The organism is Saccharopolyspora sp. NPDC000359 (assembly GCF_040300525.1).
GTDB lineage: Bacteria > Actinomycetota > Actinomycetes > Mycobacteriales > Pseudonocardiaceae > Saccharopolyspora.
In genome coordinates, this window is sequence record NZ_JBEPDU010000024.1 from 1 (window position 1) to 57,671 (window position 57,671).

Here is a 57,671-nt window from a genome sequence, read left to right on the forward strand (position 1 = left end):
GAGCGCCCGAGGGCCGGGCCCGGCGCGACGGCGAGGCCCCCGCCGCTGGCCAGCGCAACGCGGGGGTCCTCCAGGTGGCGCGGCTACTTCTTGCCCGCGATGTTCTGCACGCCCGTGGTGTCCAGTTCCGCGACGCTGTAGGCGGCGTAGTTCTGGTGCGGGCTGCGGCCGGAGAAGTACGGCGTGAGCTGGTCGTCGAGCTCGTCGACGCTGAAGGTGCCCGAGGCCGCGGTGAACTTGCGTTCCACGGTGGGCGCGGCCAGCAGCGCGACCATGTCGCCGTAGACCACGAAGACCTGGCCGTTGATCTCCGCGGCCGCTGGTGAGGCCAGGTAGGCCACGAAGGTGCCCACCCGTTCCGGGGCCAGGATGTCCAGCTCGTTGCCGTTCGGGTCCGCGCTGAACACGTGCTCGGTCATCCCGGTGCGAGCCCGCGGGCAGATCGCGTTGGCGCGCACGCCGTACCGGGACAGCCCCTGCGCGCTGGAGAGGGTCAGCGCGGTGATGCCGGCCTTGGCCGCCGAGTAGTTCGGTTGTCCCGCCGCGCCGAACAGGAACGCCTCCGACGTGGTGTTGACGATGCGGCCGTAGACCGGTCCGCCCGCCGTCTTGCTGGCGTTGCGCCAGTGCGCCGCCGCCGCGCGCGAGACGGCGGCGTGGCCCTTGAGGTGGACGTGGATGACGTCGTCCCAGTCCTGCTCGGTGAGCTTGAACAGCATCGTGTCCCGCAGGACGCCCGCGTTGTTCACCACGACGTCCAGGCTCCCGAAGGTGTCCACCGCGGCTTCGACCAGCCGGTCACCCATGGACCAGTCACCCACGTCGCCGGTCACCGCCACCGCGTCGCGGCCCATGGCCTTGATCTCGCCCACGACGCTCTCCGCGGCCGGCCCCATGTCGTTCACGACCACGTTGGCCCCCTGGGCCGCGAGCGCCAGCGCTTCCGCGCGCCCGAGCCCGGCTCCGGCGCCGGTCACGACCGCGGTGCGGCCCTCCAGCGTGCTCTCGCCCATCCGTTGCTCCTTCGTCCGACGATCTCACCGGCTTTCCTGGGAAAACTAGTATTCGTTCTCGTTCGCGGGGGTTGTCGGTCTCGCTGAGTGGACACGGAAGTGCGGGAATCGGTGGCGACGGGGTGGGATGAGATGGATAACGAATTCTAGTGGCGCGAGGTCCGCCGCCCCGCGCCCGGAGGAGGGGGCAGATGCCCGAAGCCGTCATCGTCGAGGCTGGCCGCACACCGGTCGGCAAGCGCTACGGAGCCCTGGCCGGACTGCACCCGGCCGAGCTGCTCGGACAGGCCCAGCGGGGGGTGCTCGCACGGGTCGGACTGGACCCGGCGCAGGTCGGCCAGGTCGTGGGCGGGTGCGTGACCCAGGTGGGGGAGCAGTCCAACAACGTCACCCGGAACGCCTGGTTGCACGCTGGCCTGCCGCACACCACCGCGTGCACCACGATCGACTGCGCCTGCGGCTCCTCCCAGCAGGCGGTGCACCTGGTGGCCGGGCTGATCGCCAGCGGCGCCACCGACATCGGGATCGGCTGCGGGGTGGAGTCGATGAGCCGCGTCTTCCTCGGCGCGGCCCTGGCGCCCGACACGGGCAACCCGGTGCCGGAGTCGTGGACGATCGACCTGCCCGACCAGTTCACCGCCGCCGAGCGGATCGCCCGCCACCGCGGCATCACGCGCGCCGACGTCGACGCGCTCGGCCTGGCCTCCCAGCGCAAGGCCGCGGTCGCCTGGGCGGAGGGGCGCTTCGACGGGCAGGTCATCCCGGTCGAGGCACCGGTCCTGGTCGACGGGTCGGCCACCGGCGAGACTGCCCTGGTGAGCCGCGACCAGGGACTGCGCGAGACCACGGCCGAAGGGCTCGCCAAGCTCAACCCGGTGCTCCCCGAAGGCGTCCACACCGCGGGCAACTCCTCACAGATCAGCGACGGCGCGGCGGCGGTCCTCCTGATGAGCCGGGAACGGGCCGAAGCGGAAGGCCTGCGGCCGCGGGCCCGGATCGTGGCCTCCGGGATGGTGGGCTCCGACCCGTACTACCACCTCGACGGTCCCGTGCACGCCACCGCGCACGTGCTGGAGAAGGCGGGCATGGCGCTCAGCGACATCGACCTCGTGGAGATCAACGAGGCCTTCGCCTCGGTCGTGCTGTCGTGGGCCCAGGTGCACGGCGCCGACATGGACGTGGTCAACGTCAACGGGGGCGCGATCGCGCTTGGGCACGCGGTCGGTTCGACGGGGGCCCGGCTGATCACCCAGGCCGTCCACGAACTGGAGCGCAGCGACCGCTCCACCGCGCTGATCACCATGTGCGCCGGTGGAGCGCACGCCACGGCAACCATCGTCGAACGGATCTGAGATGGCACGAGCAACGTTGGGGTTGAGCGAGGAGCACCGGGACCTGCGGGATTCGGTGCAGGCCTTCGCGGGGCGGCACGTCACCGAGGACGTGGTGCGGGCGGCGGTCGACGCCGGGGCCGAGCAGCTGCCGCCGTTCTGGGCGAAGGTGGCGGAGCAGGGCCTGCTCGGGCTGCACCTGCCGGAGGAGGTCGGCGGAGCGGGTTTCGGGTTGCTCGAACTCGCGGTCGTCCTCGAGGAGCTGGGCCGCGCCCTGGCACCTGGGCCGTTCCTGCCGACGGTGCTGGCCAGCGCGGTGCTGTCGGAGGCAGGCCACCACCAGCACCTGCCCGGGCTCGCGGACGGCACGGTGGTCGGTGCGCTTTCGCTTGGCGGCGGTTTCACCGCTGAACGCACCGACGACGGGGGACTGCTGGTGACCGGTTCCGCCACACCCGTGCTTGGCGCGCACCTGGCGGACGTGCTCGTCCTGCGCGTCGATCGCGGTGGGCGGCAGGCGTGGGTGGTGCTGCCGCGGAGTGCGGCCGAGGTGGGCGAGGTGCCCAGCCACGACTTGACCCGGCGCCTTGCGGCCGTGGCGGTGACCGGGGTGCGCGTGCCCGCTGAGGACGTCCTGGAGATCCCAGCTGATCGGCCCCACGAGGTGGCGGCCACGTTGTTCGCGGCCGAGTCGTGCGGGATCGCCGACTGGTGCACCACGACGGCTGCGGAGTATGCGAAGGTGCGCGAGCAGTTCGGTCGGCCGATCGGGCAGTTCCAGGGTGTGAAGCACCGGTGCGCGCGGATGCTGGCGCGGGCTGAGGCCGCCCGGGCGTGCGCCTGGGACGCGGCCCGCGCGCGGGACGCCTGTGACGAGGCGGAGGAGGTCGCCCTGGCTGCTGCGGTCGCGGGGGCCACCAGCGTGGACGCGGGTTTCAGCGCGGCCAAGGACTGCATCCAGGTGCTGGGTGGCATCGGGTTCACGTGGGAGCACGACGCCGGTTTCCACCTGCGCCGTGCGCAAACCCTGCGGCTGCTGCTCGGATCCACGTCGCACTGGCAGCAGCGGGTGGCGCGGCTCGCCCTCGGTGGTGTCCGCCGCCAGTTGTCGGTGCAGCTGCCGCCGGAAGCGGAGGAGGTCCGGGCTGCGGTGCGTGCCGAGCTCGCTGAAGCCGTTGCGCTGCAGGGCGATGAGCGGGCCGCGTACTTGGCTGAGCACGGCTACACCGCGCCCCACCTGCCCAAGCCGTGGGGGCGGGGTGCGGACGCCGTCGAGCAGCTCACCATCGCGGAGGAGATGCGGGCCGCGGGGGTGCGGGCCCCGGACATGGTGATCGGGAACTGGGTGGTGCCGACGCTGATCCAGTACGGCAGCCCGGAGCAGCAGCGCAGGTTCCTCCCGCCGAGCCTGCGCGGCGACATCACCTGGTGCCAGCTGTTCTCCGAGCCGGGCGCGGGATCAGACCTGGCCGGTCTGTCCACCAGGGCCGTGAAGGTCGACGGGGGTTGGCGAGTCACCGGTCAGAAGGTGTGGACCTCGATGGCCACCGAGGCGCACCACGGCATCCTGCTGGGCCGGACCGACCCGGACGCGCCGAAGCACAAGGGGTTGTCGTACTTCCTGCTCGACATGGAGTCCCCCGGCATCACGGTCCGGCCGTTGCGCGAGCTGACCGGGGAGGCGTTGTTCAACGAGGTGTTCCTCGACGACGTCTTCGTGCCCGACGACATGCTGGTGGCCGAGCCCGGTGACGGGTGGAAGCTGGCCCGCACCACACTGGCCAACGAGCGGGTCGCGCTGTCGACCGACTCGTCCCTGGGCGCGGGCGGCGAGGCGCTGCTGGAACTGGCGGCCGCTGACGCCGACGACCACCGCCTGGTGGTGTTGGGGCAGATCCTGGCCGACGCCCAGGCGGGCGCGCTGCTCGGGCTGCGGCAGACGCTGCGCTCGTTGAGCGGCCAGCAGCCGGGCGCGGAGTCCTCCATCGCCAAGCTGCTCGGCGTCGAGCACGTCCAACAGGTGTGGGAGACGGCGGTGCAGTGGCAGGGCCCGGCCGCGCTGCACGCCGACCTCGACCGCCCGAGCGCGGACACCGTCGGCGCCACCTGGAAGTTCCTCAACACCCGGTGCCTGTCCATCGCGGGCGGCACCACCGAGGTCCAACTCAACATCATCGGCGAACGCCTCCTCGGCCTGCCCCGGGACCCCGAACCGACCCCCAAGCCCTGACCACCCGGGGCGCCGCGCAGAGGCGGCGACCCCGGTCCACTGCGCTCGGGAAGCTGAACGAGCGCAGGCCCATGCACACAGGAGAACGACGAGATGCCCATCGACCTCGACGCGGCACTGACCGCCCGCCCCACCACGCGCGAAGCGTCGTGGACGGAGCGGGACGTGCTGCTCTACCACCTCTCGCTCGGCGCCGGGAACCGCGCCGACGCCGACCCCGAGCTGCCCTACACCTACGAGGCGAACCTCCAGGTGCTGCCGACGTTCGCGCTGGTGGCCGGGCAGGGAATCTCCGCGGGCGAGCGCGGTGCGCCGGGCGTGGCGCTGCCCGGGATCGACATCGACCTCCGCGCGGTCCTGCACGCGGGGGAGGAGCTGCGCGTGCACCGGCCGCTGCCGACCTCCGGCTCCGCCACCGTCAGCAGCCGGGTCACCGACGTGTGGGACAAGGGGAAAGCGGCGCTGATCGTGCTGGAGTCAGCCGCGGCGGGCCGCGACGGCGCGGCGCTGTGGACGACGCGCACGCTGATCTGGGCGCGCGGCGAGGGCGGTTTCGGCGGCGAGCCCGGTCCGGACGCGACCACCGCGGTGCCGGAACGGGACCCGGACGTGGTGCTGGAGTCACCGACGACGCCCGGTCAGGCGCTGCTCTACCGGCTCAACGGCGACATGAACCCGTTGCACGCCGACCCGGCCTTCGCCAGGGCGGCGGGTTTCGACCGGCCGATCCTGCACGGGCTGGCGTCCTGCGGGCTGGTCGCCAAGTCCGTTGTGGACGGTCTGCTCGACGGGGACGCCACGCGGCTGCGCGGTTTCGCGGTGCGGTTCGCCGGTACCCTGCTGCCCGGGGAGACAGTCCGGACGGCGGTGTGGCGGGACGGCGAGCAGCTCGTGCTGCGCTCGACGTGCCCCGAGCGCGGGGACGCACCGGTGCTGACCCACGCGACCGCGGAGGTGGCGTCGTGACCGCTGCCCAGGAACTGACCGCTGTGCCCGACCAGAGCGGTGTTGACGCCGCGGTGGCAGCGGCCCGCCGGGTGGTCGCGTCGTTGCTGCGGGCCGGTGGTGGGTCGGCGGTGGAGATGGCGCAGGTGGCCGCCCAGCTCAACGCCGTCGCGGACCACCTCGACGAGCACGCCCCCGCGATGGACCAGCGCATGGTGGACATGTGGGCGGGGGAGGGCGTCACCCGCCACGACCCGGTCACCGGACCGGAGAACGCGATCGCACCGCCGCTGAACCTGACCGGCGTCGACGACGGCACGGTCGAGGGCGAGGTGGTGCTGGGCCTGCCGTACCAGGGCCCGCCCGGCCACGTGCACGGCGGCATCTCAGCGCTGATCCTCGACCACACCCTGGGCGTGGCCAACCACTGGGCCGGGGCCTCGGGCATGACGGCCGAGCTCACGCTGCGCTACCGTCGGCCGACACCGCTGTTCGAGCCGCTGACCATCACCGGCGAGCAAGTGGAGGTAGACGGCCGGAAGATCCGCACGAGAGGCGCGATCACGGCAGCCGGCGAAGCCTGCGTGTCAGCCGAAGGCCTCTTCATCGCCAAACACCTACCCCGACCCCGCTAACCCCTCGGACCCCCGGCACCAGGACCTGCGAACCCGGCCAGCCAAATCCCCCGGCCACCCGGGCCCACCAACTCAGCCAGCGGATACCCGGGCTGTCCGGACCCGCCGTGTCGGCCAGCGGATTCCTGGCTGTCCGGGTCCACTGTGTCGGCCATCCGGTTCCCCGGGTACCCGGAAGCACCAGGCCGGGCAACCGGATTCCCCGGCTTCCTGAAATCACCACCTCGGACACGTGAAAGCCCCCGACCCCATGGGCTCGGGGGCTTTCCCACGACCACCACGCCACCACTCCGCCCCGATGCCCGAACAGACCGACCCCAGCGATCCCGCGCCTCTGAAACCATCCGAGTGATCGGTGTTCCGCAGTTTCAGTTGAAACTGTGACCCCAGGGCATGCCGGACGCACGACACGCCGGTGCATGTGGAGAACCAACCCGCGGCCCGCGCCGGTCCAGCGCGATTTCAATGGGAATCAGACATCCGAGTTCCACTGAGGTGAGCTCAGTAAGCGCCCCGACGCATCGCCGGTGTGTCGGGCGCACGACACGCCGGAGTTTGCAGTTTCAATTGAAACTACGCTCGTTCCCCATCGGACGACGCGTCGCCGCACTTTCTCGGCCCGAGGTGAAGGGCACCTTTCTCGACTCAGTCGGTGAAAGGTGCCCTTCGCTCACGTCCGCGGTCGGCGTTGGGGCTGGTGTGGCGGTTCGCGGCCTGGGATCGGGCAGGTTGATGGCTCTGCGGGGTGGGACCGGGGGGGCGGGTGGCCCTGCGGGGTGGGGAATCTGGGGTGGGAGGTTGGGGTTCAGGGGGTTGGGTGGACCTGGTTGCGGATGACCTTGCCGGTGGCGTTCCGGGGGAGTCCGTCGTGGGTGATCCGCCACTGGGAGGGGACCTTGTAGTGCGCCAGCTGCTCCCTGGCGTGGTTGCGCAGTTCTTCCTCGGTCAGCTTGCTGCCTGGGTCGGTGACCACCACCGCGAACACCTCCTGGCCGAGGTCGGCGTGCGGGACACCCAGCACCGCGCACTCCTGGACCCCCGGGTGTTCGGCGAGGACACCCTCGACCTCGGCGGGGTAGACGTTCTCCCCGCCCCGGATGATCAGGTCCGAGCGCCTGGTGCTGAGCCGGAGCCTGCCCCGCTCGACCACCCCGATGTCCCCGGTGTGCAGCCACCCTTCCTCGCGGATGGTGCTGGCCGTGGCGTCCGGGTCGTTCCAGTAGCCCAGCATGTTGTAGGCGCTGCGGACGCACACCTCGCCCTCCTCGCCGTCCGGCAGGGGGTTGCCCAGCGGGTCGCGGATCTCCAGCTGGACACCCGTGATCGGCTGTCCGAGGGTGTTCGGTGCCTCGGCCAGGTCCGCGGGGCTGGCGGCGGTGAGGGCGGTGCAGGTCTCGGTCATGCCGTAGCTGTCCACGAGGGACTTCTCGGCGAACGGCAGCGCCTCCCGCAGCCGCTGCTTGAACGCTGAGGACGACGGCGCGGAGGCGAGGGCGAACGTGGTCAGGGACGACAGGTCGTGGGCGGCCAGGTCGCCGTGCTCCAGCAGGCGGTGCGCTTGGGTCGGCACCGCACCCCAGTTGGTGACCCGCTCGCGGGCGATCAGGCGGAGCACCCGGTCCACGTCGAACGCGCCCTGGTGCATGACGACGGTGCTGCCGGTGGCGAGCCGCGGCACCGCCAGGTTGTGCAGGCAGGCGATGTGGAACAGGGGCAGCGCCAGGAGGTACCGCCGGTCCCGCGGGTCGGTCGGATCGCCCAGCGCCGCGGCGAGTGCGTCGTTCATGCGGTGGTACTCGACGACCGAGCACACGTTGCGGTGCGAGTGGACAGCACCCTTGGGCCGACCGGAGGTGCCGCTGGTGAACAGGACGATCGCGGGATCGTCCTCGGCCACCTCGACGGCTGGTAGCGGCGCGCCCGCGTGCTGTTGGACCAGCTCGCCGATGCGGTCCACCGGGAGCAGCGGCACGGGGGAGCCGTCCAGCAGGGCGGCGCGCTTGTCGTCGGTGACGATCAGCTTCGGTGCCACCAGCGCCGTGCCGTGCTCCAGTTCGCGCCGCGACCACCAGGCGTTGAACCCGACCGCGATCGCGCCCGTGGAGATCGCGGCCCAGAAGGCGAGGACCCACTCCGGCGTGTTGGCGGCGGCGATCGCGACCCGGTCGCCCTCGCCGACCCCGTACTCCTCGCGCAGTGCCGCGGCAAGAGCGGCGACCTGCTCGGCGTGCTGGGTGAAGGAGATCCGCCGGTCCTCGGTCACCAGGTAGTCGCGGTCACCGTGCGCGGTGGAGGCGGCGAGGACCTCGACGAGCGACCGCGCCCGGTGCTTGAACACCGGGAGCCGGACGCCGCGCACGTCCTCCTCGACGAGTTCGAAGGGGGCGCCGGGGCCGGTCAGGGCGGCCCTGGCGGCGGCAGCAGTGCCGGGATCGGTCGTGCTCATCAGCTGGCGTTCCTCCTGCTGCTGGCCGGAATCGTGCGCAGCACAGGGTGTGGCACCAAATGCGGCCGCGTGGTGCCGGTTTCCGTTCATCGGGACCTGCTTCCCAGCCGTCCTCCCGCTCAGCGGGACAGCTCGCTCGGTGTCCCGGTGAGCACACCACTGTTGCGGGTGGGCGGGAAGAACTGATCGACCGGGAGGCATCGCATGGGCAGCTTGCGGGGTGCAGTCGCGCTGGTCACGGGGGCGGGCCAAGGCGTGGGGCAGGGCATCGCGCTCGCCCTGGCCGGGGCGGGCGCGACCGTTGCGGTGGTCGGCCGCACCGAGGCGAAGCTCGCGGCCACCTGCGAACTGGTCCGGGAGCGCGGTGGCCGGGCTGAACCGTTCCCGGTCGACGTGACCGACACCGCCGCGGTCCCACCGCTGGTGGAGCGGGTAATGCGGGAGTTCGGCGGGATCGACGTCCTGGTCAACAACGCCTACACCGGCAGCTACGGGCCGCTGCTGTCGATGAGCGACGAGGACTTCCAGCGGGGTTTCCACAGCGCTCCCTTCGCCGCGTTCGCGTTCATGAAGGCCTGCCACCCGCACCTCAAGGCCCGCGGCGGCGGGTCGATCGTCAACCTGGTCACGTCGGCGATGGTGCGGTGGGACACCTCGACCTACGGTGCTTACGCCGCGGCGAAGCAGGCCCTGCGCTCGTTGACCAGGACGGCGGCGTCGGAGTGGGGCCGCGACGGGATCCGGGTGAACGCGATCGCCCCGCACGCGCTGTCGCCGGGCCTGGCGGCGTGGACGGAGCGCAACCCGGAGGAAGCGGCCGAGTTCGTCAAGTCCATCCCGCTGGGCCGCATCGGCGACTGCGAGGCCGACATCGGGCGGGCGGTCGCCGCCCTGGTCGGCCCGGACCTGCGCTACCTGACCGGGGCCACCGTGCCGTTGGACGGCGGCCAGGCGTTCTTCAGCTGAACCCAGCGGGACCTCCCGGTGAGCGGGACCGACGTCGGTGCGGGACCCCGCCACCGCCCTACCGTCGCAGCGATCCAGCGGAACAGGAGTGCTCGTGACCACCACATCCCCATCCGTCCCGGACGTCTTCAGCCCGGGGAAGATCGGCCCCTTGACCCTGCGCAACCGGACGATCAAGGCGGCCACCTACGAAGGTCTCAGCCACCGGGGCAGGGTCACCCGCGACCTGGTCGACTTCCACGTCCGGCACGCGGCTGGTGGCGTGGGCATGACCACGGTGGCCTACTGCGCGGTGTCCCCGGAGGGGCGCACCGACCGGCACCAGGTCCTGTGGACCGAGGAAGCGCTGCCGGGCCTGCGCGAGCTCACCGAGGCCGTCCACGACCAGGGCGCTGCCGCGTCCGCGCAGATCGGTCACGCCGGGCCGGTGGCCAACCCCAAGGCCAACGGGGCACCGGCGCTCGCGCCGAGCAGGCACTTCCACAAGACCACGTTCAGCTTCGCGCGCGCGGCGACGCCGGACCAGCTGCGCCGGGTGGTGCGGGACCACGCCAGGGCGGCGCGGATGGCGATCGAGGCGGGGTTCGACGCGGTGGAGGTGCACCTCGGGCACAACTACCTGGCCAGCTCGTTCCTGAGCCCGAAGCTCAACCACCGCACCGATTCCTACGGCGGCGACCTGGAGAACCGGGCGCGGCTCGCGCGGGAGGTCATGACGGCGGTGCGGGACGCGGTCGGTGACCGGATCGCGGTGCTGGCCAAGATGAACATGGACGACGGCGTGCCGGGCGGCTTCTGGCTCGACGAGGCGATCGCGGTGGCGCAGTGGCTGGAGGCCGACGGTTCGGTCGACGCGCTGGAGATGACCGCGGGCAGCTCGCTGAGCAACCCGATGTACCTGTTCAAGGGCGATGCGCCGCTGGACGCCTTCGCCGAGGTGATGCCCCAGCCGATCAAGCTCGGCGTGAAGCTGGTGGGCCACACAGTGTTGCGCGAGTACCCCTACCGGGACGGCTACCTCCTCGAGGACGCCCGCCAGGTCCGGGCCGCGGTGAAGCTGCCGATGATCCTGCTCGGCGGCATCACGGACAAGGCGGTCATGGACCGGGGCATGGCCGAGGGGTTCGAGTTCGTGGCGATGGCGCGCGCCCTGCTGCGCGAGCCGGACCTGGTCAACCGCATCCAGGCCGACGCGAGCGTGCGGTCGCTGTGCAACCACAACAACCGCTGCATGCCCACGAACTACACCGGGGCGCGCTGCGTGCTGGTCGACCGCAGCAGCCCGCGGTCGGAGACCTGGGGCACCGAAGCCGGCTACGCCGGGTGAGCCGGTGATGAGCCGAGAACGCGACACCATCGCCGACCTGCTGCTGGACCGGCTGGGCGACCACCGCCCCGGCCTGCGCAGCCGGGACCGGACCTGGACCTGGGACGAGGTGGTGCGGGACAGCGCGGCCCGCGCCGCCCGGCTCCGGCAGCTGCGCGACGACGACCGACCGTTCCACATCGGAGTGCTGCTCGACAACGTCCCGGAGTTCGTGCTCTGGCTCGGCGCCGCCGCGCTCAGCGGGGCGACGGTCGTGGGCATCAACCCCACCCGCCGCGGGTCGTACCTGGCGGCCGAGGTGCGGCACACCGACCTGCAGCTGGTGGTGACCGACGCGGCCGGGCTCGCCCTCCTCGACGGCCTGGACATCGGCGTGCCGCGCGACCGCTTCCTGCTGGTGGACTCGCCGGGGTACGCCGAGCAGCTGGCGGGCGAGCCGGGCGAACCGGTCCGCGACCCGTCGATCACCCCGGCGACCCGGATGCTGCTGCTGTTCACCTCCGGGACCACCGGGGCGTCCAAAGCCGCGATCTGCTCCCAGGGCAGGCTCGCCGGGCTGGCCCGCCAGAACTCGGCGAAGTACCACATCGGCCGCGACGACGTCTGCTACTGCTGCATGCCGCTGTTCCACGGCAACGCGCTGATGGCGCTGTGGGCACCGGCCCTGCTCGCGGGAGCGTGCGTGGCACTGGCCCCGAAGTTCACCGCGTCCGGGTTCCTGGCCGACGTGCGCCACTACGGCGCGACCTACTTCACCTACGTCGGCAAGGCGCTCGGCTACCTCCTCAGCCAGCCGGAGCGGCCCGACGACGCCGAGAACACCCTGACGCACGGGTTCGGCACCGAGGCTTCGCCCGAGGACCAAGCCGAGTTCAAGCGCCGCTTCGGGGCGAGGTTGTACGAGGGCTACGGGTCGAGCGAAGGCGCGGGGATGATCAACCAGGCGCCGGACGGTCCGCCGTCGGCGCTCGGCGTCCCGGCGCACGCGGGTGTCCGCGTGGTCGACCCGGAGACCCTCGAGACGTGCCCGCCCGCGGAGCTCGACGAGTACGGCCGGGTGCGCAACGCCGAGCACGCCATCGGCGAGATCGTCGACACCGAGGGCGCCGCGAAGTTCGAGGGCTACTACGAGAACCCGGCGGCCAACGCCGAACGCGTCCGCCACGGCTGGTACTGGACCGGCGACCTCGGCTACCTCGACGCCGAAGGCTACCTGTACTTCGCCGGGCGGTCGGGCGACTGGATCCGGGTGGACGGCGAGAACATCTCCGCCCTGCTGACCGAGCGGGTCCTGCGACGGCACCCGGACATCATCGCCGCCGGGGTCTTCGCGGTGCCCGACCCGCGTTCCGGTGACCAGGTGATGGCGGCCGTCGAGACCCGCGCGCGGTTCGCGGACCTCCACCTCGCGGAGTTCCTCGCCGCGCAGCAGGACCTCGGCGGCAAGGGGATCCCGCGCTACGTGCGGGTGTCGCACCAGCTGCCCACGACCGGGTCGAACAAGCTGCGCAAGAAGGAGATGCAGGCCGACGGTTGGCGCACGACCGACGAGGTGCACTGGTGGCCGGGCCGGGGAGCGCCGTCGTACGTGCGCATGACCGAGCAGCACAAGCAGGACCTCCGCGCGCAGTTCGCCGCGAACGGAAGGCTGCGCTTCCTCCCCTAGGGGCGGCAGGACTGGAGAGCACAGGAACGAGGGCCTCGGATGGATGTGCGCGAGACGCGCGAGCAGCGCCGGCTCCGGCAGGAGCTGCGTGAGTACTTCGCCGGGCTGCTCCCGGCGGACGAGCTCAGGAGAGCGGGGGAGGAGGGCGTCGGCGGACCCCGGTTCCGGGAGGTCGTCAAGGCGCTCGGCCGCGACGGTTGGCTGGGGATCGGCTGGCCGCGCGAGTACGGCGGCCAGGGCCGCTCGATCGAGGAGCAGTACGTCTTCTTCGACGAGGTCCAGCGCGCCGGGGTGCCGTTCCCGTTCGTCACGGTGAACACCGTCGGCCCGACCTTGATGGAGCACGGGACCGACGAGCAGAAGCAGGCCTACCTGCCCGGGATCCTCAGCGGTGACGTCGTGTTCGCCATCGGCTACACCGAACCCGATGCGGGCACCGACCTGGCCTCGCTGCGGACCAGGGCGGTGCGCGACGGCGACGAGTTCGTGGTGAACGGGCAGAAGATCTTCACCTCCGGCGCCAACACCGCGGACTACGTCTGGCTCGCGGCGCGCACGGACCCGCAGGCACCCAAGCACGAGGGGATCTCCATCCTGGTCGTGCCCACCAGCGCCCCGGGCTTCTCCTGGAGCCCCATCCAGGCCGTGGGCGGCATGGTGGTCACCGCGACCTACTACAGCGACCTCCGCGTCCCGGCCAGTTCCGTCGTCGGCGCGGTCGACGGCGGGTGGCGGCTGATCACCGCGCAGCTCAACCACGAGCGGATCGGCTTGGCCGCGCTCGGCGGCCGGATGATCCGGCTCTGGGAGCAGGTCCTGGACTGGGCGAAGAGCACCGGGGTGGTCGAGAAGCCCTGGGTGCAGCGGGAGATGGCCCGCGCCTACGCCCGGCTCGAAGCGATGCGGCTGATGAACTGGAAGATGACCACCGCCGTCGCCGGAGGAACGCTGACCGGGGCGACCGCGGGGGCGGCGAAGGTGTACGGCACCGAGACCCACATCGAGGTGCAGCGGGCGCTGACCCAGGTGCTCGGCGCGGCTGGCCGGGTCCGCCCGGACTCGCCCGCGGCCGTCCTGGGTGGACAGGTGGAGCAGTTGTCCAGGCAGGGGATCGTGAACACCTTCGGTGGTGGCGTGAACGAGGTGCTGCGCGACATGGTCGCCACCCGAGGCCTCGGCCTGCCGCGGGGACGGAGGGCCGGATGACCGGCGAGACGGCCTACGACCAGGCCCTCCAGTCCTTCGTCGGGCGCGTGCTGGTGCCCGGCAGGTCGGGCCAGGACCCGGTCAACGTGCCGATGATCCGGCACTGGGTCGAGGCGGTGGGGGACCCCAACCCGGTCCACCTCTCGGCCGAGGCCGCCCGGGCCACCGGGCGCGGCGACGTCGTCGCACCGGCCTCGATGATGCAGACCTGGACGATGCGGGGGTACGCCGCCAGCACCGCTCCGGAGGCGGCCGGCGCGACTGCCTCCGACGAGCTGGTGGACCTGCTGGCCCGGGGCGGGTACACCTCGGTGGTCGCCACCGACTCGGAGTTCGAGTTCCGGCGCGAACTGGTGCCCGGCGACGAGGTCAGCGTCGACGAGGTCGTGGAGTCGATCTCGCCGGAGAAGCGGACCGGACTCGGACCGGGGCGGTTCGTGACCACGGTGCGCACCTACCGGGACGCCAGCGGCACCGAGGTCGCGGTCCAGAAGTGGCGCACGCTGCGGTTCCGGCCCGCTGAGCGCAAGGCGCCGCGCCCGCGGCCCGCGGTGAACCGCGACAACGAGTTCTGGTTCGCCGCGGCGCGGGAGAAGCGGCTGGTCATCCAGCGGTGCCGGGCCTGCGAGGCGCTGCGCCACCCGCCCGGCCCCTGCTGCCCGCACTGCCGGTCCTTCGACTGGGACACCGTGGAAGCGTCCGGCTGCGCCACCGTCCACAGCTACGTGGTCGCCCACCACCCGAGGCACCCGGCCTTCGAGTACCCGCTGCTGGTCGCGCTGGTCGAACTGGCCGAGGGCACCAGGCTGATCAGCAACCTGGTGGGCGTCGAACCGGACGAGGTCACCATCGGCATGCCGGTCCAGCTCGAGTGGCTCGAAGCGGACCCGGAGCTGGTGCTGCCCGTCTTCCGCCCCGCCACCGACCGGGCCTGACCGCCAAGGAGAACGCCGAATGGACTTCCACCTCAGCGAGGAGCTGGCCGCGGTCCGGGACCTGGCCCGCGAGATCTGCACCGACCGGACCACCTCCGACCGGATCCGGGCGGTGGAGGACTCCGAGACGCGCGTCGACGAGCAGCTCTGGGCGGAACTCGCCAGAGCGGGGCTGGTGGGCATCGCGCTGCCCGAGGAGCACGGCGGGGCGGGCCTCGGCCTCGACGGCCTGTGCGTGCTGCTGGCCGAGCAGGGCCGGGTCGTGGCGCCCGTCCCGCTGTGGTCGGCAGCAGTGGCCGCCATGGCCATCGCCACCCACGGCGACGACGCGCAACGCCGCCGCCACCTGCCCGCAGTCGTCAGCGGCGCCTCGCGGCTGGCGCTGGCGCTGGAGGAGCTCGCTCCAGCGGAACCGGGCGCGCCCACCTGCACCGCGACCCCCGCGGGGGAGACCTGGCTGCTGTCGGGGACCAAGGCGGTCGTGCCGTCGCCGCAGGGCGCCGACGCCGTGCTGGTGTCGGCGACCGCGGAGCACGGCGCCGGGCTGTTCCTGGTCGACGCCGGGGCGGACGGGGTGCGCTGGGAGCGGGCCGAGACCACGACCCGGGACTTGAGCGGGCACCTCCACCTCGACCGGGCCGTTGGCCGCGCCGTGGGCACCCCGGGTGACGGGGCGCTGCGCCAGACCCTGCACCGCGCCACCCTCGCGCTCGTGGCGCTCCAAACCGGTGTCGCCCGAGGAGCTTTGGAGCTCACTGCCGGGTACCTCGGTGAGCGCCACCAGTTCGGCCGACCGCTGGCCACCTTCCAGGCGGTCCAGCACCAGCTGGCCGACTGCTACATCGACGTCGATGCCGCGGAGGTGGTGCTGTGGCAGGCGGTCACCTCGCTCACTGACGAGGCGGACGACGCCGACCGCGCGGTGCTGGTGGCCAAGTGGTGGGCCGCCCAGGCGGGGCTCGACGTCGTGCACCGCATCCAGCACCTGCACGGCGGGATCGGGGTCGACGTCGACTACCCAGCACACCGCTACTTCCTGTGGGGCAAGCAGATCTCCAGCACGTTCGGCGGAGCCGCCGCGGCGCTGGCCGACCTGGGCGCGCACCTGGCGGTCGAGGAGGTGGCCTCGTGAGCCTCCCGCCGACCCGGGCGTTCGAGCAGGTGCGCGTCGGCGACCGCGTGCCGGAGCTGGCGATCCCGCTGACCCGCACGCTGATCGTGGCCACCGCCATCGCCAGCCGCGACTTCCAGGACGTGCACCACGACCCCGAGCTGGCGGTCGAGCGCGGTTCCCCGGACGTGTTCATGAACATCCTGACCACCAACGGCCTGCTGGACCGGTTCGCGACCTCGTGGGCGGGCCCGGCCTCGGTGGTCAGGGCCATCCGCATCCGGCTCGGGGCACCCAACCACCCGGGCGACACCCTGGTCCTGACCGGCGAGGTGACCGGCAAGGACGTCGAGGACCGGTCCGTCAGCCTCGCGGTCACCGGCACGAACAGCCGCGGTGCGCACGTCACCGGCACGGTGGTCCTCCACCTCCCGGGCGCCGAGGAGGAGTCCGCATGACCTCGTTGTCCCGCTCCAGCGCGATCGTCGGCATCGGCGCGACCGAGTTCTCCAAGAACTCCGGCCGCAGCGAGCTCCAGCTGGCCACCGAGGCGGTGCTCGCCGCGGTGGCCGATGCCGGTCTGGATCCCGCCGACGTCGACGGCATGGTCACCTTCACCGCGGAGTCGAGCTCGGACATCCACGTGGCCCGCAACGCGGGTTTCGGCGAGCTGACCTTCTTCTCCCGCGTCGGCTACGGCGGCGGGGCGGCGTGCGGCACGGTGGCGCACGCGGCGGCGGCCATCGCCACCGGGCTGGCCTCGGTCGTGGTCTGCTGGCGCGCGTTCAACGAGCGGTCGGGGGAGCGCTACGGGCTCGGCCAGGCCGACCGCCCGGTGGACACCAGCGCGGACCGGGCCGCCTACTCGTGGATGACCCCGTTCGGGTTGAACACCCCGGCCCAGTGGGTGGCCATGTTCGCCCGCCGCTACCAGTACGAGTACGGGGCCACCTCGGCGGACTTCGGGCGGGTCGCGGTGGTGGACCGCAAGCACGCCGCCACCAACCCCCGCGCCTGGTTCCACCAGCGCCCGATCACCCTGGAGGAGCACCAGGCCTCGCGGTGGATCGCCGAGCCGCTGCGCCTGCTGGACTGCTGCCAGGAGACCGATGGCGGCCAAGCGCTGGTGCTGGTCGCCGCCGAGCGCGCCCGCGACCTGCCGCACGTGCCCGTGCACGTGCTGGCCGCCGCGCAGGGGTCGGGCGAGGACCAGCACATGATGACCAGCTACTACCGGCCGTCCATCTCGGGCCTCCCCGAGCTGGGCCTGGTGGGCGACCAGCTGTGGGCGCAGAGCGGGCTGTGCCCGGACGACGTCCAGGCCGCGGTCCTCTACGACCACTTCACCCCGCTGGTGCTGCCGCAGCTGGAGGAACTGGGGTTCTGTGGCCGGGGTGAGGCCAAGGACTTCATCCGGGACGGCCACCTCGAACTGGACGGGCGGCTACCCACCAACACCCACGGGGGCCAGCTCGGCGAGGCCTACCTGCACGGGATGAACGGTATCGCCGAAGGCGTGCGGCTGGTGCGCGGCACCTCGGTGAATCAGCCCCCGGACGTCCGCAACGTGGTGGTCACGGCAGGCACCGGTGTTCCGACCAGCGGTGTGGTCCTGGGGGTGGCCTGATGACGGCGGCACCGGCTCGTCCGGCGGGGGACTGGCGCGGCGTGGACCTGGGCAGTCGCACCGTCGACTACGCGGAGCGGGACGCGATCCTCTACGCGCTCGCGGTGGGTGCCTCCGCGGGCGATCTGGACCTGGTCTTCGAGGAGCGGCTGCGCGTCCTGCCGACTTTCGCGCTGACCCTGGCCCAGTGGGCGCCGGACGCGCTGGGCGGTCTCGGCGCGTTCGACACCCGCACGGCGGTGCACGGCGCACAACGACTCCTAGTGCTGGGCCAGCTGCCCCGCTCGGGTTCGGTAACGATGCGCGCCCGGGTGGCGGAAGTGTGGGACAAGGGCTCGGCAGCGGTCTTCGAGGTGGCGGTGGAGAGCGACTTCTTCGTGGCCACCTGGTCGCTCTTCGCCCCCGGCTGCGGCTGTTTCGGTGGACGGCGTGGCCCGTCGAAACCGGAAGCACCGCGAGCCGGACCCGAACACCGACTGGTGCTGAGCACCGCGCCGAACCAGGCGGCGCTCTACCGGCTGCTCGGCGACCGCCACCACATGCACATCGACCCGGCGGCCGCCGTCGCCGCGGGCAAGCCCCGCCCGTTCCTGCACGGCTTGTGCACCCTGGCCGCGGCAACCTTGGCGGTGGCCCAGAACTACGACGCCCACCCGGCCGACCTGCGGAGCTTGGCGGGACGCTTCGCCGCCCCGGTCTACCCCGGCGACCAGCTCTCGATGGCGTGCTGGGGAACCGACGCCGATGCGGTCACCTTCACCGCCGAAGTCGGTGAGCACACCGTCCTGACCGGCGGCGAAGCCAAGTTCAGCTGACCGCGGCCGGGACGCCGCGGGGTGCCAGCAGCGTCGTGCGCGGTGTCGGCGCTCGGACTGAGGTGAGGCCGAATCCGGTTGTGGTCAATCGGGAACGGGTTTCTGGGCGCGGGCGATCTCGTCGTTGAGGCGCTGGCTGCGTTGCTGGGTGCGGATGCGGGCGAAGGACCAGATCGTCGTGGCGTGCGCCAACGCCATCACCAGGAACACGATGCCGAGTCGGAGGATCACCTGGTGCACGGGGTTGGCCGCGGGCAGGGCTGGCAGCGAGGCGAGGGCCACCACGCCGAGCATGAAGATGACGAACAGCGCTGAGATCAGGCGGTTGGCCGAGTCCGCCACGCGGCGGTTCTGGTGGACCTCGGCGAGGTAGGTCACCCCGCTGCGGCGGATGAACCAGCCGTCCACGGCGACCGCCGCGACGGCGACGACGAAGAAGAGCACGTGCGAGGTCATGTCCAGGTGCATCGCTGGCCTCCTCGGGTCGGTGCTGTCCACTTGGTGGTACCCGGGGTGATCTGGCGGCAAACGACCTTGTTCCGCATCCGCGCCCTACCTGGCCAGTCGCGAACCCCTGTGGGGGAACTTGTTCTGGGTGGCTGTGCAGGTTGGGGTCTGAATGCCAGTTGGTCGGCGTATTGCGCGTATGGACAACATCGTAGAACGTGTTCTAGTCTGACGCGAAGCTCGGTCCGCACGCGGTGAAGGGCAGTGGGATGGCTGAGGCTGATTACGTCGTTGTGGGTGCGGGTAGCGCCGGGTGCGCGGTGGCGCGGCGGCTGGCCGAACGGGGTTCCAGCGTCGTCCTGGTCGAAGCAGGGCCCCGCGACGACCGGGGACCGTTGAAGAACCTGCTGCGCATCCCCGGCGCCATCGCGGTGGTGCACTCCACGCCGCAGCTCAAGAAGTTCTTCGACTGGGGGTACAAGTCGGTTCCGCAGGAGCACGCCGCGCACCGCACGATCCCGCAGACCCGCGGCAAGGTGCTGGGCGGGTCGAGCTCGGTCAACGGCATGCTCTTCGTCCGGGGGAACCGGCAGAACTACGACGACTGGGCCGACGAGGGCTGCAAGGGCTGGTCCTACGACGACGTCCTGCCCACCTTCAAGCGCCTGGAGCACTGGGAGGCCGGTGCCAACGACTTCCGGGGCACGGGCGGCCCGATCCGCGTCCGCGAGCAAGGCGGACTCACCGAGGCCGCACGGGGTTTCATGGACGCGGCGACGAGCCGGCTCGGCGTGCGGGTGCTCGACGACTACAACGCCCAGGAGCAGGAAGGCATCGCACCGGTCCAGCTCAGCGCTGATCCCGGGGTGCGCTACTCCTCGTCGAAGGGCTACCTGCACACCCGCCCGGTCGACGCGCTCACCGTGCTCACCGGGGCCACGGTCTCGAAGGTGGTGCTGGACGGCTCGCGCGCCACCGGCGTGGAGGTCATCGGCAAGGACGGGCACCGGCGCGTCATCCGGGCGGGCCGCGAGGTCGTCCTGTCCGCCGGGGTGTTCGGTTCCGCGCAGCTGCTCATGCTCTCCGGAATCGGTCCGGCGCAGCACCTGCGCGAGCACGGCATCGAGGTGCGGGCCGACCTGCCGGTCGGGGACAACCTGCACGACCACCTCTTCGTGCCGGTGTCGTTCCGGATGGACTCGGCCCTGCGCAGGCCGACACCGGCCTACTTCGCGCGCGGACTCGCCCGGGAGTGGTTCCGGCCCGGCTCGGGGTGGGCGGGTGGTTCGCAGTTCGAGGCGACCGGCTTCGTGCGGACCTCGCACGCCGGTGCCGTCCCCGACCTCCAGCTGCTGAGCCTGTACTGGGTCTACCCGATCCCGAACCAGGACTCCGACAAGGCGGTGCGACCGCCGTCGACCAAGCCGGGGCAGAGCGTCTTCCCGGCGCTGATCTACCCCGAGAGCCGCGGCACCGTCCGCCTGGCCAGCGCCGACCCGCTGGCCCCACCGCTCATCGACCCCGCGTACCTGAAGGCGGGCAAGGACACCGAGGTGCTCCTCGAAGGCATCAGGATGGTGCGCGAGGTGATGGACGGCGTCGGCGACAACCAGGGCGAGATCGGGCCGGGGCAGCAGTACTCCGACGAGGCGGAGCTGCGCCGGGTGCTCCCGCACTTCGTGCACAGCGTCTACCACCCGGTGGGGACCTGCCGGATGGGTTCGGACGACCGCGCGGTGGTTGGGCCGGACCTCAAGGTCCTCGGTGTGGACGGCCTCCGGGTCGCCGACGCCTCGGTGATGCCCTCCATCATCGGCGGCAACACCAACGCCCCCTCGATCATGATCGGCGAGCGCTGCGCCGACCTGATCCAGAGCTGAACAGCCAGGTATTCCCGCCGAACCCTGTCACCGGTGCACCGGCCTCCGGGACCACCACCAGGCGGTCGTCCGGGGGGCTCTAGCCGGAGTTCTGCTCGCTGAGCTTGTGCAGGGCGGCCATCTGGGCGTCGAGGCCCGCTGCGGTTTCGGCCGCGGACTTCAGCTCGGTGGCGAAGCTCTCCGGGACCTCGCCGCCGCTCTTGTAGAGCAGCTCGTGCTCGACCGCGGCCCAGAAGTCCATCGCGATGGTGCGCAGCTGGAGTTCCACGGCGACCAGCTCGGTGCGGTTGGACAGGTGCACCGGCATCTTGATGATCAGGTGCAGGCTGCGGTAGCCGTTCGGCTTCGGAACGGCGATGTAGTCCTTGGTCTGCACAATCTCGATCTCGTGCTGGCGGATGACGTCGCGGAGGAGGTAGACGTCGGAGACGAACGGGCACACCACCCGTACCCCGGCGATGTCGGTGAGGTGCTCGCGCGCCGACTCCGGGCTGACCGGCAGCCCGCGCCGGGTGAGCTTGGCGGCGATCGCCTCCGGGCGCTTGATCCGCGAGGTGATGTGCTCGATCGGGTCGTGCTCGTGGGCGTACTCGAACTCCTCGCTCCAGATGCGCAGCTTGGTCATGAGCTCGTCGACGCCGAACTTGTGCAGCATCAGCAGGTCACCGGTCTGCCGCATGAACGCCAGCGCGGACTCGCGGTCGGCGTCGCTGAGCTTCTCCAGGGCGCTGACCTGCGGGTATGGCCACCCGCGGGCACCGCCGCGCGCTGACCTGGCCTCAGAACTCATCGACGCTCCTACTCCTCCCGGGCTGCTCGGCTCCAGCGTATGCCGCACCGGCCGAGCAGGTGCCGTCGTGGCGGGTGGTGTGGACCACGGGGGTTCCGGCTCAGCGCCGCTGCGTGCAGCCGCTGCCGTGCGAGAAGGAGCTGTGCTCTGGGCCGCGCACCGGCGCGGACTGCTGCCGCAGTTGCGCCACGGAGCGCTCGAGGTCCTCGGCCAGCAGGTCGGCGAGGTCGTGGGTGAAGCCGTTGCGGACCACGATCCGCAGCACCGACAGGTCGGTGCGGTTGGCCGGGAACACGTAGGCCGGGACCAACCAACCACGTTCCCGCAGGTGCGCCGCCACGTCGAAGACGGAGAATCGGGTGACCTCGTCGCGCAGCGTGAAGGCGAACACCGGCAGCTGGTCCCCCCGGGTGAGCAACCGGAACGGCCCTAGGTCCTCGACGCGGTCGGCCAACGAGCGCGCCACGTCCCGGCAGGTCTGCTGGACCCGGCGGAAGCCCTCGAAGCCCAACCGCAGGAACGCGTAGTACTGCGCAACCACCTGCCCGCCCGGCCGGGAGAAGTTCAACGCGAACGTCGGCATGCTGCCGCCGAGGTAGTCGACCTCGAAGACCAGGTCCGGCGGCAGCGCGGCGGCCTCCCGCCACACCACCCAGCCCACCCCGGGGTAGACCAGCCCGTACTTGTGCCCGGAGGTGTTGATCGAGGCGACCCGGTCGAGCCGGAAGTCCCAGTGCAGGCCGGGATCGCAGAACGGTGCGATCATCGCCCCGGAGGCGCCGTCGACGTGCACCGGCACGTCCCAGCCGCGCTCGGCGGCCAACTGGTCCAGCGCGGCGCAGATCCCGGCCACCGGCTCGTAGCTCCCGTCGAACGTGGACCCCAGCACCGCCACCACGCCGATGGTGTGCTCGTCGCAGCGCGCGACGGCTTCGGCGGCGTCGAGGTGGAAGCGCTCACCCTCCATCGGCACCAGCCGCGGTTCGACGTCCCAGTAGTCCGCGAACTTCTCCCAGCAGACCTGCACGTTGGCGCCCATCACGATGTTCGGTCGGTCGGCTGGTTGGCCAGCGGCGCGCCGCGCGTGCTGCCACCGGCGCTTGAGGGCCAAGCCCGCCAGCATGCACGCCTCGCTGGAACCCGTGGTGGAGCAGCCGATGGTGGCATCGGGGTCGGGGGCGTGCCACAGGTCGGCGAGCATCCGCACGCAGCGCTGCTCCAGCGCGGCGGTGCGCGGGTACTCGTCCTTGTCGATCATGTTCTTGTCGAAGCACTCGGCCATCAACCGGTCCGCCTGGGGCTCCATCCAGCTGGTGACGAACGTGGCGAGGTTGAGCCGCGCGTTGCCGTCCAGCATCAGCTCGTCGTGCACCACCTGGTAGGCCACGTCGGGATCGAGCGCCTGCGCGGGCAGCCGGTTGCGCGGCACCTGCGCCGGTTCGGCGACGAACACGGGATTGATCGACAGGTGCTCGCGGCGGGAATCCCGGCTGCGGCGGTGCCCCCGGTTCCGTGCGGTCATGAACCCCACGCTAGGACAGCCACCTCCCACCCGCAGGCCGCGAATCCGGCACTAAGGTGCATGAGTGAATCTGAATTCGACATCGGATGTGAACGGGCGGCAGGCCCGGTGAGCTGGTGAGGAGTGGTGGTGGCACGGCAACGGCTCTCGCGCCGCGAGGCGCAGGCGCTGACCCGCGCACGGCTGCTCGACGCGGCAGCCGAGGAGTTCGCCGAGCACGGTGTCGCCGGGGCCTCGGTCGAACGGATCGCCGACCGCGCTGGCTACACCCGGGGCGCGTTCTACGGGCACTTCGCCGACAAGGACGCTGTCGTCGCGGCCCTGCTGGAGGAGCGGACCCACCGCGAGCGGGAGGAAGTGGCGCAGCTCGCGGCGGGCGAGGACGACACCTGGGAGGCGTTGCGGGCCTGGCACCGCGAACGGGCCGTTCACCTGGAGGAGTGGTTGGCGCTGCGCCTGGAGCTCGTGCGCCACACGCTGCGACGTCCCTCCGGTGAACGCTCCGTGCTCGCCGAGCGCGAGGCCTTCGCCCGCGACGCGCTCGCCGGGGCCGTGGCGCGCGAGCTGGGGTGTGGCGCGGAGGAAGCGGCGTTCACCGCTCTCGTCGTACATGCGCTCGAAGACGGCTTGGCCATCCAGCGCGCCATCAACCCCGACTCGGTCCCGCCGGACGCCGTCGTGACCGCCACCGAGGTGGTCCTCCGCGGCATGCGGTCATCCGAAGAGCCGCGCACCGGTGCAAGCCACGCCAGGTGAGGTGCCGGGGTCAGGCTGGCTGCCCCGCTGCCTCGGCGGGTGTCGACGGGTGGGCGATCGCGGTGATGAGCAGGCCGTTGCGCGAGGACCAGCGGCCGTGGAACTCCTGCCGCGGCACCTCGGGAGCCGGGGCGAGCAACTGGGCGTGGAAGGTTCCCGCCACCGGGTTGATGTCGATGGAGGCCTCGTCGAAGTCGAGCCACCGGTGCGTGAGCGGGAACCACGCCTTGTAGACGGATTCCTTGGCGCTGAAGAGCAACCGGTCCCAGTGCACTGTTGTCGAGGTGGTTTCGAGGCGCCGGATCCGGACGAGCTCCTCCGGGCGCGCGATGGTGTCGAGCACCCCGTCCGGGAGCGCCCCCGCGGGCTCCGCGTCGATGCCGATGCTGGCGAAGTCGGTGCGGCGCGCGACGGCGGCTGCGCGGTACCCGGCGCAGTGGGTCATGCTGCCGGTGATCCCGGTCGGCCAGCGGGGTGCTCCGCGCTCGCCCTTCAGCAGCGGTACCGGCGGGTGGCCGAGTTCGGCCAGTGCTTTCCGCGCGCAGTGCCGGACGGTGGTGAACTCGTTGCGCCGCTTGGGCACGGCCTTGGTGATGAGGGCTTGTTCCTCGGGGAACAGCGGGGTGCCGGGCTCGTCGTGGAATGCTTCGGCCGAGCGCACGTCGCTCGGCAGGACCTCGTCGATCACGTTGGTGTCCTCATCGGATCAGTGCTGCAGCTGTCGGATGTGGTCTGGCGACCGGACGTCCGGCGCGGCGGCCGGGGTGCCGTGGTCGGCGCCTGCGGAACTCCGCGGTGCAGGGGAGCTTTCGGCATGCTTGCGGGGAAGCGGATCAATCGTTCCGCACGGTCAACGCTCGCGCCGGGACGTCCTCCGGTGCTGGCCATTGTGGACATCGTGGGTGCTCACCGGGACACTTCCGGCGTGCCATTATTTGCCAGATTCACCGTTTGAGCCGTTCGGCTCCGGGCCAGACGAGTGGCGGCTACCCGTTCTGGCGGCGCGGCGGCGGGCGCGTTGGTCCGTTCGGACCTCTGCGATGGGCCGAACGGGAAGCCCGGTGGTCGCAATGCAGTAGTTCCGGAGGTATTGGTTGATAATTCAACAATGAGGCCTTCTCCGTCACTTCTCCGGGGCCTCTTGTCGTGGATTGCAGCCGCAATAATCTCCCTGCTAGTGTTCCGGGTGAAGATCCACTACGCGAGGTGCTCCATGGAAGTGTGGTTACGTGTTGCGTCAATGACGCTGCGAAGTGCGGTGGTGCGGACCCCGCGGCTTACTGGGGGAGTTGTCGGTGTCCTCTGATGTCATGTACCGCGAGGTGCTCAAATCAAAGATCCATCGCGCGACCGTAACCCAATCCGATTTGCACTACGTCGGTTCCATCACCATTGATCAGGCCTTGGTGGAAGCCGCCGACCTCGTGGCGGGCGAGAAGGTCGACGTGGTCGACGTGACCAACGGCGCCCGGCTGACCACCTACGTCATCGAAGGTCCCCGCGACAGCGGCGTGATCGGCATCAACGGCGCGGCCGCGCACCTGGTCAAGCCGGGTGACCTGGTCATCATCATCTCCTACGCGTCGGTCCCGGACGCGGTGGCTCGGACCTTCCAGCCGCACATCGTCTTCGCGGACGAGCAGAACCGGATCGCGCGGGTCGGTGGTGATCCGCTCGACGTCCCGACGGGTTCGGGCCTCGTGCGGGGTGACCTGGTGCACCCGGAGTAGGTCGACACCGACCTGGTGCGGACGGCTGCCGCGATTGTTCGCGCAGTCCGGCGAGTCGTCCGGAACGCAATTCTTGAACCGCTGTTCGGTGGGGTTCCCAGGTATTCCTGGCGCGATTTCCGCCGCAGTGGTGCACGCGCCCGCGCGCGATGCGGTGCCGGTGTTCCGTGCTGCCGACTTCGGCATTGGAATAACCGGTTGTCGAATCGTGCTCGCGGTTGCTGGTCGAAATTGCGCTGATTCGGATCACGGGACGCGTGCGGGATTCGCTTCGCTTTCCGGTGGCGGCGGATGAGGGACGATGAGTACTGCGAAGATCATGGACGACTTCACCGACGGGCTCGACGAGATCAACCTGGCCGAGCACGGACGGGCGCCGGAGGACGAGCGCGGCGCGGCGATCAAGGACACCATGTCCTCCGCCTACGACCTCGCGGCGCTGGGCTCGGACCCCGGTGACCTCTGGAACTGGGGGATGCACGACCCCGAGGTCGTGCGGGAGATCGAGGCGTTGATCCCGCACTTCGACAAGTTCAGCACGGACGGCTTCTCCGAGCAGCTCTACTTCCAGGCCCTGCGCGGGATCCCGGTGCCGCTGGAGGAGTTCGCCGGGCGTTCGGTACTGGAGGTCGGCTGCGGGATCGGCGGCGGCCTGAACTTCGTGTCGCGGTGCGTGCCGGGGGCGGACCTGGTCGGGCTCGACGTCTCACCACGAGCCGTGCAGCGCGCCACCGCGCAGTACGCGCGCGGCTCGTCCCTGCGGTTCGTCGTCGGTGACGCCGAGGCCCTGCCGTTCGACGACGGTGCCTTCGACGCCGTCATCAACGTCGAGAGCGCGCACACCTACCCGAACCTGGGCGGGTTCCTCGCCGAGGTCCGCCGGGTGCTCAAGCCCGGGGGCCACTTCTCGATGGTCGACCTGTTCACCGAACAGCGGGCCGGGCAGCTGGCGGCGGCGCGGAAGTCCCCCGCGGTCGAGGGGCTGGAGTGGGTCCAGGAACTGGACATCTCGGCCCAGGTCCGGGCCGCGATCCGGCGGCGGATGGCCCCGGGCAGCAGGCTGCGGGCGACGGTGGCGGGCAAGCGGATGTCGCCGCTGGCCCGGCGGGTCGCCGAGCACTCCAGGATCACCATCCTCGGCGGGCAGTTCGCCGGCTACCGCGACAGCGGGCTCATCACGCTGCTGCGGAAGGCGGGTGTGCTGCCGTCCAAGCAGGTGCTGCCGGTCAAGAGCTACGTCCACCACGTCGCGACGAAGGCGTGACAGCCGCGGCCAGCTGGTCCGCGACGACCGTCCGGTGTTCACCGCTTCTGGCGAGGGAATCATGGAAACCAGGCGACTCCAGCTCGCCCTGCCGCAGATGGCAGTCGGCGGGTTGTCCGAGAACTGGCTCTTCAAGGAACTGGGCGACCTGCACTGGAGCCTGCTCGCCGAGCACTTCGGCGTACCCGTCACCGAGCTGCGCGACGCGCAGGGCGACCGGGTGCTGCCGGTGTTCATCCGCATCCGGCTCGACGGCCCGCACCCGCTCAGCGCCTTCCGCGAGGGCGACGAGTGCGAGCTGAGCGGTCGACTGTCCGGGCTGGACGAGCAGACGTTCGTCAGCGACGTCGAGCTCCGGAGCGGGCAACGGGTCATCGGCGCGCGGCTGATGACCGGTTTCGCCAAGCGCGTGGCGGGCAACAACCTCGTGCTCGGCGCACCGGAAGTGGCTGCTGCCGCTGCGCCACTGCCCGCGACCGACGACCAACGGGAGTTCCACCGGGAGTTCATGGGCTCCCGGAACGCGACCGCCGCAGCAACGGGGCTGGTGTTCACCGGTTCCTACGGCCTGAACCCCTACTACGACCTCAACGGTGCGGGGCTGCTGTACTTCGCCTCGTACCCGCACATCAACGACCACTGCGAGCGCGAGTACGCCGGGACGGCGTTCCCGGAACTCGGCGCGGACTGGTCGGTGGCCATGTCCACGGTGTCCCGCGACGTGGTCTACCTCGGCAACTGCGGCCCGGACGACACCGTCGGCTACCGGTTGGAGTCCTGCCGCGCCGAAGCCGACGGCCGGGTGCGGCTGGTGTCCTCGCTGGTGCGCGAGAGCGACGGCGGGCTGCTGGCCAAGGTCACGACCGTCAAGGAACCCGTCGCCGACCTGCCGCGCCCCGCGCAGGTCGCTGCCGCACCGCGGCCGGACCTGGACGTCGTGGACCTGACCGCGCAGCTGCTCCCGGTGATGGCGCAGGCGCTGCCCGCCGACGCCGGTCCGATCGACGCGGACACCGATCTCCGCGACCAGGGGCTGGACAGCTTCGCCCTGGTGACCTTCGCGACGGACGCGACGGAGCGGCTCGGCTTCGACGTCGACGCCAGCCGGCTGTTCCAGCGCTTCACCGTCGCCGACATCGCCCGCACGATCGCCGGTGCGGAGCTCCCGGCTCCCGCGCCGCGCGTCGTGGCGGAACCGGCCGTCGGGGACGTCGCGGTGATCGGCATGGCGGGCCGGTTCCCTGGTGCCGACTCGGTCGACGAGCTGTGGCAGCTGCTGGTCTCCGGCGGTCAGGCGATCTCGGAGGCCCCCGCGCGGGCGAACTGGTCGTCGGGCGAGGCCCCCCGCCGGGGCGGTTTCCTGCGCGACGTGGCCCGTTTCGACCAGGGTTTCTTCCGGATCTCGCCGCGCGAGGCGGAGCTGATGGACCCGCAGCAGCGGTTGTTCCTGGAAGTGGCCTGGGCGGCGTTCGAAGACGCCGGGTACGACGTGACGCGGCTGCGCGGCAGCAGCACCGGTGTGTTCGCCGGGGTCTGCCACCGCGACTACGCCGCGCTGCTGCGCGCGCACCAGCCCTCGGTTGCCGCGCAGCAGGCCGTGGCCACCTCCTTCTCCGCCATCCCGAACCGGGTGTCCTTCGCCTTCGGCTTCCACGGCAGCAGCGTCGCGGTGGACACGATGTGCTCCTCGTCGCTGGTCGCGGTCGCCCAGGCGGTCCGGGAGCTGCAGGCCGGGGAGTGCGAGCAGGCGCTGGTCGGCGGGGTCAACGTCATCTGCGACCGGGACCAGCACCTGGCCTACTCGGCGGCCGGGGCGTTGAGCCCGGACGGGCTCTGCCGGACCTTCGACGAGCAGGCCAACGGCTACGTCCGCGGCGAAGGCGTGTGCGCGCTGGTGCTCAAACCGCTGCGCAGGGCGCTTGCCGACGGTGACCAGGTCCACGGGGTGATCAAGGGCGCGGCGGTCAACCACGGCGGCCAGGCGCAGTCGCTGACCGCGCCGAACGTCGACGCGCAGGCGGCCCTGGTGGTGGAGGCGCACCGCAAGGCGGGCGTCGACCCGGCGACCGTCGGGTACCTGGAGGCGCACGGCACCGGCACGCCGCTCGGTGACCCGATCGAGGTGGCCGGTCTGGTGCAGGCCTTCGACCGCCTCTACCGGGCTTGGGGACACCCGCCCGCGCCGGACCCGCACTGCGGCATCGGGTCGTTGAAGACCAACATCGGGCACCTCGAATCCGCCGCGGGCATCGCGGGCATGATCAAGGTGCTGCTCGCGATGCGGCACCGCATGCTCCCGGCGAACCAGGGCTTCCAGCGCCTGAACCCGAGGATCGAGCTCGCGGGGTCGCCGTTCCACGTGCAGGCCGAGCGGGCCCCGTGGACGCCGCGCGGCGGGGTGCCCCGGCGCGCTGGGGTGAGTTCCTTCGGCATGGGCGGTACCAACGCCCACGTGGTGCTGGAGGAGGCCCCGCCGGCGCCGCAGCCGACAGGCACCGGACCGCAGACCGTCGTGCTGTCGGCCGCGACGCGCGAAGCGCTCGCCGCGCTGGCCGACGAGCTGGCCGAGCACCTCGCCGAGCAAGCACCACCGCTCCCGTCGATCGCCTTCACCACCCAGGTGGGGCGAGCGGCCCTGGCGCACCGCTGCGCGATCGTCACCGGCTCCCCGGAGTCGCTGCGCGAACACCTGGGCCGGGTGACCGCCGGTTCGGTGTTGTCCGACGTGGACGATCCCGGGGCGGTCGCCGTGGCGCGGCAGTGGGTCAGCGGCGACGAGGTGGACTGGGCCGCGCGGTGGCCTTCCGGTGATCGGCCGCAGCGGGTCTCGTTGCCGACCTACCCGTTCGGCGGCGACCGGCACTGGATCGTCCCGGACACCACCGGCGAATTCCTCACCAAGACCTGGCAGCCCAGCACCTCGGGTCCGCCCGGTCCGCCCGTCGGCGGAACCTTCCTGGTCCTGGCCACCAGTGCCGCGGAGCGGGCGGCGGCGGCGTTGTTCGCCGGGAGCGCGGCCCGGACCTCGGTGGTCCGCGCCGACCGGCTCACCAGCGGGCCCGACGCGCTGGAGACCGCGCTCCTCGCGACCGGCGGCCTCGCCGAGGGCGAAGCCATCGCGGGCGTGGTCGACCTGACCGACTGGTGCGCGGGCGACGTGCCGATCAACGTCGAAGGCCGGGTGGCGTTCCTGCAGCAGGTGCTGGCACGGTACCGGTTGCCGTCGCTGCGGTGCCTGCACGTGACGCGGGGCCTGCAGCGGTTCGGCGACGTCGAGCCCGAGCTGGCCGGTGCCGAGCTGGCCGGGCTGTACCGCGTGCTCTCCAGCGAGTTCGGCAGCGTCGAGAGTCGCACGGTCGACGTGGACTTCGACTCCGCCGACGAACTGGACCGGGTGCTGACCTTCGAGGTGGCCGCCGGGGACCGGCAGACCGAGGTCTGCTACCGCGACGGGCAGCGCTACCAACCCCGGCTGGAGTTCGCCGCGACCGGCACCGGACCGGACCTGCTCGGTGACCTCTCCGACGGCGCGGTGCTCATCACCGGCGGGACCGGGGAGATCGGGCTGCGCGCGGCCCGTGAACTGCACGAGCTGGGGGCGCAGCACCTGGTGCTCATCGGCAGGCGGCGGTTGCCCGCGCGGGCGAAGTGGCCGGAACTGGCCCGCGACGAGGCCACCGATCCGGCGCTGCGCCGCAAGCTCACCGCGCTGCTGGAACTGGAGTCGCGCGTCGGCACGTTGCAGGTGCGCACGAACCCGCTGACCGACGTGGCGTCCCTGCGCAAGATCGTCTCCGCCGCGCACCGCAGGAGCGGCGGGATCAGCGCGGTCTTGCACTGCGCGGGCACCATCGCCGAGAGCCGCTCGCTGCTGACCAAGTCCACCGAGGAGTTCTGGCGGACCGCCCAGCCGAAGGTCCAGGCGGTGCGCACCCTGTGGGCCGCACTGGAGGGCTACCGGCCACGGGCCCTCGTCCTGTTCTCCTCGGTCTCCGCCGCGCTGCCCGTTCTCGGCGCCTCCTACAGCGACTACGCGACGTCCAACGGGTTCCTCGACTTCTTCGCCGTGCACACCGACGGCGCGGGGTGCGCGGTGCGGTCCGTGCAGTGGCCGCTGTGGCGCGGGGTCGGGATGGGCCGCGACCGGACCAGCTCCTCCGGCGAACTCGGCATCCCCGATCTGACCGAGCGCGAAGGGCTCGACCTGCTGCGCGCCGTGCTGCGTGGCAGCGAGCACCCGACCCTGCTGCCCTGCCGGGCCGATCGCGCGCAGGTCGACCTCCCGGAACTGCTGCTCGCGCCGGAGCCGCGAGCGGCCACCACAGCGGGTGCCGGGACCACGACCGCGCCGGTGCCCGGCGGTTCGCAGCTGGAGTGGTTGACCGGGGTGTTCGCCCGCACGTTGCGGACGACGGTGGACGCGCTGCCCGCCGATGCCGACTTCGCCGACCTCGGCATCGACTCGCTGCTGCTGGCCGAGCTGGTGCGGGAGCTGGAGGCCGAACTGGCGCGGCCGGTCGACCCCAGCCTGCTGCAGGAGAACCCGACCCTGGCCGGGCTGGCCGCGGTGCTGGCACCGCAGCAGTCGGCCGCCGCGGCCGCCGCCCCGGTCGGTGCCCAGGAACGCGGGGCGGGACCGGTTCCGATCGCGGTGATCGGCCTGGCCTGCCGGTTCCCGGGTGCGCCCGACCCGGCCGCCTACTGGCGGAACCTCGTCGAGGGCCGCGACAGCGTCCGCGAAGTGCCCTCGTCGCGCTGGGACGTCGACGCGCTGTACTCGCCCGAGCGGCAACCGGGTCGCAGCACCAGCAAATGGGGCGGTTTCATCGACGACGCTGCGGAGTTCGACCCGGACTACTTCGGTTTCGACGACAGCACCGCGCAGTACCTGGACCCGCTGGTGCGCAAGGCCCTGGAGGTCGGCGCCGAGTGCTTCCGGGACGCCGGGTACCGCGAGGAGGAGCTCAAGGGCCGCGCGGTCGGGGTGTACGTCGGGTCACGCAGCGCCAACTACCGGGAGTACGTGCGCCCGCTGCCGCCCGCGGCGATCATCGGCCTCAACCAGAACTTCATCGCCGCGCACCTCTCGCAGGCCTTCGACCTGACCGGTCCGAACATGGTCGTCGACACCGCCTGCTCGTCCTCGCTGGTGACCGTGCACCTGGCCTGCCAGGCCCTGGCGGCGGGCGAAGCGGAGCTGGCGCTGGCCGGTGGCGTGGACCTGCTGCTCGACGAGGAGCAGTACCTGCTGCTCAGCGAGGCCGGTGCGCTCTCGCCGACCGGGCGGTGCCGCACCTTCGACCGGGACGCCGACGGGTTCGTGCCCGGCGAAGGCGGCGGCATGGTGCTGCTCAAGCGGCTGGACCAGGCCGAACGCGATGGCGACCGGGTGCTGGCGGTCATCGAGTCCGGTTCGGTGAACAACGACGGGCGGACCATGGGCCACACGACGCCCAGCGGAGCCGCCCAGCGCGAGCTGATCGAGCGGACGCTGGCCAGGGCTGGCATCGACGCCCGCAGCATCGGCTACGTCGAGGCGCACGGGACCGGCACCATGATCGGCGACCCGATCGAGCTGCAGGCGCTCACCGCGAACTTCCGGCGCCACACCGACGACCGCGCCTTCTGCGGGGTGGGCAGCGTCAAGTCCAACATCGGCCACCTGCTCAGCGCTGCTGGGGTGGCCGGGCTGATGAAGGTGGTGCTCGCCCTGCACCACCAGCAGGTCCCGCCGACGCTGCACTGCTCGGTGCCCAACCCGCGGTTCGCCTTCCCGGACTCGCCGTTCTACCCGGTGACCGAACTGCGGGACTTCAGCGGCGGGGCCGGGTTGCAGCGGGCCGCGGTGAGCGCGTTCGGCTTCGGCGGCACCAACGCCCACCTCGTCCTGCGCCGCGCGGAACCCGGTGCGGTGCGCCGGGGTCCGCTGCCGCCACCCGAGTACCGCAGGCGGCACATCTGGTTCGACCGGGACCGGCAGGCAGCGCCTGCGGTCACCGGCGAGCGCAAGCGGCCCGCGCCGTCCCGGCGTTCGGCCCGGCTGGACCTCACCTTCCTCACGACAGGTTGACGGAGACACGACGTGCAGCACCGCCCGCCCATCCACTGCCGACTCACCCTGACCAGTGACAACCCGATCGTCGACGACCACCGCGTGCACGGGGTCCGGACCCTGCCCGGGGTGACGTTCCTGGACGTCGTGCACCGGGTGCTCGACGAGCGTGGTCTCGCGCTGGAGCACACCGAGCTGCGCGAGGTCCTGTTCGTCGAACCGGTGGTGGTGACCGAGGAGTTCGACCGCGAGATCGACCTGGAGCTGACCTGGCAGTCCGGGTACTACCAGGTGGTGGCCCGCAGCCGGAAGGTGCGCGGCGGCGAGCCCGTCGACCCCGGTTGGACCCAGCACCTGCAAGCCCAGCTGCACCTGGACCGGCCGCCGGTCACCGCGGCCCCGGTCGAGCAGCTGCGGCAGCACGCCACCGGTCGCACCGACGTCGAGCGGGTCTACGAGCTGGGACGTGCCGCGGAGATCCAGCACCGGAACTTCATGAAGTGCGGTGGGACGGTCCACCACCACCCGGACGGCCTGCTGGCCGACCTCGAGCTCAGCACCGAGGCGGCGGACGCCCTCGGGGACTTCCTGCTGCACCCCGCGCTGCTGGACGCCTCGACGATGCAGAGCTACCTGCTGGCCTTCGAAGGTGGGACCGACGCCCGGCCGCTGATCCCGCTGCACATCGCGGCGTTCCGGGCGAGCGGACGGCTCGGGGCGGCGAGCGTGGTGGACCTGCGGCCCCGGTCGGCGGTGGCGCCGGGTTCGGACGTGCTGGTCGTGGACATCGACCTGCACGACCCGCGGGGCGGGTTGGTCGCCCGGTTCGAGAAGCTCACGCTCAAGCGGGTCCGCTCCCGGCAGCTCATCACGCGCCTGACCGGCACCGCCGAACCGGCGGCCGCGCTTCCCGCAGCGCCCGCCAGCGCGCCGGTCCCGGAACCGGCTGGCCCGGCGGGCGACCGGACCGAGGTGATCCGCCGGGAGCTGGTCGCGGCGGTGCGCGAGCTCCTCGGCGGTGACGACGCGCCCATCGACCCGGACCGGGGCTTCTACGAGCTGGGCCTGGAATCCGGTCACCTGCTCGGTCTGGTCCGGACCCTCGAGCAGCGGTGGGGCATCGAGCTGTACCCGACGCTGCTGTTCGAGCACAGCACCATCGACGCGGTCGTGGCCTACCTCGCCGAGCACGTCGGCGACGTCGAGCCGGAGGCCACCCCGACAGAGCCGGAGGTGCCCGCCGCACCTGGTCAGGACGCGGCGCGGACGCTGACCTTCAGCGGGACCTGGGAACGCCGGGTCATGCCGGGTGCTGCGCCGTGGACCGGGCGGCTGCTCGTCGTCGGTGCCGACGGCGGCCTGCGCCGCGAGCTCGGTGACGTGGTCGTGGCGCGCGCGGGTGAGCGCTTCCGCGAGGTCGAAGCCGGGGTCTACGAGCTGCGGACCGGCTCCGCAGCGGACTTCCGGCGGTTGTTCGCCGAGCTGGCCGACCGCGACCTGCTGCCGAGCGGGATCGTCCACTTCGGACGGCCTGGATCGGTGGCGGAGGCGGCTGCGGCCGGTTGCGAGGAGTTCCTGGCGTTGTGCCAGGCGCTGCTCGCCGACTCCGCGGCGCAGCAGTTGCCGCTGCTGCACGTGTCCGGTGAGGTGCGCGGGGAGGCCGCTGCGCTGCCCGCCGCGATGGCCGGGTTCGCCGCGACGATCCGGCTGGAGAGCCCGCGGCTGCGGTGCAAGGTCGTCGAGTTCGCCGCGCGGCCGGAGGCAGCCGCCATCCTGGACGAGCTCGGCGACGACGAGCAGTGGGTTCGCCGCGACGGCACCCACCGCCACGTGCGCCGGTACCGGGAGCAGGACCTCGACGCCGACCGGGCGGAGCTGCCGCTGCGCACCGGTGGTGTCTACCTGATCAGCGGTGGCAGCGGAGCGCTGGGCCGCACCTTCGCCTCGTGGCTGGTCCGCACCGCGCAGGCCCGCGTCGTGCTGTTCGGGCGTTCTGAGCCGGACCTGCCCGAGCTCGGCGGTGACGTGCACTTCGTCCAGGCCGACGTGTGCGAGCCCGAGGACCTCCGCCGGGTGGTGCGGGAGGCGAGGTCCCGCTTCGGCCCGGTCAACGGCGTGATCCACGCGGCCGGGGTCCTGCGGGATTCCCTGCTGGTGAACAAGACCACCGCCGAGCTCCGCGAGGTGCTCGCGCCCAAGCTGCGCGGCGTGGTCGAGCTGGACCTGGCGACGCGGCAGGAGCCGCTGGACTTCTTCGCCGCGTTCTCCTCGGTCACCGGGGTGGTCGGCAACCCGGGGCAGGCCGACTACGCGGCGGCCAACGGCTTCCTCAACGGCTACCTGCGGTCCCGTGGGACCGGTGGCGGCCCCGGGCGGTCCGTGTCGCTGTGCTGGCCGCTGTGGCAGGACGGCGGGATGCGGACGGACGCGTCGACGCTGGCGCACTTCCAGCAGCAGAGCCAGCTCGCGCTGCCCGACGCGGCGGGCGTCGAGGTCTTCCAGGCGGCGTTGCGGCAGGACAGCACCGAACTCGTGGTCTTCCACGGCGACCCGGACCGGGTGCGCCGGTCGGTGGGGCTCGCGGTCACCACCGGGCCCGCCGCCGAACCCACCACGTCGGGCGACATCGCCGGGCCCGCCGCCGAACCCACCACGTCGGGTGACATCGCCATCATCGGCGTGGCAGGTCGCTACCCGGGCGCCGCCGACCTCGACCAGCTCTGGGAGAACCTGCTGGCCGGGCGCGACTCGGTCACCGAGGTCCCGGCCGAGCGCTGGTCCCTGGAGGGCTTCTACGACCCCGACCGCAACGCGCTCGGCCGCTCCTACGGCAAGTGGGGCGGGTTCCTCGACGACGTCGACCGCTTCGACCCGGAGTTCTTCCGGATCACCCCGCGCGAGGCCGAGAGCATGGACCCGCAGGAACGGCTGTTCCTGGAGGCGGTCTGGCACACCATGGAGGACGCCGGGCGCACCCGCGCCGAGCTGGCCGGTGGCCGGGTGGGCGTGTTCGCGGGCGTGATGTTCAACCAGTACCAGATGCTGGGCCTGGACGTGCCGCCCGAGGACACCCCGATGCTGCCCGCGTCGTTCGCGTCCTCGGTGGCCAACCGGGTCTCGTACTTCTTCGACTTCCACGGCCCGAGCCTGGGCCTGGACACGATGTGCTCCTCCTCGCTGACCGCGGTCCACCTGGCGTGCCAGAGCCTGCGCGCCGGGGACTGCGAGGTCGCCTTCGCCGGTGGCGTCAACGTGGTGGTGCACCCGTACAAGTACCAGTACCTGAGCCGGGCCGGTTTCCTGTCCGGGGACGGCCGGTGCCGCAGCTTCGGTGCCGGGGGAGACGGCTACGTGCCGGGCGAGGGTGTCGGCGCGGTGCTGCTGAAGCCGCTGGAGCGGGCGCTCGCCGACGGGGACCGCGTCCACGCCGTGATCAAGGGCAGCGCGGTGAACCACGGCGGCCGGGCCGGTGGCTACACCGTGCCCAACCCGACGGCGCAGGCCGAGCTGGTCGGCGAGGCGCTGGAGCGATCCGGGGTGGCCGCCGACACCATCGGCTACCTGGAGGCGCACGGGACCGGGACCGCGCTCGGCGACCCCATCGAGATCGCCGCGCTCAGCCGGGTCTTCGCCTCCGGAACGGTGCCGATCGGGTCGATCAAGTCGAACCTGGGGCACCTGGAACCCGCGGCGGGTATCGCAGGGTTGACCAAGGTGCTGCTGCAGCTGCGGCACCGGACCCTGGTGCCGTCGCTGCACGCGGAGCCGCCCAACCCCGAGGTCGACTGGCAGCGCGTGCCGTTCCGGGTGCAGCGCGCCGCGGCCGACTGGTCCTGCGACCCCGGTTCGCCGCGTCGCGCCGGGGTCAGCGCGTTCGGCGCGGGCGGGGCCAACGGGCACGTCATCCTGGAGGAGTTCGTCGACCAGCGGGAGGCGACCGCACCGGCGGGCCCGCAGCTGGTGGTGCTCTCCGCGCGGCGGGAGGACAACCTCCGCCAACTGGCCCAGCGGTACGCCGACTTCCTCGGCGCGGACCCGGCGGCCGCCGAGCGCGAGCTGGCCGAGCTGGGCGCCGACCTGTTCGGCCTGGACCCCGCGGCCCTGGACCCGGCTGCCAGCCTGGACGAGTGGGGGCTGGACGCCGCTGATGTCCGCCGGTTCGAGCAGCGCGTCGTCGAGCACTTCGGAGCGCCCGCGCGGTTGGACGCGGGATCGACCCTGCGGGACCTCGCCGCCCAGCTCGCCCCGGTGGGGACGAGCTCCGGCGCGTCCTCGCTGGCCGACATCGCCTACACCACGCAGGTCGGCCGGGACGCGCACGAGGAGCGGCTGGCGCTGGTGGTCTCCAGCACCGCCGAGCTGCGGGAGCAGCTGCGCGCGTTCGCCATTGGCGCGTCCACTGTGGATGGCCTGCACCGGGGGAGTGTGAAGCGCTCCGCCCCGGCCGCCCCTGAGGCGCTGGAACGTGCGCTGGCGGAGCGGGACCTGCACGCGCTAGGTGAGCTGTGGGTGGGTGGCGCTGAGGTGGACTGGAGCCGCCTGCACACCGGTCACCGCCCGCGTAGGACCAGCCTCCCGCAGTACCCGTTCACCCGCCGCCGCTGCTGGGTGCGAACCGTCCCGGCGCCCGAGCCCGAACCGGCCGAACCGGTGGCGGACTTCCTGTTCACCCCGCACTGGGAACCGGCGCTCGCCGCACCGGCCGGGGCTGTGCCCGCCGGGCCGGTGCTGATCGTGCACACCCCGGCGGGGCGGCCGCTGGCCGAGGCGCTGGCTGACCGGTACTCCTCCGGCGAGGTGGGGCTCGTCGAGCTTGGCAGCCGGACGCGCCAGGTGGCGGACGACCGCTGGGAAGTCGACGCCTCCGACGCCGACGCGCTGGCGGCCGTGCGCACGCCCGCGCCACGCGCGATCTACTTCCTGGGCGGTCTGCTCGACCCGCAGCACGAGCTCGACGCGGTCGCGGATCTGGAGTGGCAGGAGGAGTTCGGGGTGCGCGCGCTGTTCCACTGCGTGCGGCACTTCGCGCTCGGTGAACCCCGCGAGATCACCTGGAAGATCATCACCGCCGACGCCCGCCCGGTGACCGGCGGGCAGTTGCGCAACCCCGGGGCGGCCGGTCTGGCGGGCTTCGCCGCGGTGATGGACAACGAGTACCCGAGCTGGTCGGTCTCGGTGATCGACGTGGACGCCGCGGGCAGTCCGCGGTGGACGGACCTGGCGGAGCGGATCGTGGCCGAGCCCGCCGGGACGCGCGTCGCCTACCGGGACGGCGTTCGCCTCCGCCAGGTGCTGCGCCCGGCGGAGCTGTCCGGCGACGCTGCGGTCGGCATCCGGCCGGGCGGTGTCTACGCGATCGTCGGTGGGGCGGGCGGCATCGGCTTTGAAATGGCGCGCCTGCTGGTGCAGGAGCACCAGGCTCGGGTGGCGCTGATCGGCCGCAGCGAGCTGGACGACGCGCGCAGGCAGCGCATCGAAGCAGCCGACCCGACCGGGCAGCACCTCGCCTACGTGCAGGCCGATGCGGCGGACCTCGTGAGCCTGCGCGCCGCGCGCGAGGAGATCCGGGCCCGCTTCGGCCCGGTCCAGGGCGTGCTGCACTCGGCGCTGGTGCACCGGGACCGGTTGCTGCGCAACCTCGGCGAAGCCGACCTGCGCGACAGCCTGGCCGCGAAGTCGCGGGTCACCGTGGCGCTGGCGGAGGTCTTCCGGGACGAGCCGCTGGACTTCCTGGTGCTGTTCTCCTCGGTGCAGTCCTTCCTCGGCGATGTCGGCATGGCCAACTACGCGGCCGGGTCGGCGTTCCAGGACGCCTTCGCGCACGCGCTCGACGCGCAGGTGCCGTTCGCGGTGCGGACCATCAACTGGGGCTACTGGGGGACCGTCGGGGCGGTGGCCACCGACCGGTACCGGGACCAGCTCACCCGCGCGGGATTCCGCTCGATCTCGCCGCGCACCGGCTGGCAAGCCCTGCAGCAGGTGCTGCGCGGCGACCAGGTGCAGGTGGTCGTGATGCCCGCCGAGCCCGCGCTGCTCCGGCGGATGGGCGTGGCCGCACCGGGTGCGGACGCCGCGCAGGCCCCAGCGCCCGCGCAGCCGGTCGACGACGACCTCCGCAGCCGGTTCCGGCAGGACGTGCTGGGCCTGGTGGCGGAGGTCTCCGGGATCGCCGCGCCCGAGCTCGACACCGAGCGCGACCTCGGCGACCTCGGCTTCGACTCGGCCGGTTACAGCCTGCTCGCCACCAGGCTCAACGAGACCTACGGGCTCGGCATCACACCCACCGTGTTCTACGAGACCGCGAGCCTGGACGCGTTGCTCGACAAGCTCGCCGCGGACCACCCGGCGGAGGTCGGCGGGCACTACCAGGCCACAACTCCGGACCCGGCCCCGCTCCCGGCACCGGTCGAACCCGCGCGCACCGAACCCCGCGACGAACCGGTCGCCATCGTCGGCATGGCTGGGATGCTGCCGGGCAGCGCGGACCTGGACGAGTTCTGGCAGCACCTGGTGGCGGGCATCGACCTGGTCACCGAGGTCCCCGCCGACCGCTGGGACTGGCGGGAGGTCTGCGGCGCCGACGGCCGCTCCACCGGCATCCACGCCCGCTGGGGTGGTTTCATCGCCGACGTCGACAAGTTCGACCCGCTGTTCTTCGGGATCTCCCCGCGCGAGGCGGAGAGCACCGATCCGCAGCAGCGGTTGTTCCTGCAGACGGTGTGGGCCGGGCTGGAGGACGCGGGCATCGCACCCGGCAGCCTGGCGGGCAGCGACACCGGGCTGTTCGTCGGCGTCGGGTCCAACGACTACCAGGAGCTCCAGCTGCGGGCGGGACTGGAGGTCGACTCCTACGGGGCCACCGCCAACGCGCACAGCATCCTCGCCAACCGGATCTCCTACCTGCTGGACCTGCACGGCCCCAGCGAGCCGGTGAACACCGGGTGCTCCAGCTCGCTGGTGGCCCTGCACCGCGCGGCGGCAGCCGTGCGCGACGGCGAGTGCGAGGTGGCCATCGCCGGGGGCGTGAACCTGGTCCTCGCCCCGCACAACCAGGTCCTGCTCAGCCGCAACGGCATGCTGAGCCCGGACGGCCGGTGCCGGACCTTCGACGCCGGGGCCAACGGTTACGTGCGCGCGGAAGGCACCGGGGCGGTGGTGCTCACCACCCGGCGGCGCGCGGAGGCCGCCGGGCACCGGGTGCTGGCCTGGGTGCGCGGCAGCGCGATCAACCACGGCGGGCGGGCGCGTTCGCTGACCGCGCCGAACCCGGCCAGCCAGGCCCGCCTGGTGGTGCGGGCGCACCAGCAGGCCGACGTCGACCCGGCGACCATCGGTTACCTGGAAACCCACGGCAGCGGAACCCAACTCGGCGACCCGGTGGAGGTCAGCGGTCTGAAGAGCGCTTTCCAGGAACTGTTCCGGCTCCGCGGCGGCATGGCCCCGCCGGCGGCGTACTGCGGTCTCGGCGCGGTGAAGAGCAACATCGGCCACCTGGAGTCCGGGGCGGGCATCGCCGGGGTGATCAAGGTCCTGCTGGCGATGCGGCACGGCACGCTGCCGCCGAACCTGCACTACGACCGGCCCAACCCGTACCTGCAGCTGGAGGGCAGCCCGTTCTACGTGGTCGACCAGGTCACGCCGTGGCAGCGGATGCGCGACGGGCAGGGCCGCGAGATCCCCCGGCGCGCCGGGGTCAGCTCCTTCGGGTACGGCGGGGTGAACGCGCACGTGGTCCTGGAGGAGGACATCGCGCCGGAGCCGATGGTCGAACCGGGGCCCGCGGTGTTCGTGCTCTCGGCCAAGACTTCCACCGCCCTCCGCGAGTACGCCGAGCGGATGGCGGAGTTCCTGGCGGTGGACCAGTCGTGGCACGACGCCGCGCACACCTCGCAGGTCGGCCGGGACGCGATGCCGCACCGGCTCGCCGTCGTCGCGCAGTCGCGGGAGGAACTCGTCGGCGCCCTGCGCGGCTTCGCCCGCACTGGGGAACCGCACCCGGGCCTGCACCTCGGCACCGCTGCGGACTCGACCGGCGCTCCGGCGCGGGACGGGGACCTGGACGCGCTCGCCCGGCAGTGGGTCGGTGGCGCGCAGGTCGACTGGAGCCGCCTGCACCGCGGGCGGGAACGCCGACTCCTGGCGATGCCCAGCTACCCGTTCGAACGGCGGCGCTGCTGGATCCCCGTCGACCGCCCGGCCGCGCCCAAGCCGGTCGGGGCGCCGGACGACCTGCTGCACGCGCCGGAGTGGGTGCCCGCGCCCGAAGCCGCACCGGCCAGCCCACCCGACGGTCCAGTGTGGATGGTGCACACCGCGGACGGCGCCGCGCTGGCGGACGAGCTGGTCGCGCGGCTGGCCCCGCGGCAGGTCCACCGGGTCGACCCGGCGGCCGAGCTGGCCGGGCTGCCGGACCCGGCAGCCGTCTACTTTCTGGCCGGGGTGCGGAACCCGGCCAGGCCGGAGGAGCCCGGGCACGACCGTGTCGAAGAGTTGTTCGGTCTGGTCAAGCACCTGCTGAACCGCCCGGCTGCGGCCCGGAGGCAGACCCTGGCGGTGGTGACGACCGATGCGTGCGCCGTCGGCCCGGTGCGCAACCCGGCCGCTGCCGCGCTGCGCGGCTTCGCCAAGTCCCTCGGCAACGAGTACCGGCCGTGGAACGTGCTCGCGCTGGACTTCGCCTGGGACGACGTGCAGCACGCGGCCGCGGAGGTCGCCGACCACGTGCTGTCCGTGCCGCGCGGAGCCGAGGTCGCCGTGCGCGGCGGTCGGCGGCTGCACCGCGTCCTCCGGCCGCTGAGCGGTCTTCCCGAGCAGAGCCCGTTCCGCGACGGTGGCGTCTACGTCCTGATCGGCGGCGCCGGGGAGATCGGCCTGGACCTGGCCGCGCACCTCGTCCGGCGGCACCGGGCTTCGGTGGTGCTCGTCGGCCGCAGCGAGCTGGACGACACCAAGCGCGCCCGGTTGGCGGACATCGACCCGGGCGCCGCGCACGTCGGGTACGTGCGCGCGGACGCCACGGACCCCGCCCAGCTGCGGCGCGCGGTCACCGCGGTCAGCGAGCAGCACGGGACCGTGCACGGCGTCGTGCTGGCCGCGAACGTGCTGCGGGACGGGGCGCTGCACAACATCGACGCGGCGCGCTTCCGGGAAGGCCTGGTGTCGAAGACCGGGACCACCACCGCCGTCGCGGAGGTGGTGCGCGGGATGCCGCTGGACTTCCTGCTGGTCATCTCCTCCGTGCAGTCCTACCTGGGCAATCCCGGGCAGAGCGGGTACTCGGCGGGCTGCCAGTTCCAGGACGCCGTCGCGCACCAGCTGGCGGCCGCGCTGCCCTTCCCGGTGCGCGTGGTCAACCCCGGGGCCTGGGGTGAGCGCGGCATGGCCGAGCAGTACCGGGACCGGTTGGCCGCGGCCGGGGTGACGTCGATCCAACCGGAGCAGGGCGTGGCGGCGCTGGCCGCCGCGCTGTCCCAGCAGGAGGTGGTGCAGGTGGCGATCGCATCGGGCACGCCGGAGTTCCGCGCCCGGATCGGGATGGTCGGCGCGGAGCCGACGACCGGCCCGCCGGAGCCACGCCCGGTCCCGGTCGGGGAATCCGGTGGGGACTGGCCGGAGCGGTTGGGCCGCGACGTGCTGGACCTGGTGCGCCAGGAGGCCCGGGTCCGGCCCGAGGAGCTGGACGCCGATGGCGAGCTCAACCGCTTCGGGTTCGACTCGATCACCTACACCCAGCTCACCCACCGGTTCAACGAGACCTTCGACCTGGACCTGACCCCGGCGTTCTGCTACGGCGCGGCCACCGCCGCCGAGCTCGCCGACAAGCTGGCCCGGACCCACCCCGAGCGGTTGCGGGCGCACTACCGGCAGCCCGGTGCCGCGGAGCCGGTTCCGGCCGGGGCGGGGGAGCGGCTGGTGCTCGACGTGTCGCAGCCCGCTCCCGAACCCGCTCGGGTGGTCCCCCCGGAGCCGGTGGCGGACGCGGTCGCCGTGGTGGGCATGGCGGGAATGCTGCCGCAGTCCGACGACCTGGCGGAGTTCTGGGCGCACCTGGAGCAGGGCGACGACCTCATCACCGAGATCCCGGCGGACCGCTGGGACTGGCGGCGGATCCATGGCGATCCGGCGCCCGGCGAGTTCCGCACCCCGGTGAAGTGGGGCGGTTTCCTGCGCCGCGTGGACCAGTTCGACCCGCTGTTCTTCGGGATCTCGCCGACCGAGGCCGAAGCGATGGACCCGCAGCACCGGTTGGCGCTGCAGGCGGTGTGGACGGCGGTCGAGGACGCGGGCATCCGCCCCGGTTCGCTGGCGGGCACCGACACCGGGGTGTTCCTGGGCAGCAGCACCTACGACTACTTCGAGGTGCAGCACGCCTTCGGCGTCGCGCTCGACGGCTACAACACGGTCGGGCGGTCGCAGGCGATCCTCGCCAACCGGGTGTCCTACCTGCTCGACCTGCGCGGGCCGAGCGAGGCCCTGGACACGGCCTGCTCCTCGTCGCTGGTGGCGGTGCACCGCGCGGTGGAGGCGATCCGGCACGGCGACTGCGAGATGGCGCTGGCCGGTGGGGTCAACGTCATCGCCTCGCCCACGCTCTACGTGGACATGGCGCAGGCGGACATGCTCAGCCCCGACGGGCGCTGCAAGGCGTTCGACTCCCGCGCCAACGGCTACGTCCGCGCCGAGGGCGTCGGGGTGGTGCTGCTCAAGCGGCTGTCCGCGGCGCTGGCCGACGGTGACGTGATCCACGGCGTCCTCCGGGGCAGCGCGGTCAACCACGGCGGACGGACCAACTCGCTGACCGCGCCGAACCCGGATGCGCAAGCCGCGTGCGTGGTCAAGGCGCACGAACGCGCCGGGACCGATCCCCGGACGGTGACCTACGTCGAAACCCACGGCACCGGAACGGCATTGGGCGACCCGGTGGAGGTCGACGGCCTCAAATCGGCATTCGCCACGCTGTACCAGCAGTGGGGGGAGGCCGACCCCACCGCCGGGCACTGCGCCCTGGGCGCGGTGAAGAGCAACACGGGGCACCTGGAAGCCGCTGCGGGCATCGCGGGCCTGCTCAAGGTGCTGCTGGCGATGCGGCACGGCACGCTGCCGAAGAATCTCCACATCGAGCAGGTCAACCCCTACGTGCGGTTGGCCGGCAGCCCGTTCCAGGTGCTGCGGGAGCGGACGCCGTGGGAGCGGCTGCGCGACGAGCACGGCCGGGAGCTGCCGCGCCGCGCGGGTGTCAGCTCCTTCGGCATGGGCGGGGTGAACGCCCACGTCGTGGTCGAGGAGCACCTCGCCGCCAGCCCGGTGGAGGCCGCGGGCCCGGGGCTGTTCGTGCTCTCGGCCAAGGACGAGGAGCGGTTGCGCGCCTACGCCACCAGGTTCGCCGCCTGGCTGGACGGCGCCGGGCGCGAGGTCGGGCTGGCCGCCCTGACCCGCACCCTGCAGACCGGTCGCGACGCGCTGGACGAGCGGCTGGCGATCGTCGCCGACGACCTGGACGACCTGCGGGAGAAGCTGTCCGGTTGGCTCGGCGGCGCCACCTCCGGGCAGGTGCACCGCGGCAACGGCGGAGGAGGCGCGGACTCGCTGCTGGACGGCCCGGAGGGCGAGGCGTTCCTGCGGGCGATCGTCGCCAACGGCAAGCTCGACAAGCTGGCCCGGCTGTGGACGGCGGGCACCGCGGTGGACTGGGCCCTGCTGTGGGGCGAGCGCGCGCCGCGCCGGGTGCCGGTGCCGACCTACCCGTTCGCCGCGGAGAGCTACTGGATCACACCGGGCAGGCAGTTCGTCGAACCGCAGGTGGTCGACGCGGCACCCGCCGCCGAGCCCGACCCCGTGGTGCCCGAGCTCGCCGCGGACGGCGGGGGAGGTGAACCGCCGGTGCCGTCTGCTCCGGCCGACCCGGACGAGGTCGCGCCGTGGCTGGAACGCCGCATCGCCGAGCTGCTCGCCGGTCACCTGGGCGTGGACCGCGACCGGCTGCGGCTGGACCGGAACCTGACCGAGTACGGGGTCGACTCGCTCGGCCTGCGCCGGTTGGGGCGGGCGCTGAGCGCTCAGTTCGGCGTGGCGATCCCGGCCCGGTCGCTGGCCGCGGGGCACTCGATCCGCGAACTGACCCGCCGGTTGCTGGCCGAGTTCGGACCGGACATCACCGCCGCGCTGAGCGCACCGGACCGGCCTGCGCCCGCCGAGCCCACAACACCCGGACCGGTCTCCGACGTCCAGTCCCTGCTGCGGGGGTTGCGCTCCGGCGGCATCGACGTGGAAGAGGCGGTCCGGCAGCTGCGGAACGGGGCACACCGATGAACGACGCGCTGCGCGAGATCTTCACCGCGGTCGCTGACGGCACGCTCACCGAGGACCAGGCACTGCGCCTGGTGGAAGGGCTGTCGCGCCCGGCCGCCGAGGTGCCCGGAGCGCCGTACCCGCTGAGCCGCGGGCAGGCGGCGCTGTGGGCGATCCACGAGGCCGTGCCCACCACCGCCGCCTACAACCTGCCGCTGGTGCTGCGGATGCGCGCCGACGCCGACCCCGGGCTGCTCCAGCGCGCGTTCTCCGCGGTCGTCGAGCGCCACCCGGGCCTGCGCATCAACGTGCGCACCGAGGACGGCGACCCGGTGCAGGTCATCACCGACCGCGGGGTGCAGGTCGAGGAGCTGGACTTCGGCCACCTCACCGAGCAGGAGCTCGGCAACCGCGTCCACGGGCTGATCCAGGAGCCGTTCGACCTGGCCCACGACCCGCTGTACCGGGTCCACTTCGTGCGCACCGGCGGGGCCGGTCCGCTGCTGGTGCTGGTGTTCCACCACCTGATCACCGACGGGGTGTCCAGCCACCTGCTGCTGCGCGACCTGGTCGCCTGCTACGAGGGCCTGGCCCGGACCGGCGAGCTGCCCGCCACCGAGCCCGCCACCCCGTACCACGAGTTCGTGCGGTGGCAGCAGGAGATGCTGGCCGGGCCGGACGGCGAGCGGCACGCCCGCTTCTGGGCGGCGAAGCTCGCCGGGGCGTCGAGCGCGCCGGTGCTGGACCGGCTGGTCGACCACCGGCGCAGCGGGCCGCCGTCCCATGTGGGGCGCAGCGTGCAGCTGGAGCTCGGCGAGCGGGAGTGGGCCGCGGTGCGGGAACTGGCCGCGGCCCGGCAGGTCTCCGCGTTCTGCGTGGTGTTCGGGGCCTTCGCAGGTCTGCTGCACCGGCACACCGGTCAGCAGGACATCTGCGTCTCGGTGCCCACCGACGGGCGGGCGCAGCAGCGCTTCGAGCGCACGATGGGGTACCTGATCAACCCCGTCGTGCTGCGGACCGCCTGCACCCCGGAGCTGACCGGCGCGGCGCTGTTCCAAGCCGTGCGCGAGGAACTGCTGGCAGCCGAGGACCACGCCGACTACCCGTTCGCGCGAGTGGTGGAGGACCTGCGGCGCGACGGCGCGGGCGACCCGGCGTTCACCATCGGCTGCTACCTGCAGCAGGGTGTCGGCAGCGACCTGGACGTGGTGGCCGACCAGACCCTGCTGACCGAGGCGCTGCCGCACACCCAGCTGGGCGAGGCGGACCTGGTCCTGGAGGTCGTCGTCCAGCGCGGTCGCGCCCAGCTCCACCTCAAGTACGACCCCGAGCTGTTCGAGCGGTCCACGGTGGAGCGGCTCGCCGAGCACTACCGGGTGCTGCTGGCGGAGCTGGTCGCCCACCCGGAACGCGAGCTGGGGCAGGTCGAGCTGGCCACCCCCGGCGAGCGCGAGCTGCTGCGGCGCCTCAACGACACGGCGGTCCAGCACTTCGACGAGCGGACCGCGGTCGACCTCGTGCTCGCCCAGGCGGCGCGCACCCCCGACGTCGTCGCGATCGTCGACACCAGCGGCGAGCTGTCCTACGCGGAGCTGGCCAGCCAGGTGGAGTCGCTGGCCGCCCGGCTGCGGGGCGCGGGCCCGCTGGTCGGGATCATGCTGGAGCGGCGGGCAGAACTGGTCGTGGCGATGCTCGCGGTGCACCGGGCCGGGCACGCCTACGTGCCGCTGGACCCGGAGTTCCCCGCCGAGCGCCTCGACTTCATCGCCGCCGACGCCGCCATCTCGATCGTGATCACCGACGCCGCGTCGGTGGACCGGTTGCCCGGGGCGGGCATCGAGCCGATCCTCGTCGACGGCTCGGAACCGGCCGGTGCGGGCGCCGGTCCGGCTCCGGACGAGGCGGGCGAGCTGGCCTACGTCCTGTACACCTCCGGGTCGACCGGCAAGCCCAAGGGCGTCGAGGTCGGTCACCGCAGCCTCGTCAACTTCCTGCGCTCGATGGCGCGCCGCCCCGGCTGCGCCGCCGGTGACCGCCTGCTGGCGGTGACCACCGTCAGCTTCGACATCGCGGCCCTGGAACTGCTGCTGCCGCTGACCTGCGGCGCCACCGTGCAGATCGCCCCGGCCGAGGTGGTCCGCGACGGGGTTCGGCTGGCGGAGCTGCTGATCACCAGCGCGGCCACCATGGTGCAGGCGACCCCGGCAACGTGGCAGATGCTGCTGGCCGCGGGCTGGCACGGCCGCTTCGCGGGCCGGATCCTCTGCGGCGGGGAAGCGCTGGCCCCGGAACTGGCCGAGCAGCTGCTGGCCCGCGCGTCCGAGGTGTGGAACATGTACGGGCCAACCGAGACCACGATCTGGTCCTCGGTGCGGCAGGTGCGCCGCAACCGGCCGATCAGCGTGGGCACCCCGATCGCCAACACCTGCTTCCACGTGCTCGACGAGGGTGGCAGGCCGGTGCCCTACGGGGCCCGGGGCGAGCTCTGCATCGGCGGGCACGGCGTGGCCCGCGGTTACCGCGGCCGCCCGGAGCTGACCGCCGAGAAGTTCGTGGCCGACCCCCAGCACGGCGGGCGGATGTTCCGCACCGGGGACGCCGCGCGGATGCTGCCCGACGGCAGCGTCGAGGTGCTGGGGCGCCTCGACCGGCAGCTCAAGGTGCGCGGCTACCGGATCGAACTCGGTGAGGTCGAGGCGGTCCTGCGCCGCAGCGAGCCGGTGGTGGAGGCCCGCGTCGTGGTGCGCGAGGACTCCCCCGGGCACCAGGGGCTGGTCGCCTTCGCGCAGGTCCCCGAGGCTGGGCCGGACCTGGCGGGCGAGCTCGCCGGGCACCTGGCGGCCTGGCTGCCGGGCTACATGATCCCGTCCCGCACGGTGCCGCTGCGGGCCTTCCCGGAGACGCCGAACGCCAAGATCGACGTCGAAGCGCTGACCCGGCTGTCCATCGACGACATCGTGGCCCGCTTCGGCCACGGCGGCGCGTCGGAACCGGTGGCGGCCCGCGAACCCGAGGCGACCGGCCCGGAGCCGTCGCTGCTCGCCCGGCTGCGGGAACTGGTGGCCGAGGTCGTCGGGGTCACCGCGGCCGAGATCGCCACCGATCAGCCGCTCGGGGACCACGGGTTCGACTCGATCCGGTTCACCCGGCTCAGCGCGCTGCTGCGGGACCGGCTGGCCCTGGCGGTCCCGACGACCGCGTTCTACGGGTACCCGACGCTGGACGCGCTGGCCGCGCACCTGCGCGGTGCCTTCCCCGAGAGCACCGCGCGCAGCGCGCCGAAGCCGGTCGCGCCGCCGAACGCGGGCAACGAGGCCTACCCACCGGTGGCGATCATCGGGATCGGCGGCAGGCTGCCGGAGTCAGACACGTTGGACGAGTTCTGGGAGCACCTCGCCGCCGGACGGGACCTGGTGCGCCCGTACCCGGTGGAGCGCGGCTTCTCCCGGAACCTGTTCGGCCGCTACCCCCACGAGTTCCGGGGCTCCTTCGTGCGCGATGTCGAGGGCTTCGACGCCGCGCTGCTGCGCATCTCGCCGCGCGAAGCAACCCAGATGGACCCGCAGCACCGGCTCCTGCTGCACGCGGCGCGCGAGGCGGTGGAGGACGCCGGGTACGCGGCGAGCGCGCTGGCGGGCAGCGGCACCGGAGTGTTCGTGGGGCTCAGCGGCTCGGACTACTTCAGCCTGCTGGGCCACGAGCGGGAGACCGACGACCACTTCCTCATCGGCAACCTGGCGTCGATCGCCTCGAACCGGGTGTCCTACCTGTTCGACTTCCACGGGCCCAGCGCCACCTACGACACCGCCTGCTCCAGCTCGCTGGTGGCGATCCACCGCGCGGCGCGCGCGATCCAGCGCGGCGACTGCGAGCAGGCGCTGGCCGGTGGCGCCAACCTGCTGCTGTCGCCGTACGCGTTCCTGGGGCTGACGCGGGCCGGGATGCTCAGCCCCGACGGGCGCTGCAAGACCTTCGACGAACGCGCGGACGGCTACGGGCGCGGTGAGGGCGTGGTGCTGCTGATGCTCAAGCGCCTCGACCGGGCCAGGGCCGACGGTGACCCGGTCCACGGCGTCATCATCGGTTCGGCGGAGAACCACGGCGGCCGCACCCATTCGCTGACGGTGCCCAACCCGCGGGCCCAAACCGAGGTGGTGGTCCGCGCGCACGAGGCGGCGGCCGTCCCGCCAGCCACGATCGGCTACCTCGAAGCGCACGGGACCGGTACCCGGCTCGGCGATCCCATCGAGGTGAACGGGTTGAAGGACGCCTTCGCCCGGCTGGCGGCCAAGTGGGGTGGGGACGCCGGTCAGCCGCGCATCGCGCTCGGCTCGGTGAAGACCAACATCGGCCACCTCGAGTCGGCGGCCGGGGTGGCGGGCGTGGTCAAGGTGCTGCTGGCGATGAAGCACCGGACCCTGCCGGGCCTGGTGCACCTGCGGCGGCCGAACCCGGAGATCGACCTGGACGGCAGCCCGTTCGTCCTGCAGCAGGCCACGGCTGCCTGGGAGGAGCGGTGCGACGAGCGAGGTGCGCCGCTGCCCAGGCGGGCTGGCGTCAGCTCGTTCGGCATGGGGGGAAGCAACGTGCACGTAGTGCTCGAAGAGGCAGAGGAACGGTAATGGCCATGTCGCGCGCTGAGACGACTCCGCAGCAGCACGTCGTGCTGCTCTCCGCTGCCGGAGCCGAGCAACTCCAGCAGTACGCCGAACGGCTGCTGCGCTGGGTCGAAGCCCGGGAGGGCGACTCCGCGGCCACGCTCGAACGGCTGGCGTACACGCTCCAGGTGGGGCGGGAACCGCTGCGGCGGCGGTGGGCGGCGGTGGTCGGCTCGCTCACCGAGCTGGCCGACCAGCTGCGGGAGTTCCCCGGCGCCGAGCGGGCAGAAACCACCGACCGGTCCGCGGACGCTGCGGCCGCGCTGGCCCGGCGCGATCTCCACGCGCTGGCCCGGCTGTGGTCGCGAGGCTCCGATGTGGACTGGTCGCAGCTGCACCGTGCCCCGTTCCCGGCCCGGTTGTCCCTGCCCACACCGCCGTTCGCGCTCCGCGCGTACTGGGTGGACGAGCCCGCCGCGAGCCTTCCCGCGCGGCAGCCGCTGGTCGGCACGCCGGACGGTGACGGGGAGTACACCGCCACCTTCACCGGTGCCGAGTTCTTCCTCCGCGACCACGCCTTCGGCGAGCACAAGATCCTGCCCGCGGTGGCCGCGCTGGAGTTGGCCGCCGCCACCGCCCGCCAGGCCGGGCACGGCACGGTCGTCGGCATCGACGACGTCATGTGGGCGCGGCCGGTCATCGTGACCGACGAGCCGGTGCAGGTCCGGCTCCGGCTTGCCCTCACCGAGCGGGGCAGCCGGTACACAGTGGACTGCGGCGGCGAGGTGTGCTCGGCGGGCACGCTGCGCTTCGGCGAACTGGCCGCGGCCGCGGAGGACTCGCTGGACCTGGGCTCGATCCAGGCCCGTTGCCCGGAGGTCTGCCCCGGATCGGAGTGCTACGCGCTGTTCGACCGGCTCGGTGGCAGCTACGGGCCGAGCTTCCAGCCGCTGCGCTCGGTGCACCACGGTGCGGGTGAGGCGCTGGCGCGGGTGGAGGTCCCCGAAGGCGTCGACGTCGCAGGCTTCGAGCTGCACCCGACGCTGCTGGACGGCATGCTGCAGACCGCGCTGTGGGCCGACGGCGACCCGGCGGGCACCGAGGAGCGGAAGCTGCCGTTCGCCCTGGCCGGGCTCGAGGTCCGGGGCCCGCTGCCGCGCCGCGGCTACGTCCACGCGGTGGCTTCGGCCGACACGGGCCACGACCTGACCCTCACCGACGACGACGGGCGCATCGTGCTCCGGATGCGCGGTCTGCTGACCCGGGCCGTCGGCCAGGCCCACGCGCTGCGCCGGGACGAGCAGCCGGTCGAAACGGTGGCCTGCGAGCAGACCTGGCACCCGGCGCCGCACGGCGACCCCGGCGAGCTGGCCGGTGACGTGCTCGTCATCAGCGACGAACCGGAGTTCGCGCAGCGGCTGGGCGACCAGCTGGGCAACCAGGTGGTGCGGGTGCGGGCCGGTGACCGCTTCGAGTCGGCACCCGACCTGAGCTGGACGCTGCGGCTGGACGACGACGAGGACTGGCGGAGGTTCTTCGCGGCCCTGCGCGAACCCGCCGCCGTGGTCTGGGACGCCGCGAGCCTGCCGAGCGGTGCGGCGGTCGTGCCACGGCTGACCGGGCTGTTCCGCGGCTGGTCGCAGGCCCGGTTCCGGTCGCCGGTGCGGGTGTTCGCGGTGCACGACACCACCGGTGAGCTGGACGACTGCTACGTCACGGCCCTCGACGGCCTGTTCCGGACGATCACCAACGAGCAGCCGAACTTCCTCGGTTCGGTGCTCGCGGTGCCCGCCGCCGGGGCGGACGCGCGGGCCCGGCAGGTGGCCGCCGAGCTGCGCTCGGTCGCCGACCACGAGTTCCAGGTGCGGGTGTCCGGCGGTGTGCGGCAGGTGGCGCGCTGGACACCGCTGGACCCGGCCGGGCAGCCGGGGCCGGGCATCTCGGTCCGCGCCGGGGGGACCTACCTGGTGACCGGTGGTCTCGGTGCGCTCGGCCGGATCTTCGTGCGCCACCTGGGCGCGACGGCCGGGGCGGAGTTCGTGCTCACCGGGCGCTCCGGGGCCACCCCGGAGGTGCGGGAGAAGCTGGCGGAACTGCGCGCGCTGGGCATCGACGCCGACTACTGGCCCGCGCGGCTCGGTGAGCCGGGCGAGGCCGCGGCACTGGTGGACCGGATTCGCCGCGAGCACGGCGAGCTGCGCGGCGTGCTGCACCTGGCGGGCGTGACCCGCGACTCCTTCCTGCTCGGCAAGACCGGGCAGGACCTGGCCGCGGTGCTCGGCCCGAAGGTGGCGGGCACGGTCGAGCTGGACCGGGCCACGGCCGGGATGCGGCTCGACTTCTTCGCGTCGTTCTCCTCGCTGTCCGGAGTGGCGGGCACCCCGGGGCAGGCCGACTACGCCTACGCCAACCGCTTCCTCGACGCCTTCACCACCTGGCGGGAGCAGCAGCGCGCGGCCGGACTGCGTTCCGGGCGGAGCCTGTCGCTGCTGTGGCCGCTGTGGGCGGACGGGGGAATCGGCGCGGACATGGCGCAGCCGGACCAGGAACGCATCGTCGCGCGCAGCGGGCTGCGTGCGCTGCCAACCGCGGCCGGGCTGACGGCCTTCGACACCGTGGGCGCTGGCGACCACGTCCTCATCGCGCATGGTGATCCCGCCAGGATCGGCGAGCTGCTGGACCACGCCACCCACCGGCCGCTGCCGGACCGCGCGGCAGCCCCGGCGGCCCCGGCGGTCCCGGAGCAGGCCACCGACGTCGCGGACCGGGCCGAGCAGTACCTCAAGGACGTGCTGGCCGGTGTTTTCCGGATGCCCGCCGAGGAGATCGACGCCGAGGTGGCCTTCGAGGCCTACGGGATCGACTCGCTGCTGATCATGGACCTGACCCGCGAGCTGGAGGAGCACTTCGGCTCGCTGCCCAAGACGCTGTTCTTCGAGTACCAGGACCTGCGTTCGCTGACCGGCTACTTCGTGGCGCACCACCGCGAGGCCCTGGAACCGCTGGTTCCCGCCGCCGAGGCCCCGGCGCCGGTCGAGCCACCCCCGCCCGCCCAGGTCGAGCCGCCCCTGCCCGCCCGCGTCGAGGTGCCCGCGGTGGCCGCCGCGCCGGACCGACGCGCGGACGAGCCGATCGCGATCATCGGGGTGAGCGCGCGCTTCGCCGACGCCGACGACCTGGACTCGTTCTGGGAGAACCTGCGGGCCGGGCGCAGCAGCATCCGCGAGATCCCGGAGGAACGCTGGGACTGGCGCCTGCACAGCAGCGCCACCGAGGCCGACCGCGCCGTGCAGCACGGCAGGTGGGGCAGCTTCCTGGACGGCATCGACGAGTTCGACCCGCTGTTCTTCGGTATCTCCCCGCGCGAGGCGGAGATGCTCGACCCGCAGGAGCGGCTGTTCCTGGAGACCGCATGGCACACCATCGAGGACGCCGGGTACACCCGGGCCGGTCTCCAGCCCAACCGCACCGGCGTCTACGTCGGCGCGATGTACGCGCTGTACCAGCTCTACGAGGCGGACAACGGGCGGCTGGCCGCCTCCTCCTACGCCTCGATCGCGAACCGGGTCTCCTACACCCTCGGCCTGACCGGGCCGAGCCTGGCAGTGGACACCATGTGCTCCTCGGCGCTGTCGGCGATCCACCTGGCGGTCCGGGACCTGCGCTCCGGGGACACCGACCTGGCCATCGCCGGTGGGGTGAACCTGCACGTCCACCCCTACAAGTACCGCTTCCTGGCGCAGGGCCAGTTCACCTCCAGCGACGGGTTGTGCCGCAGCTTCGGTGAGGGCGGGGACGGGTACGTGCCCGGCGAGGGCGTCGGAGCCGTGCTGCTCAAGCCGCTGGCGCGGGCGCTGGCCGACGGCGACCACGTCTACGCCACCATCCTCGGCAGCAGCCTGAACCACGGCGGCAGGACCAACGGGTTCACCGTGCCCAACCCCGTCGCGCAGGGCGAGGTGATCCGCCGGGCCCTGGACGCGGCCGGGGTCGAGGGCCGGACGCTGTCCTACCTGGAGGCCCACGGCACCGGCACCGCGCTGGGCGACCCGATCGAGATCCGCGGCCTGGCCAGGGCGTTCGAGGACGCCGGGCGGCAGCCCGGGGAGCTGCCGATCGGGTCGGTAAAGTCCAACATCGGGCACCTGGAGTCGGCGGCGGGCATGGCGGCGCTGTGCAAGGTGCTGGTGCAGCTGCGGCACCGCAGCCTCGTGCCCTCGTTGCACTCCGAGGCGCTGAACCCGAACATCGACTGGTCCGGCACGCCGCTGCGGGTGCAGCAGGAGCTGGCCGAGTGGCACCGGCCCGCCCCGGAGGTCCCGCGGCGCGCTGGCATCAGCTCCTTCGGCGCGGGCGGGTCGAACGCGCACCTCGTGGTGGAGGAGCACCAACCAGTGGCGCCGCGCCCGTCAACCGGGGTGCAGCTGGTGCCGCTGTCGGCCAAGACCGGTGAACGGCTGCAGGTCCTGGCCGCTCGGCTGGCCGACTTCCTGGACCGCCACCCGGACACCGACCTCGCCGCGGCCGCCCACACCTTGCAGACCGGACGGGAAGCGCACGAGGAGCGGGCCGCGGTGGTCGTGTCCTCCACGGCGGAGCTGGCCGCCAGGTGCCGGGATGTCGCCGACGGCCGCACCGGCGAGGTGCAGCGAGGCAGCCTCCGCGCGGCGGGGCGCGACCGGCAGGAGCGTGCCCGGCTGGCGAAGCAGGTACAGCACGCCGCGCAGCAGCGCGACCTCGCCGCCGTCGCCGAGCTCTGGGTGCGGGGCGCCGAACCGGACTGGGCACTCCTGCACGACGGGAACCCGGGACGCACCCCGCTGCCCGGCTACCCGTTCGAGCGGTTCCGCTGCTGGATCACCGACCAGCGCCCGGTGCCCGGTGGCCCGGCGGTCGCCGCGCACCCGCTGCTGGCGCAGGTCGAGCCCGCCGAGAGCCTGGACGGTCTTGCCTTCGGCAAGGTGTTCACCGCGCACGACCCGCTCCTGCGGGACCACCGCATTGGTCCGGTGCAGCCGTTGCCGGGGGTCGCGGTGCTGGAGATGGCCCGGGCGGCATCGGCGGCGGCCGGGCTGACCGGCCCGGTGGCGCTGCGCAACGTCCGCTGGCTGCGGCCGCTGGTGGTCGAGCAGGGCGAACGCCGCGCCCTGCTGCGGCTGCGGCGAGCTGCGGACGGGCTGGGATTCGAGCTTGCCTCCGCCGACGGTGACGTGCACGCGCAGGGGCTGGTGACTTCCCTGGAGGCCGCGCGGGACGAGGTGGAGCCGCCCGCGCGGATCGAGGCCCGCTGCCCGCAGCGGTACGCGGGGGAGCAGCTCTACGCGGACTTCGAGTCCTTCGGCGTCGGTTACGGACCGGCGTTGCGCGCCGTGGAGCAGATCGCCTATGGCCGCGACGAGGCGCTGGCCAGGATCTCGGTGCCCGTCGACGACGGTGGCCTCGGCGAATGCGTGCTGCACCCGGCGTTGCTGGACGGTGCGCTGCACGCGCTCGCGGCCTTGCGCGACCGCGCCTCCGGGCAGCCGATGGTGCCTTACGCGGTCGAGGCGGTGGAGGTGTGGCGCGAGCCCGCCCGACGTGGTCACGCCCACGTGCGCCCCGTCGGCCAGGACCGCTACGACATCTCCCTGCTCGATGACGACGGGGAGCTCTGCGTGCGACTGCGCGACCTGGCGCTGCGCCCAGTGTCCACTGAGGACGACGTCGAGACCGGTGCCGACCTGTCGGAACTGCTGTACGTGCCCGAGTGGACCCCGCTCGGTGCGGCGCCGCCACCGCAGCCGGTCGACTCGGCGTGGATCGTGCGCGGCGAGGGCACCGACGCGCTCGCCGCCGAGCTCTCCGCAGCGGTGACTGGTCAGCCGCTGGTCGTGGACCCGACCGAGGTCGAGACCCTGACCGGGCGGCCGCTGCCCGCGGCGGTCTACTTCCTGGCCGACCGCGCCCCGAGCCGCCACGACGACGCCGAGCTGCTGGAAACCAACCAGCAGCGCGGGGTGCTCGCGTTGTTCCGGCTGGTGAAGCTGCTGCTGGTGGCAGGTGCGGCGACCCGGCCGCTGCGGGTGGTGGTCATCACCGAGGGCGTGTGCGCCGTGGACGGCCACCGCGTCGAGAACCCGTTCGCGGGCAGCCTGCACGGGCTGGCCCAGACCCTCGCGCAGGAGTTCCGGCGGTGGCAGGTGGCCGTCGTGGACCGTGCGGGCGGTCCGGGCGCCCCGGCGCTCCCCGGGCTGGTCGAGCAGGCCCTGGCGGCCGGTGCGGACAGCCCGCTGGCGGTGCGCGGTGGGGTCGCGCACCGGCGCAAGCTCGTCCCGCGGCGACCGTCCACAGCGGACGGTCGGATCCGGCGCGGCGGGACCTACCTGGTCCTGGGCGGTGCTGGCGGGATCGGTCTGGAGCTGGCCGAGTGGCTGGTGCACCGCTACCAGGCGCGCGTCGTGCTGGTCGGGCGCAGCGCGCTGAGCGCGGAGAAGCGGCAGCGGCTGGCCGAGGTCGACCCCAGCGGCGAGCTGGTCGACTACCAGCGGGCCGATGCGGGGGACCCGGCGGCGCTGCGGGCGGTCGTCCGGGGCGTCGAGGACCGCTGCGGGGCCTTGCACGGGGTCTTCCACTCCACCATCGTCCTGCGCGACCAGAGCCTGCTGACCATGGAGGAGAGCGCGTTCCGCGCGGCCCTGGACGCCAAGACCAAGGTCAGCGTCGCGCTGTTGGCCGCGGTCGGAGCGACGCCGCTGGACTTCGTGCTGTTCTTCTCCTCGGCGGTGTCGCTGTCGGGTAACGCGGGCCAGAGCAACTACGCCGCGGGCGGCGCGTTCGAGGACGCCTTCGGTCACTTCCTCGGCTCCCACCTGGGTGCCGCGGTGCGGGTGATCAACTGGGGCTACTGGGGCACCGTCGGGGTCGCGGCCGACGAGCGGACGCGGGAGCGCTTCGCCCAGCACGGGGTCTTCTCGATCCTGCCGCACGAGGGCATGGCCGCCGTGGCGCACGTGCTGGCGCACGACGACCCGCAGGTGCTGGTCACCAAGGCGAGCCGCGAGGTGCTGGAAGCCGCCGGGGTGGACTTCGGCCCGGCCCCGCAGGTGGCGGCCGAGCCGGAGCCGGGCCCCGAATCGGATGCGGACCTGGACGCGGTGGTCACCGCCTACGTCCGCCGCGCCTTCCACGAGGTCCTGCAGGTGCCGCCGGACCGGCTGTGGCTCGACGAGACCTTCGAGAACTTCGGCATCGACTCCCTGACGATGCCCCAGCTTGTCGACGTGCTCGCCGCGGACCTCGGGCCGCTGCCCGCGACCCTGCTGTTCGAGCACCGGACCCTCCGCGACCTGGTGGCGCACCTGGTGGGCGAGCACGCCGACGCGCTCCGGGAGCTGCTGCTGCCGGATGCCCGGCGGGCGGTGGAGGCGCCCCGGGTCGAGGTCGTGGCGTCCGAACCGGCCAGCTCGGTGCCGGACCGCTGGCGGAAGATCGCGATCGTCGGCGTGGCCGGGCGGTACCCGGACGCGGCGGACCTGGACGAGTTCTGGCAGAACCTGCGGCAGGGCCGGGACTGCGTGCGCGAGGTGCCCGCCGACCGCTGGGACTGGCGCGAGTGGTCCGAAGTGGACGGTCGCGCCATCAGCCGGTGGGGCGGTTTCCTCGACGGGATCGCCGAGTTCGACCCGAGGTTCTTCCAGATGTCGTTGCGGGAGGCCGAGCTGCTCGACCCGCAGGAGCGCCTGTTCCTGCAGACCGCGTGGCACGCGCTGGAGGACGCGGGCTACCCGCGCGGCCGGTTGCGCGGGTCCCGGGTCGGTGTCTACGTGGGCGTGATGTACGGCCACTACCAGCTGCTGGAGACCGAGGACGGGCTGGCGGGCGGCATGGGCTACGCCTCGATCGCCAACCGGGTGTCCTACGCGTTCGACTTCCAGGGACCGAGCCTGGCGGTGGACACCATGTGCTCGTCCTCGCTGACCGCCCTGCACCTGGCCTGCGAGGCCCTGATGCTCGGCGACGCCGACTACGCGTTGGCCGGTGGCGTCAACCTCGCCGTGCACCCGCGCAAGTACGCCCAGCTCGCCGCGGGCGGGTTCACCTCGTCGGACGGGC

Annotated in this window: 27 protein-coding genes (1 of these 27 running past the window's edge); 21 read left to right on the forward strand and 6 right to left on the reverse strand. The window is 72.7% G+C overall.

Annotated features, from left to right (window positions below; all coding sequences use genetic code 11):
• Positions 1 to 83: 83 nt before the first annotated feature.
• On the reverse strand, positions 84 to 1,013 hold the full coding sequence (locus ABT324_RS17025) for a 3-oxoacyl-ACP reductase (RefSeq protein ID WP_351177719.1): 930 nt from the start codon (positions 1,011 to 1,013) through the stop codon (positions 84 to 86).
• 191 nt (positions 1,014 to 1,204) lie between these two features.
• Between ABT324_RS17025 and ABT324_RS17030 the strand changes: the two genes are divergently transcribed.
• From ABT324_RS17030 to ABT324_RS17045, 4 genes are all read left to right on the forward strand, one after another.
• Positions 1,205 to 2,365: a steroid 3-ketoacyl-CoA thiolase gene (locus ABT324_RS17030; protein WP_351177722.1), complete on the forward strand. Its 1,161-nt coding sequence runs from the start codon at positions 1,205 to 1,207 to the stop codon at positions 2,363 to 2,365.
• Between the two features lies 1 nt (position 2,366).
• The gene (locus tag ABT324_RS17035; RefSeq protein ID WP_351177725.1) at positions 2,367 to 4,574 is read left to right on the forward strand and encodes an acyl-CoA dehydrogenase family protein; all 2,208 of its coding nucleotides are present in this window, start codon (positions 2,367 to 2,369) and stop codon (positions 4,572 to 4,574) included.
• A gap of 93 nt (positions 4,575 to 4,667) precedes the next feature.
• On the forward strand, positions 4,668 to 5,540 hold the full coding sequence (locus tag ABT324_RS17040; protein ID WP_351177728.1) for a MaoC/PaaZ C-terminal domain-containing protein: 873 nt from the start codon (positions 4,668 to 4,670) through the stop codon (positions 5,538 to 5,540).
• The gene (locus ABT324_RS17045; protein WP_351177731.1) at positions 5,537 to 6,154 is read left to right on the forward strand and encodes a PaaI family thioesterase; all 618 of its coding nucleotides are present in this window, start codon (positions 5,537 to 5,539) and stop codon (positions 6,152 to 6,154) included. The genes ABT324_RS17040 and ABT324_RS17045 overlap by 4 nt, the downstream gene beginning before the upstream one ends.
• Before the next feature lie 805 nt (positions 6,155 to 6,959).
• Here the strand turns inward: ABT324_RS17045 and casG are convergent.
• On the reverse strand, positions 6,960 to 8,600 hold the full coding sequence (casG, locus tag ABT324_RS17050) for a steroid-24-oyl-CoA synthetase (protein ID WP_351177734.1): 1,641 nt from the start codon (positions 8,598 to 8,600) through the stop codon (positions 6,960 to 6,962).
• 204 nt (positions 8,601 to 8,804) lie between these two features.
• Between casG and ABT324_RS17055 the strand changes: the two genes are divergently transcribed.
• The 9 genes from ABT324_RS17055 to ABT324_RS17095 all read left to right on the forward strand — a co-directional run bounded on the left by ABT324_RS17055 (position 8,805) and on the right by ABT324_RS17095 (position 18,253).
• Entirely contained in the window at positions 8,805 to 9,566 is a 762-nt protein-coding gene (locus ABT324_RS17055) for an SDR family NAD(P)-dependent oxidoreductase (RefSeq protein WP_351177737.1), read from the forward strand.
• Positions 9,567 to 9,660: 94 nt separating this feature from the next.
• Positions 9,661 to 10,893, forward strand: coding sequence for an NADH:flavin oxidoreductase (locus tag ABT324_RS17060; protein ID WP_502949749.1), 1,233 nt, complete (start codon positions 9,661 to 9,663; stop codon positions 10,891 to 10,893).
• 7 nt (positions 10,894 to 10,900) lie between these two features.
• A complete protein-coding gene (casI, locus tag ABT324_RS17065) occupies positions 10,901 to 12,559 on the forward strand; it encodes a steroid-22-oyl-CoA synthetase (protein ID WP_351177743.1) in 1,659 nt (552 codons plus the stop codon).
• Positions 12,560 to 12,598: 39 nt separating this feature from the next.
• Positions 12,599 to 13,765: an acyl-CoA dehydrogenase family protein gene (locus ABT324_RS17070; RefSeq protein WP_351177746.1), complete on the forward strand. Its 1,167-nt coding sequence runs from the start codon at positions 12,599 to 12,601 to the stop codon at positions 13,763 to 13,765.
• A complete protein-coding gene (locus ABT324_RS17075; protein ID WP_351177749.1) occupies positions 13,762 to 14,700 on the forward strand; it encodes a bifunctional MaoC family dehydratase N-terminal/OB-fold nucleic acid binding domain-containing protein in 939 nt (312 codons plus the stop codon). The genes ABT324_RS17070 and ABT324_RS17075 overlap by 4 nt, the downstream gene beginning before the upstream one ends.
• 19 nt (positions 14,701 to 14,719) lie before the next feature.
• Entirely contained in the window at positions 14,720 to 15,832 is a 1,113-nt protein-coding gene (locus tag ABT324_RS17080) for an acyl-CoA dehydrogenase family protein (RefSeq protein WP_351177752.1), read from the forward strand.
• A complete protein-coding gene (locus ABT324_RS17085; protein ID WP_351177755.1) occupies positions 15,829 to 16,269 on the forward strand; it encodes a MaoC family dehydratase in 441 nt (146 codons plus the stop codon). Before ABT324_RS17080 ends, ABT324_RS17085 begins: the two co-directional genes overlap by 4 nt.
• The gene (locus ABT324_RS17090; RefSeq protein ID WP_351177757.1) at positions 16,266 to 17,438 is read left to right on the forward strand and encodes a lipid-transfer protein; all 1,173 of its coding nucleotides are present in this window, start codon (positions 16,266 to 16,268) and stop codon (positions 17,436 to 17,438) included. The genes ABT324_RS17085 and ABT324_RS17090 overlap by 4 nt, the downstream gene beginning before the upstream one ends.
• The gene (locus ABT324_RS17095) at positions 17,438 to 18,253 is read left to right on the forward strand and encodes a MaoC/PaaZ C-terminal domain-containing protein (protein ID WP_351177760.1); all 816 of its coding nucleotides are present in this window, start codon (positions 17,438 to 17,440) and stop codon (positions 18,251 to 18,253) included. The genes ABT324_RS17090 and ABT324_RS17095 overlap by 1 nt, the downstream gene beginning before the upstream one ends.
• A gap of 84 nt (positions 18,254 to 18,337) precedes the next feature.
• On the opposite strand, the gene ABT324_RS17100 is transcribed toward ABT324_RS17095, so the two are convergent.
• Positions 18,338 to 18,721, reverse strand: a complete 384-nt coding sequence (locus ABT324_RS17100) for a hypothetical protein (RefSeq protein ID WP_351177763.1) — start codon at positions 18,719 to 18,721, stop codon at positions 18,338 to 18,340.
• Between the two features lie 248 nt (positions 18,722 to 18,969).
• On the opposite strand from ABT324_RS17100, the gene ABT324_RS17105 reads away from it, so the two are divergent.
• A complete protein-coding gene (locus ABT324_RS17105; RefSeq protein ID WP_351177766.1) occupies positions 18,970 to 20,580 on the forward strand; it encodes a GMC family oxidoreductase in 1,611 nt (536 codons plus the stop codon).
• Between the two features lie 79 nt (positions 20,581 to 20,659).
• Here ABT324_RS17105 and ABT324_RS17110 read toward each other — a convergent pair whose 3' ends face one another.
• Positions 20,660 to 21,370 carry a GTP pyrophosphokinase gene (locus ABT324_RS17110; RefSeq protein WP_351177769.1) on the reverse strand — a complete coding sequence of 237 codons (711 nt, stop codon included), beginning with the start codon at positions 21,368 to 21,370 and terminating at the stop codon, positions 20,660 to 20,662.
• A 100-nt stretch (positions 21,371 to 21,470) separates the two neighbouring features.
• Positions 21,471 to 22,892, reverse strand: coding sequence for a glutamate decarboxylase (gene gad, locus ABT324_RS17115; protein ID WP_351177772.1), 1,422 nt, complete (start codon positions 22,890 to 22,892; stop codon positions 21,471 to 21,473).
• A gap of 129 nt (positions 22,893 to 23,021) precedes the next feature.
• Between gad and ABT324_RS17120 the strand changes: the two genes are divergently transcribed.
• A complete protein-coding gene (locus tag ABT324_RS17120) occupies positions 23,022 to 23,648 on the forward strand; it encodes a TetR/AcrR family transcriptional regulator (protein WP_351177775.1) in 627 nt (208 codons plus the stop codon).
• Between the two features lie 10 nt (positions 23,649 to 23,658).
• On the opposite strand, the gene ABT324_RS17125 is transcribed toward ABT324_RS17120, so the two are convergent.
• A complete protein-coding gene (locus ABT324_RS17125; protein WP_351177778.1) occupies positions 23,659 to 24,336 on the reverse strand; it encodes a 4'-phosphopantetheinyl transferase family protein in 678 nt (225 codons plus the stop codon).
• 622 nt (positions 24,337 to 24,958) lie between these two features.
• Here ABT324_RS17125 and panD point away from each other — a divergent pair.
• The 6 genes from panD to ABT324_RS17155 all read left to right on the forward strand — a co-directional run.
• Positions 24,959 to 25,378: an aspartate 1-decarboxylase gene (gene panD, locus ABT324_RS17130; RefSeq protein WP_502949750.1), complete on the forward strand. Its 420-nt coding sequence runs from the start codon at positions 24,959 to 24,961 to the stop codon at positions 25,376 to 25,378.
• A gap of 301 nt (positions 25,379 to 25,679) precedes the next feature.
• Positions 25,680 to 26,642, forward strand: a complete 963-nt coding sequence (locus ABT324_RS17135) for a class I SAM-dependent methyltransferase (protein ID WP_351177784.1) — start codon at positions 25,680 to 25,682, stop codon at positions 26,640 to 26,642.
• Positions 26,643 to 26,703: 61 nt separating this feature from the next.
• Complete coding sequence (locus ABT324_RS17140; protein ID WP_351177787.1) at positions 26,704 to 32,712, forward strand: beta-ketoacyl synthase N-terminal-like domain-containing protein; 6,009 nt, start codon at positions 26,704 to 26,706, stop codon at positions 32,710 to 32,712.
• Positions 32,713 to 32,724: 12 nt separating this feature from the next.
• Positions 32,725 to 45,003 carry an SDR family NAD(P)-dependent oxidoreductase gene (locus ABT324_RS17145; RefSeq protein ID WP_351177790.1) on the forward strand — a complete coding sequence of 4,093 codons (12,279 nt, stop codon included), beginning with the start codon at positions 32,725 to 32,727 and terminating at the stop codon, positions 45,001 to 45,003.
• Positions 45,000 to 49,604, forward strand: coding sequence for a non-ribosomal peptide synthetase (locus ABT324_RS17150; protein WP_351177793.1), 4,605 nt, complete (start codon positions 45,000 to 45,002; stop codon positions 49,602 to 49,604). The genes ABT324_RS17145 and ABT324_RS17150 overlap by 4 nt, the downstream gene beginning before the upstream one ends.
• Positions 49,605 to 49,609: 5 nt before the next feature.
• On the forward strand, positions 49,610 to 57,671 hold the beginning of the coding sequence (locus ABT324_RS17155) for an SDR family NAD(P)-dependent oxidoreductase (protein WP_351177796.1). 10,202 nt of this gene lie beyond the right edge of the window; 8,062 of the gene's 18,264 nt are visible here — the first part of the coding sequence; it begins with the start codon at positions 49,610 to 49,612; its stop codon lies off the right edge, out of view.

What these genes read in the sequence shown, in the direction of transcription:
- ABT324_RS17025 (WP_351177719.1), bottom strand. Translation starts at nt 1,013, where the DNA reads ATGGGCGAGAGCACGCTGGAGGGCCGCACCGCGGTCGTGACCGGCGCC.
- ABT324_RS17030 (WP_351177722.1), top strand. Translation starts at nt 1,205, where the DNA reads ATGCCCGAAGCCGTCATCGTCGAGGCTGGCCGCACACCGGTCGGCAAG.
- ABT324_RS17035 (WP_351177725.1), top strand. Translation starts at nt 2,367, where the DNA reads ATGGCACGAGCAACGTTGGGGTTGAGCGAGGAGCACCGGGACCTGCGG.
- ABT324_RS17040 (WP_351177728.1), top strand. Translation starts at nt 4,668, where the DNA reads ATGCCCATCGACCTCGACGCGGCACTGACCGCCCGCCCCACCACGCGC.
- casG (WP_351177734.1), bottom strand. Translation starts at nt 8,600, where the DNA reads ATGAGCACGACCGATCCCGGCACTGCTGCCGCCGCCAGGGCCGCCCTG.
- ABT324_RS17055 (WP_351177737.1), top strand. Translation starts at nt 8,805, where the DNA reads ATGGGCAGCTTGCGGGGTGCAGTCGCGCTGGTCACGGGGGCGGGCCAA.
- casI (WP_351177743.1), top strand. Translation starts at nt 10,901, where the DNA reads ATGAGCCGAGAACGCGACACCATCGCCGACCTGCTGCTGGACCGGCTG.
- ABT324_RS17070 (WP_351177746.1), top strand. Translation starts at nt 12,599, where the DNA reads ATGGATGTGCGCGAGACGCGCGAGCAGCGCCGGCTCCGGCAGGAGCTG.
- ABT324_RS17075 (WP_351177749.1), top strand. Translation starts at nt 13,762, where the DNA reads ATGACCGGCGAGACGGCCTACGACCAGGCCCTCCAGTCCTTCGTCGGG.
- ABT324_RS17080 (WP_351177752.1), top strand. Translation starts at nt 14,720, where the DNA reads ATGGACTTCCACCTCAGCGAGGAGCTGGCCGCGGTCCGGGACCTGGCC.
- ABT324_RS17090 (WP_351177757.1), top strand. Translation starts at nt 16,266, where the DNA reads ATGACCTCGTTGTCCCGCTCCAGCGCGATCGTCGGCATCGGCGCGACC.
- ABT324_RS17095 (WP_351177760.1), top strand. Translation starts at nt 17,438, where the DNA reads ATGACGGCGGCACCGGCTCGTCCGGCGGGGGACTGGCGCGGCGTGGAC.
- ABT324_RS17100 (WP_351177763.1), bottom strand. Translation starts at nt 18,721, where the DNA reads ATGCACCTGGACATGACCTCGCACGTGCTCTTCTTCGTCGTCGCCGTC.
- ABT324_RS17105 (WP_351177766.1), top strand. Translation starts at nt 18,970, where the DNA reads ATGGCTGAGGCTGATTACGTCGTTGTGGGTGCGGGTAGCGCCGGGTGC.
- ABT324_RS17110 (WP_351177769.1), bottom strand. Translation starts at nt 21,370, where the DNA reads ATGAGTTCTGAGGCCAGGTCAGCGCGCGGCGGTGCCCGCGGGTGGCCA.
- gad (WP_351177772.1), bottom strand. Translation starts at nt 22,892, where the DNA reads ATGACCGCACGGAACCGGGGGCACCGCCGCAGCCGGGATTCCCGCCGC.
- panD (WP_502949750.1), top strand. Translation starts at nt 24,959, where the DNA reads ATGTACCGCGAGGTGCTCAAATCAAAGATCCATCGCGCGACCGTAACC.
- ABT324_RS17135 (WP_351177784.1), top strand. Translation starts at nt 25,680, where the DNA reads ATGAGTACTGCGAAGATCATGGACGACTTCACCGACGGGCTCGACGAG.
- ABT324_RS17140 (WP_351177787.1), top strand. Translation starts at nt 26,704, where the DNA reads ATGGAAACCAGGCGACTCCAGCTCGCCCTGCCGCAGATGGCAGTCGGC.
- ABT324_RS17150 (WP_351177793.1), top strand. Translation starts at nt 45,000, where the DNA reads ATGAACGACGCGCTGCGCGAGATCTTCACCGCGGTCGCTGACGGCACG.